Below are 44,930 nucleotides of genomic sequence, written 5' to 3'. Positions count from 1 at the left end.
CGCCGTTGCGGTTTCGGTGGGTTTGTTGGTTTTTTTGTGGTTTTTGTTGGGGGGGGGGGGGGGGGGGGGTGGGGGGGGGGGGGGGGGGGGGCGCGGGGCCCCCCCCCCCCCCCCCCCCGACTCCGGGTGGCGGACGTCAGTCCTTCTCGGACGGGAACGCCACCTCCGTGCCCGCGTCCGCTCCCGGTGGGCGAGGGGGTTTCCCGGGGAGCGGGGACGCGGTGAGCAGACCCGGCGTCGCGAACACCGTCGCGACGGGGAACGTCGTGGCCGGCGCCGACCGGCGGCGCGGATCCGGTGGTTCGGACGAGTCCGGTGTCGGTGGTGGCTGGTCGTTCCGTCGAGTGGACATCCGCTCCCCCAGGGGGCTGTCAGTCCTGGAAACAACCCGCTCGGTTGAACACTACTAGTGCCTAGTCCTAAAAGACAACCACGGACCCCGTCCGGAGGACTTCCGCTGGTAGGATGCCGTCATGGCGACCAAGCGCAAGTACGATGACGGGTGCGCGACGGCTCACGCCCTCGACCTGGTGGGGGAGCGCTGGGCGCTGCTGATCGTGCGCGAGTTGCTGTTCGGCCCGAAGCGGTTCACCGACCTGCGGACCGGCATGCCGGGCGCGAGCCCCAACGTGCTGTCGCACCGGCTGCGCGAGCTGGAGGAGTTCGGCGTGGTGCGCCGCCGCAAGCTGCCGCCGCCCGCCGCCGCCTGGGTCTACGAGCTGACGGCGTGGGGCCGCGAGCTGGAGCCCGTCATCACTTCGCTGGGGCGCTGGGGCGGTCGGTCGCCGTCGCTGCGGCACGACGCCGCGATCAGCGTGGACTCGCTGATGCTCGCCCTGAAGACGTTGTTCGACCCCGGCCGCGCGGACGGCTTCACCGCCGACCTGGTGCTGCGGCTGGGCGAGGACTCGTTCCGCGTGCAGCTGTCCGTGGACCGGATCTGGATCACGCGCGGCGAGCTGGACCACCCGCAGGCGGTGATCGAGACCGACCCGGCGACGCTCAACGCGTTGATCTGGAGCGGGCGCGGCCTGTCCGAGGCGATCGAGGCCGGCGACGTCGAGCTCACCGGCAGCCGGGAACGCGTGGAACGCTTCCTCGGCCTGTTCCCCCTGCCCGAGCCCGCCGTGGTCGCCTGACCCGCGCGGCACCCGCCGGGCGTTCGGGCCCGCAGCGTCGGGACGGCGCTTCCCGCGCCCGAGAAGGGGGGAAGCGCCGTCCGGTCTCAAGCGGTCGACGCGGTCACGACGGTGGCCGGGGTGGGCGGCTGCCGGCCGAGGATCAGGTCGGCGGCCTTCTCCGCGATGGCGATCGTGGGCGCGTTGGTGTTGCCGCGGATCACCGTCGGCATCACGGAGGCGTCCACCACCCGCAGCCCTTCGACGCCCCGCACGCGCAGCTCGGCGTCGACCACGGTGCCCATCGCGCACGTGCCGACCGGGTGGAACTCCGTCTGCGTCGCCCGTCTGACGTGCTCGCGCAGGTCGGCGTCGGATTCGGACGCGGGCCCGCCCACCTGCCGCTCGGTGTAGGGCGACAGCGACCGCTGCCGGGAGAGCTCCAGACCCCGCCGCACGCCCTCGACCATCGCGCGCAGGTCGGCGTCGTCGTCGTAGTAGTTGTGCCGGATCTGCGGCTTGGCGGTCGGGTCGTCGGACGCGATGGTCACGCTGCCCCGGCTGCGCGGCGTCAGCAGGCACGCGCCGAAGGAGATGGCGTGATCGGTCGGCGTGCCCAGGCCGCCGTCGGCGAACATCACCGGACCGGCGATGAACTGCATGTCCGGCGCGGGCAACCCGTCCTCGGACCGGAAGAAGCCGCCCGCCTCGCCGATGTTGGACGTCAGCGGACCGGTGCCGTGCTCGACGAACTCCCGCCCGTACTTCGGATCGCTCGCGATGAGCAGGCTCACCGGCTGGGAGTGGGCGAAGACCAGCATCACGTGCGGGTGGTCCTGGAGGTTCCGCCCGACCTCCGGCTGGTCCAGCACGACCGGGACCTCCAGCGCCCGCAGCAACTCCGCCGGACCGATGCCCGACAGCTGGAGCAGCTGCGGCGAGTGGTAGGCGCCCGCCGAGACGATCACCTCGCGCTCGGCCCGGATCTCCAGCTCCTCGTCCAGCCGCGAGCCGACGACGCCGGTCGCCCGGTCGCCGTCGAAGCTCACCCGGTGCACCTCGACGTTGGTCTCCACGGTCAGGTTCGGCCGCGCCATCGCCGGGTGCAGGAACGCCACCGCGGCGCTGCACCGCTTGCCGTCCCGCTGGTTCACCTGGTACAGCCCGAACCCGTCCTGCTCGGCGCCGTTGAAGTCGTCGTTGGTCGGGTAGCCGGCCTGGACCGCGGCGTCGACGAACGCCGCGGACATCACGTTGCGCGACCGGCCGTCCGAGACGGTCATCGGCCCGCCGACGCCGTGGAACTCCGAGGCGCCGCGCTCGTTGTCCTCGGAGCGGATGAAGTACGGCAGCAGCTCGTCGTAGGACCAGCCCGGCTGGCCCCAGCCGTCGAAGTCGAGGCGGTGGCCGCGGATGTAGATCATGGCGTTGATGGAGCTGGAGCCGCCGAGCACCCGGCCGCGCGGGAGGTAGATCCGGCGACCGTTGAGGTTCGGCTCGCCGTGCGTGTCCAGGTCCCAGTCCAGCCGGGTGCGGAAGAGCTTGCCGAACGCGGCGGGCACGTGCACGGTCGGCGAGGTGTCCGCCGGTCCCGCCTCCACCAGGCACACCTTGACGTCCGGGTCCTCGGACAGACGCGCCGCGAGCACACATCCCGCTGAACCGGCGCCGACGATCACGTAGTCGTACATCCGCGTCTCCTCTTCCCGGGGGAACTGTCGCAATGAGTGACGAAACCCAGGGGGAATATCGTAAAAAATGCCCCACACGGCCGCTTGTTCCAAAGTGCTTACCTGTCGTAAAGGGGCGGTTCGCGGCGCTGCCGGTAGCGCCTCCCGGTTGCGCACCGTCACCCCGTGCACGACAAGAGGTCCCGCTCGGAGAAACCGAGCGGGACCTCTGGGATCGGACCTGACCGCCGTGCCGGAGCGGCTTGACCTGGTCGGGGGCGGCTGGTGGGTTCTTCCTCGATCACCTTCCGGGTTGCGAGAGCGGAATTCCCATTGGGGGAGAATCAGGCGGACGTGCCGATTGAACTGCGTTCGGTCACCTTTTGGGTCCGGTCCTGAAGTCGGTTGATCGGCCGGCTCGGGAATGGGATTCCGGGCCACCGGGAATTCATTGCCGAACCGGCGTGACGGGAGCACGCACGGCGGCACGGGTCTTGAGCCCGAGGGCCAGCACCCCGCCGAACAGGATGGCGCCCGCCGCGACGGCCAGCGCCGGTCGGCTGGCGGAGACGAAGGCGGTGCCGAACGCCTCCCGCGCCAGGGAGCCGAACAGCTCCGCCTGGTCCGGGGGGAGGTCGGCCGGGGTTTCCACGCCGCCCTGCTGACCGGCGCCGAGCCGCAGCCCGTGCGCGGCGGCCTCCTCGAACGCGTCGAGGAACCGCGGCCGGACGTTCTCGGGCAGCCGGGTGGACAGCACCGCGGTCTCCTCCCGCAGCGCCGCCACGAGCCGGTTCTGCAGCACCGCGCCGACGACCGCCGCACCGAGCGCGGCCCCGGTCTGCCGGGCGGTGTTGAGCACACCGGAGGCGATGCCCGCGCGTTCGGGTGGGATGCCGCGCATGGCCTCGGTCGTGGCGGGGGCCAGGGCGAGTCCCATGCCGACGCCGATGAACACCATCGGCACGACGAACGTGGCGGGCGTCGACGTCGCGTCGGGCACGAACGCCACCCCGAGCACGCCGGCCGCGTAGAGCACCATGCCGACGGTCAGGGGCAGCCTGCCCCCGATCCGGTCGGCGAGCCGCCCGCCGACCGGCGCCACGGCGCTGAGCAGGAGCGTCCACGGGAGCGCCGTCACGCCGGACATCAGGGGGCTCATGCCGAGCAGGGTCTGCGTCTCGATGACGAACACCAGCATCAACCCGTACACCGCGAACGACGTGATGAGCGTGATGCCGGTGGCGATGGAGTAGTTGCGGTCGCGGAAGAGGTCCAGCGGCACCAGGGCCTCGCGCTGCCGCCGTTCCCACAGCACGAACGCCACCGCCGTCACCGCGCTCAGGACGAGCACCGCCGGGATGCTGACCACACCGGTGATCACGCCCCAGTCGTGCCGCTGCCCCTCGACCAGCGCGTAAACCAGCGCCAGGAGCGCGACGGTGGCGAGGACGACGCCGACCACGTCGAACCGGTGCGGCCGCCCGGCGCGCAGGTCCGGCACGAACTTCAGCGCCAGCACCACGCCGAGCACGCCGAACGGGACGTTGAGCAGGAACACCGCCTGCCAGCCGAACGCCGTGACGACGAGCCCGCCCACGGTCGGCCCGCTCACCGCCGCGACACCGGCCACCGCGGTGAAGATCCCGAACGCCGCGCCCCGCCGCTCGGCCGGGAAGATGCCGGAGATCAACGTCAACGCCTGCGGTGTCAGTGCCGCCGCGCCGATGCCCTGCAACACCCGCGCGCCGATGAGCAGGCCCGGTGACGTGGCCACCCCGCAGAGGACCGACGCGACCGTGAAGACGGTGAGGCCGGCGACGAACACCGCCCGCGGCCCGACCAGGTCGCCGACCCGGCCGAAGACGATCAGCAGCGACGCGAACGCGAGCAGGTAGCCGTTGAGCACCCACAGCACCTCGTCGATGCCCGCGTCGATGCCCGACATGATGTCCGGCGCGGCGGTGTTGACGATGGTGGTGTCGAGCAGGATCAGGAAGTTCGCCAGGCACAGGACCACCAGCGCCCGCCACGGCCGCTGCACCTCACACCTCCGTCGCGCGGTGCAGCAGGCCCGCCATCCGCCGGGCAGCCGTGAACGCGGACCAGGACACCAGCTCGACCAGCCGCCGGTCGTCACCGCCGAACGCGGCCACGGTGTCGTCGTCGACCTGGTAGGACGCGATCGCCACGAGCAGCGCCAGGGTCGCGCCCGGCCGGTCCTCGGCGGGCAGGCCGGCCACCGCGTCGGTGACCCAGGCGCGGCTCAAGCCCGGTGGCGTGCCGTCCCACGCGGCGATCCGGTCGAGCACCAGCTCCCGTGCCGGCTGCGACAACGCCCGCTCCCCGCCGGCGTCGAACGCCGCCGCGATCCGGCCGAGCGCGTCGGCGATGACCGGGTTCCCGGCCGACCAGGCGAGGTCGTCCGGCCGCGGCGCCTCCGCCAGCAGCCGCAGCGAGCGGCCCGGCGGGTAGTCCTTGCGCGCGCTCGTGCCCATGAACTTGCCCAGGAACCGGCGGGCGGGCGCGGGCGCGTTGGCCGGCAGCGGCGAGTCGCCCAGGAAGACGTTCACCAGGCGGTTGAGGTAGTGGAACGCCACCACCACGCCGAGCAGCTCGGGCAGCTGCTCCGCCGGGAACGGCCGTGCCGCACCGGACCCGCTCGCCCACGCCTCGACGTCCTCGAACGAGGTGGGGGTGAGCTCTTGGAGGGTCGCGGTGTGGATGGAGACGCAATAGGGGCAGGTGTTCGAGCGCGACACGGCCGCCGCGACCGCCTCCTTCACCGCGCGCGACGCGTGCCCCGACGCGACCAGCGTCTCGCGCAGCAGCGACCAGGTGGCAGCCAGGGCGACCGGCGCGGGGGAGTGCAGCGCGACGGGCGGCGCGAGCATGCCGAAGTCGGCCTCGACGTCGGAGTACACGGCCGCCACCAGGCCGGTCGCCGCGCTCGGCTTCACCGGCTCGACGTGACGGATCTGGTTCAGGGAACGGCGCAGCGCGGTGCGGACGATCCTGCCCATCGGAATCTCCCTAGCTGGTGTGAGGTTTCACGGTCGGCGCCGCACCTGGCGCCCCGAGCACGGTGGCGGAGCTGGGGCCGCCGAACGCCACGAACACCGCGCCGCCGGCGTTCGACCGGTGCGCGACCGCCGTCGACACGCCCGCACCGCTCGTCGCCGGCACCGAGAGGCAGGTCGGGGGCGGACGCGCTGATCACGGGGTCCCGCGTCAGCGGCCCGACCACCGCGAACCGCCGGGCCGCGACCAGCGTGCGGACCGCGATCGTGGCGGTCCGCGTTCGGGCACTTCCCGGAGGTGCCGGGTGAGCGGGAACGACGACTCGCACCGGGCCGGTCCGACGAGGGCGCGCCGGTCGCCCGGCGCCGCGCCGACCGGCCACCGCCACGTCGAGCGCGACGGTGGCCGACGCCGAGGTCGGGCCGTGCGCCCGGCGCTGCGCGGTGTCCGCGCGCGGAGTGGTCACGCGTAGATGCTCTCGCCGTTGGCCCCGGAAACCTTCTTCCGGACTGCTCGGACGTCTGCCGGCCCGGCGGCGGGCGCGCACGGACGAAGATGACCGGGTCGGGCAGTCCTTGCGACGATGGTGGGTCGCGCGGAACGAGGTGCGCGCGCCCTCACCAGGGCACGCCGGAGCGCGCGATCACCGCCACCCGGCCGTGACGCGTGAAGACCGCGAGCGGCGGCGCGAGCCGCTTCGGGTACAGCGGTACCCGGCCGCGAGGGACGCCCTCGCGACCGGGTCCCACCGGCGACTCAGTCGTGCACCAGGTCCGGCAGCAGGTTCTTCACACCGCGCCGACCGCTGGTCTCGCCGTCCGGCGACGGGGCGCCGTACTTCACGTCCACCCCGCGCTCCTGCAGCGCCCGCACGATGCCCGGCATCGCGCGCTCCGCCAGCGCGGCGATGGTCAGCGCCGGGTTCACCGTCAGGGCGCCCGGCACGGCCGCGCCGTCGGTCACGAAGATGCCCGGGTGCCCGCGCAGCTCGTGCCGGTCGTCCAGCGCGGAGGTCTCCGGGTCGTCGCCGATGCGGCACGACGCCAGCGGGTGCACGGTGTACGCGCCCACCACGTCGTTGGTCCACGGCATGACCTTCGACAGGCCGTCCTTCTCCATGATCGACTTGACCGCCGCGTCCGCCTGCCGCCAGCCGAACAGGGTGTTCTCGGTCGGGTTGTAGGTGATCGGCCCCCGACCCAGCATCTGCTGGGAGATGCGGACCGAGTTGCCGGTGGGCGGGGGCGTCCCGAACACGCCCTCGTTGTCGTCCTCGGTCATCGAGAAGATCGTCAGCCAGGACTGCCACTTCTCGACGATCTTCTTCTTCTCCGCGCCGAACCACGTGGGCGCGCCGGGCAGCGCGTCCGGGGTCTGCGCCAGGATGGTGCCGAAGCCGGGCGGGAAGTACAGCTGCTCCAGGCAGAACCGCGAGAACTCCGGCAGCGAGGGGTCGAGGTTGTCCCAGCTCGCGACGGTCGGACCCTTGCCGATCTGGTTCGCCGCGTAGGACAGGTCGTCCTCGCGCGACAGGCCGAGCAGGTCGCGGGCCTTGTCCTCGTCGATGATCGCCGTGTTCAACCGCTCGCCGTTGCCGGAGAAGTACCGGCCGACGGCGTGCGGCATCTTGCCGAGCGTGTCCTCCGACCGCTGCAGGATCACCGGCGTGGCGCCCGCGCCCGCCGCCAGGATCACGATCTTGGCCTCGATCTCGCCCTGGCCGATGCTCACCCGGTAGTCCACGTCGTGGATGACGTTGTAGCTGACGCGGTAGCCGCCGTCCGCGGTGCGGGTCAGCTTCTGCACCTCGTGCATCGGCCGGATCTCCGCGCCGTGCGCGATCGCCGCGGGCAGGTAGTTGAGCAGCAGGGACCGCTTGGCGTCGAACTTGCAGCCGGCCATCATCCAGTTGCAGTTGGTGCACAGCTTGGTGTCGATGGCCACCGGCACGGGGTTGGCCGTGCGGCCGGCGTGGTCGCACGCCGCGGCGAACAGGCCGCCCGAGTAGCTCACCTGGTCCCAGTCCTGCTTGGTGACCGGCAGCGCCTCGCTGACCTTGTCGTACCAGGGGTCCAGGGTGTCGCGGTTGATGGCGCCGGGCCACATGCGCCGACCGATGCTGCCCTTGCGCTCGAAGACGAACCGCGGCGCGCGCGGCATCGCGGCGAAGTACACGACGCTGCCGCCGCCGACGCAGTTGCCGCCGAGCAGGCTCATGCCGTTGCCGACGACGAAGTCGAAGATCCGCGTGTACGAGGAGCCCATCAGGTAGTCGTGCTCGAAGTCCTTGCCCTCGAGCCACGGGCCTCGTTCCAGCACGGTGACCTTGGCACCGCCCGCGGCGAGGTGGTAAGCGGCGATGGCGCCGCCGAACCCGCTGCCGACGATGAGGACGTCGGTGCTCTCTGTGCTCGTCATGGAAACTCCAATCGCCGGGCCTGACGGGCGCGGCAGAACGTTGCGGACACGGGTCAGGCGGGGTTCCCGGACGGCGTGGTGTCCGGGTGCTTGCGTGCGAGCGCCCTGCCGTACGTGAAGGCGGGGAACCGCCAGAGGCCGTCGGCGTCCGGCATGGAGAACTTCATCGCCTTGAGCCCGGGGTGCCCGGCGGCGATGGCGTCGAGCGTGTGCATGTGCGCGCCGGTGTCGAAGGCCATGTTGCTGAACAGCGTCAACGCCACCCAGCCGTCCTTCTCCGGGTGGCCGGGCGCGACGAGCCGGGCGACCAGCGCGGTCCGGTGCTCGAACGCCAGCGCCACGAACGGCGGCACGTCCTCGTCCAGCTCCAGGCCGTGCTCCGCCGCGTAGTCGCGGGCGTGCCCGTTGAGCATCTGGGTGAGGCTGTCCAGCCCTTCGGCGACGCCGGCGGCCGGTGTCTCCAGGAGTTCGACGGCGCCGGCGACCACCGCGCCGCCACCCTCGCTGGCCCCCGCGATGGCGCGGTCGTCCGGCGAGCGCTTCGCCCCCGGCACGATGGTGTCCGCGAACGCCTCCAGGGTCATGGTCCGTACGGCGCGATCCGGTGCGGTGTCCAATTGCACGGGTGATCCTTCCTCCGGGTCGGCGAAGAATGGGTCGACCGGACACCCGAAGACATCGTGCGGCCGACTCCTGAAATGCGCGGGAGCTCTCGCCCCGCGTTCTCACCATGGTCCGACCGGAGCACTAAAAGATGCTTCTCCGTGGTTGCCTTGATAATGTCGCTAGGGCACTTGCCGGCGGCTGCTGGGCCGATGGATTCACTCGACGTGCGGCTGTCCGCAGGTGTGGCGGGACGGCTGACCGGGCTACCGGGGCGGCCGGGCGCATTTGTCGATGCGCCTCATGATCGGATGATCACTCGTGGCTCGCCAGGGGTGCTTATGCATCCGGGACCCCGTAGTGCCTTGAAACGTGCCTTGACAAGATCATCCCGGCGTCCCGCCGATGATCTTGTGGACCTCGTTGGCGAACCTTGCGCAGGCTGTGGGGGCCATGTAGTTTGCAAGAATCAGGGTGACTACTGGGGAATTCTGGGGGTTCTCCGAAGGCTGCGCGCCATCGGAACCCGAAGGACTGCGGCCCTATCCCCCTCGCCGGTGGGCCGGCCGTGGTCGGAGTTGGTGTTCCACCTCTGTCGGCAAACTCTACGATATGGGGGTCGTAGTGGGCGAAGTACTCGAGCGAGCAGTGGGCCGGGTAATCGACTTCATGCGCGAGAATATTGGCGACCAATTCTCCCTCGACGACATGGCGCGCACCGCGAATTACAGCAAGTTCCACTTCTCGCGGGCCTTCCAGAGGGTCACCGGAGTGTCACCCGGTCGGTTCCTGGCCGCCGTCCGATTACAGGAAGCCAAGCGCCTGCTGGTGTCCACGTCACTGACCGTGACCGACATCAGCCACCGGGTCGGCTACACGAGCGTCGGCACGTTCAGCTCCCGCTTCCGCGCCAGCGTCGGCGTCTCGCCGACCACCTACCGCCAGTTGGGCGGCTTCGCGCCGCACATCCCGATGGCACGGCGTTCGGGGAACACGCGCACGGCCACCGTGCAGGGCGAGGTCTTCGCCCCGTCCTGCGGCACCCCGGGGCTGATCTTCATCGGCCTCTTCCCGGACGGCATCCCGCAGGGTGCGCCGATCAGGTGCTCCGTGCTCAGCCGCCCGGGTCCCTACGTGCTCACCTCGGTCCCGCCGGGGACGTGGCACCTGCTCGCGCACTCCGTCGCGCTGGGCCGCGAGTCGATGCTGGCCGACGGGCCGTTCGCCGACGACCTGGCGCTCGCGGTCGCCTCGTCGGGCCCGATCACCATCCGACCCGGTGTGCCGGTCCGGCACGCCGACCTCGCCCTGCGCCCCAGCTGCGTCCTGGACCCACCGGTCCTGCTGGCGCTGCTGGACGTGCGCACGGTCGCACTGGGGGCGGGTGCCGCCTCCTGAACCACCAGGGCGGACCCGCTGCGATCACAGATAACCGGACACCAAGGACGAAGACACACAATCAGGGCCGCCCCGAGGGGCGGCCCTGATTGTGTGCGGTGCTATTACGCGACGGCGTGCACGGTCATCGGCAGACCGCCCCGAATCCTCAGCGAGAGCATCGGCTCGGGCACCACGTCGTAATCGGGCACCGTGCGCAGGTCCAGCTCACGGGCGATCATGGCGATGGTGAACGTCGCCTCCATCATCCCCAGGTGGTTGCCGACGCAGAACCGGGGTCCGGCGCCGAAGGGGATGTAGGCGTAGCGAGGACGGTTGTGCGTGGTCTCCGGGTTGAACCGCTCCGGGTCGAACCGGTCGGGCTCGTCCCAGAACGCCGGGTGCCGGTGCAGGGTGTACGGGCAGATCAGCACGTCCGCGCCCTTCGGCACGAAGTAGCCGCCCACCTCGTCGTCGGCCTGCGCCGCGCGCGGCAGGATCCACACCGGCGGGTAGAGCCGCATGACCTCCTCCACGACCATCGTCGTGTAGCGGAGGCCGTGCAGGTCCTCGTACGTGGGCATCCGGTCGCCGAGCACGGACTGCGCCTCGGCGCGGACCCGCTCCTTGATCTCCGGGTGCCGGTCCAACAGGTGGAACGTCCAGCCCAGCGTGCTGGCCGTCGTCTCGTGCCCGGCCAGCATCACCGTCACCAGCTCGTCGTGCAGCCGCTGCCTGCCGAACGCGGGGTCGGGCTCCTCCGCGGTCGACGCCATGACGCGCGAGAGCACGTCGTCGCCGTCGGCGTGGCCGTTGGCCACCCGCCGGGCCGCCAACTCGTCGACGACCCGGCGCAGCTCCTTGCGCGCCTTGCGGAACCGCAACTGGTGGGGGAGCGGCACCCACATGGGCACCGCGCTCATCGACACCATCTCGAACATCGCCTGGTCCTGCACGGCCTCAAAGGCGTGCCCGACCTGCTCGAACTCCGAGAGGTCCTCCGACAGGAGCGTCCGCCCGAGGACGTCCAGCGTCAGACCGGTCATCTCGTCCATCAGGTTCAGCGGCGTGCCGTTGACCCCGGCGCGGAGCCGGTCGACGAGCCTGCCCGCCGACTCGGCCACCGCGCCCGCCTGCTGCGCGATCCGCTTGTGCTGGAACGCGGGCTGGGTCGCCTTGCGCTGCTTGCGCCACAGCTCGCCCTCGCTGGTGAGCAGCCCGTCGCCGAGCGCGCGGCGGGCGTGCACGAGGCCGATGCCCTTGTGGTAGTTCGCCGCGTTGTCGGCTAAGACGTGCTTGGCGTGCTCGGGGTGGTTGAAGAAGTACAGCGTCTTGGGTCCGATGGCCATCCGGACGGCGTCGCCGTACCGGTCCGCGGCCGACGTCATCAGCGCCAACCGGTCACCGACCAACTTCTTGAGCAGGCCCAGCGTCGCGCTGCGCGGAGGTCCCGGAGGGTTCCGCCGGACGCCGGCCGCGGTCGCGGTCATGTCGGCACGACCTCCGTCTTCTTCTGCGCACCGTTCCCGTTGAGGGCGGGGTCGCCGGCGGCCTGCTCGACGGGCGGCTGCTCGGCGGCCGCCATCGCCGTCTGCTGTGCCGCGGCCTCGGCACGCGCCTTGTCCACGATGTGCAGGGCCCACAGGAAGCCGCCGCGGATGAGGCACACGATCGCCGTGGCGAAGAAGATGCCGTAGGGGATCGACATGCCCATCAGCACGCCGTACACCGCCGCCACGCCGCCACCGAAGGCCACCTGCGACAACGGCCGCGACGGGCTGGTGCCCGGGTCGGTCACCATGTAGTTGGTGAACAGCACGAACGCGACACCCGACATCATGCCCAGGCCGGCGGGGATCGAGACGTCCAGCAGGAAGCCGCGGACCACCGCCTGGAGCACGAACCCGATGATCCACGCCATGATCAGCCACAACCGGCCGGTCAGCATGCCGTTGAGCATGGTGCCGCCGATGAGGATCAGGACCGGGATCAACCAGTCGACGAACGTCCCGACGTGCTCGGTGAAGTGGTAGGGCGGCGCGATGGACGCCCACGGGAACACCAGCAGGATCACCGCGATGCCGAAGTTCGACGGGTTCATGTAGTGCCGCATCCGGCCGCGCACCGGGACCCGCAGCACCCACTTCGCGCCGACGGCGACGGTGACGCCGAAGATCAGCGCCCACACGTTGTCGTTGACGTAGATGAGCATGTTCATCGCGAGGCTCGTGATGTGCGCCGGGTAGAGGAACTCCATGAGCCCTCGGAACCCGTTGCCGGCGAACCGCGGCGCGCGGCCCTCCTGCCGGGCGCCCACGATCTCGAGGAAGATTTCCACCGTGTAGCCGGTGGCCAGCGCGATGAACGGCCACAGCCACGGCTGCTCGAACCCGAGGATCGTGTAGCCGACGATGTTGAAGATGGTGATCGAGATGGCGAACCGCCGGAGGGCGGTGACCACCTTGGGATCGTGCCGAGGCGGGCTCGGTTTCGTCTCAGCCATGCCGTCACTTCTCCTTGGCCTGGTCGCCGAGCTGCAGGTCGTGCCAGCCCGCGGACAGTGTCAGGTCTTGTTCGTGGGTCGAACCGTCGCGGTCGCGCCACTCGATGTGCACGTCGACCGGTCCGGACTGCTCGCCGAGTCCGAAGTGGACTTCGTGGCTGCGCTTGCCGGAGTGGCCGCTGCCGCCGTCGACCCGGTTGATCTGGGTGCGCCCGTCGGCGGTCTTGATCGTCACCTGCGCGCCGATCACGGGGGAGCCGACGGTGTCGTCGCCGTCCTGCTCGTGGGTCAGTCGCAGGCCGAGGAACTCGTTGGAGGACTTGCCGGTGTTGCGGTAGAACACCGGGTCCTCCCACTGCCGGGAGATCGCCATGTCGAGCCGGCCGTCGCCGTCGACGTCACCGGTCGCGATGCCGCGGGTGGGCACGGGGATGTCCAGGCCCAGCGTCGGCGAGAGGTTGTCGTAGCGGCCCTCGGCGTTCTTGACGAAGAGGTGGAACCGCTGGCTGCCACCCACGTCGTCGCCGGCGGTGACGTACGGCCACCACATCGGGTTGGCCAGCAGCGCGTCGTTCGCCGTCGCCAGCTCCTGCAGCTGGGGCCAGCGGTTGACGTCGCCCTTCACGAACCCGGTCGCCTGGGCGACTTCCAGCTCGCCGCTGTTGTCGAAGTCCGACAGCTTTACGTCCCAGCCCCAGCCGGACCAGGCCAGCAGCAGCGGTCCGCTCTCGTCCTCCCACGGCGCGCCGCCGTCGCTCAGTGCCGACTTCACGTCGTCGCCGGTGCTCATGAAGGCGAAGTGGCTCTCCTCGATGCCGAACGAGGTGGTGATGTTGCTGACGTACATGTCGTAGATGCCGTCGTCGTTGAGGTCACCGAAGTCGACGCCCATGCCCTTGAACGAGTCCATGCCGACGTTCTTGGACTTCGGCTCGAGCGGCGTGCGCGAGTTCTCGACCACCGCGAACTCGAACTTGCCGGGGGTGGACCGGTTGTGCAGCAGGCGGTCCGGGCCGAAGTCGTGCGCCAGGTACAGCTCGGGCAGCAGGTCGCCGTCGACGTCGTTGGAGCTCGACGCCAGCACCCAGCCCTTGGACGCGTCGTGCGGGATCGCGTTGTCGTGCTGCTTGAAGCTGGCGGTCGGGTTGGCGCCCGCCGTGCCGCCGGTCCACTCGAAGATGTAGTCCTCGCCGCCGTTGAGCGCGGCGGACATCGAGGCGTTCATCTCCACGCCGGTGTCCTTGCTCGGGTCGAGCACGGGACCGTGCGGGAAGTAGTTGCCGATGTAGATGTCGGCGTGGCCGTCACCGTCGAAGTCGGCCACGGTGGCGGAGTTGGAGTTCCACTCCGGTCCGGCGTAGCGCCCGCTCGACGCGCCGGGCACCAGCTCGGTGGCCTGGAACGAGTCGGCGGTCAGCTCCTGCTCACCGGACTTGGCCAGGTGCAGGATCGGCGTGCGACCCCACAGGTACACCAGCAGGTCCATCGCGCCGTCTTCGTTGAAGTCACCCGGGACGCAGCCCATCGGCGCCATCACGTCGTTCACCGGCAGGCTGCCGGAGCTCAGCGCGAACGGCGCGTACCGCGGTGTCTTCCCGGCCTCCGGCGCGGGCGTGACGATCACCTGGTCGATGCGCACGTCCACGAAGCAGATGTCGTTGGACAGGCCGTCGCCGTCGAGGTCGTTCATGGCGATGGCGGAGCCGACCGACGAGATCCACGCGTCGATGTGCTTGTAGTCCTTGTTGACCTTGCGGATCGTCTGCTGGGTGTAGCCGCCGGGCAGGGCGATGTTCTCGGGCGCGAACCCGAAGCCCGACGCCAGCTCCTGCTTCTCGCTGGCCGACGACTCGGGGTGGCTCGCCACCGCGAAGGTGCCGGCGACCAGCACCAGCGCGAAGATCCCGGGTAGTTGCTTGCGCAGCCAGCCGATGGTGGCGCTCACGAGCCGACTCCTTCCTGGTGGACGAACTGTGCGGCGATGCGTCGCCGCCACGTCTCGAACGCGGGCTCGGCGCCGTCGACGATCGGCGGCGCGGGACGCACGTCCTGCGTGATCCGCGCGGCGTCCTCCGGCTCCATGCCGCAGAAGATGCGGGTGGCCAGGCCGGTGTGGGGAACCATCGTTCCCGCCTTGGCGCGTGCCTCGGCGGCGAACGCGCTGGCCTGCGCGACCATCCCGGCGTGCTGCCCCGAACGCTCGCGGAACATCAGCAGCTCGTCCTCGGTGACGCCGCCCGCGTAGGTGGCGGCCAGGCCCGCGCCGGAGTAGAGGTCCTCACGGCGGTGCTCGGCGAACCCGTCGATGAGGTCCGCGACGTACTCCGGGTCGGTGCCGCCGACGAACCACATCGCGCGACCGATGCCCTGGTCCAGCGCGCGGTTCGTGTAGGCCCGCGGTCCCGAGCCGGGCCACGGGAAGTCGCGGTCGACGTACTGGCCGTGCACGTACTTGTCGGTGTGGAAGTAGGCCTGGTGGAAGCCGTAGCCGTCGAGGACGAGCCAGCGCAGCAGCGGGTCCGTCGTCGAGTCGGCCGGCCACCGGAACCGCGGCAGCCGGGCCATCGCCCAGCCGATCCCGACGTAGATCATGTAGATGTGGTCGCCGCCGCGTCCCTCCAGGAACTGGTCGACGTGGCGGGAGTGGCCGAAGGGCATTCCGTCGAGGATCGCGAGGCCCATTCCGGCGCCTTCGTAGGCGAAACCCTTGAACCTCGTCGGCAGCCTTTCGAGAGCTTCCTCGGCATCCCGCGGGTGGCGGGCTTCGACCGCGGCGGCGTATCCCTCGATGAACATCCGGCCGACGGTCTCCAGCAATTCCTTGCCGGCCTCGTTCTTGACCCTGAAGCCGCGGGTCTCCATCAGCGTGTCGGATATCTTCGGAGTCAGTAATCGGCGCCGCAAGGCGCGCAGGGCACTCACATTCATCCCCCCAACGTCGGGCGACGATCAACCGGACAGGAACGGGAAAATAGTTGCAGCGGGGCACTCGGCGCGGCTACTTCAGGCTTGCGGATCCACGCCGGTAAACCTTCGATCATGCGGCGGGGTGCGTCCGCATTGCGCCGAAATGCGCACGAATCCTGCTGCGCCACACCTCGTACGGCGGTACCGTGCCCTCGGTGTCCGGTGCGACCGCGGTGGCGTCGGCGAGTTCCGACGCGGCCTCGGGAGTGATCTCCGCGAACGTTTCGACGGCGATGGCGCTGTGCGCGGGGACGAATCCGGCGTGAACGCGGGCTTTCACCGCGAAGACCGAGCCGAGTGCCAGTTCCGGGCGGTGCTCGCCCGCGGCGGCGGGCAGCGCGGCCAGCTCGTCGGGCGTGCCGCCGCCCGCGAACGTCGCCGCCAGGCCGACACCGCTCCACAGGTCGGCGTGCCGGGCGGGGTCGAACCGGCCGACCGCCCGTGCCACCTCGTCGGTCTGGGCGCCGTGGATGAACCACAGCGCCCGGCCGATGCCCTGGTCGATGGCGCGCGGGAAGTAGTCGGGTCGGCCCTGCCACGGGTAGGACGGGGGCACGCGCTGCTCGTCGATCCACTTGCGGCTGTGGAAGTAGGCCAGGTCGAAGCCGTAGCCGTCGACCGCGAGCCAGGTCATCGTCGGGTGGTAGGGCGACCCGGCCAGGTCCGGCACGACCTTGCGCCACAGCCCGCGCGGCAGGTGGTTCATGGCGAACCCGATGCCGATGTAGGCGACGAACAGGTGCTCCGCGCCGGGTCCGTTGAGCAGGTCGCGCGCCCGCGTGCCGCGGCCCATCACGTCGCGGATGGTGAACGCCATCACCGCGCCCTCATAGGCGAAACCGCGCAATTCGGGCTCGACGAACCCGAGCCGACGCACGATCTCGTCCTGGTCGCGCGAGTCGATGCCCCACTCGAAACCGCAGACCACCGACTGCGGGATGGCGTCCAGCTTCGGCGCGTACTCCGAGGACGCGCCGGGGAAACCGCGCGCGCCGAGGGTCACCTCCTGCAACGATGGCGCCATCACGAGCCTGCGCAGCGATCCCAGCGTTGTCGACATGGTGCTAGACCCCCAGTGCGTCTTGGGATTTCCTCGTGCCCTCGGTCCGGACGGCGATCGCGGTGGCCCGCGAGGTCGAGCTGTGGTGGGTGCCCGCGTGCGAGACCTTCCGGAATGGGTCCGGCACGACGTCGGGCGCGATGTCGTCGGCCACGCCGTCGTCGATCGGCGGGTCCGCGAAGTGGCCCGGCCGGGCGCCCACGGGCGTCGAGCCGCGCAGTGGGCCGATTATGACGCGGCGACGTGGAAAATGACCGTCGAGGAGAGTCGCGGTGGCCACCGGATCGGCCCCGGCAGCGGGGTCGGCCCCCTTTCGAGGTGCTTCGTCGGTGCCGATGCGGACCATCCGTGGCTCCTTGCCGAGGATATCGGTGAGTTGCGTGGTCGTACTTCCGCTGCCGCGTGCCGGGCGTTCCCAGGATCGGTCCGGGCGTCGGTGAAACCTTCTCCGAACATGCGGACTTCGTGGGCGAGGCGAGTGGTTCACCCGTCACGACCGTTGCGCGGAGTGCCGACAACGGGAACGACACCGTTGTGGGACGTGCCGGTCGGACGGTGGAATCGGGGGCGCGGCGTCGTCCGCGTCGGGGCCGGATCACGCATTCTCGGGCGCACCGGGTTCCATTGTCGGAAACTGCTCGGTGCTTCTTCCGAGTCGTGGCCGGCGTCGCGGAGGCGATCGGAGCGGGAACCGATCGCAATCGTCCGCGGGGCCTGGTGCGAAGGCGGTGACCGCTCGCCACCGGTGGCGGCCATGGGGCCGGGACCACCCGGTCGCGGAGTTGGCGCGGCTGCCCTTGGCGCGTCGCCGGAGGTCACTGGGCGGCACTTCGGGCTCGGGCCGCGACTTCACCGGTCGGGCATCGCGGGCAGGGAGCCGGTGGGCCGGTTCGGGTCACCGGCGCGCTCACGCGCGTCAGGCGGGGCGCCGGTGACCGGACGTCGAGAACCGCCGCTCGGGAAGCCCGACGAGGCGGCATCCGGGACGTGATCGCCGTTCGACGTGTCCGGCGTCGTCCCACGCGCGTGGCGGCCCGGAGCCCTGGGGAGCTCCGGGCCGCGGGTGCGTCAGTCCACGTTGGACAGCGTGAACTGGCCGGGCTTCCTGCCGTCACCGGCCGGACCGCGGTACGCCTGGGCGATGTCCAGCCACTGCTCGGCGAGCTCGCCCTCCGCGCGCAGGTCCAGGTCGGAGTGGTGCCGACGCCGGGTCACCAGCAGGCAGAAGTCCTCCGCCGAGCCCGTCACGCGCTGGGCGGCGTCCTCCGGGCCGTAGGACCACAGCGTGCCGGACGGTGCGGTGATCTCGAACCGGAACTCGTCCGTCGGCGGCTCCTCGCCGCGCGCCAGGTAACCGAAGTCCTTGGTGCGCACCGCGAAACCGACCAGGAAGCCGAGGCGGTCGTCCCACTCCCGGTGCACGCCGAGGGCGTCGGCGACGTCCTGGCCGTGCCCGAACAGCTCCATCATGCCCGCGCTGGCCAGCACCGACGGCGGCAGCGGGTTCACCAGCCACGGCACCGTGGTGTCGGCCGGCACGGCGGCCAGCGCGTCGATCGCCCGCGCCTTGGTCTGGGTCCAGCGCGCCACGAGTTCGGGGGTGTCGAGCGCGAGGTGCGGCGCCATCGCAGCGTCCACGTTGGCGTTGAAGTCGGGGGACAGCCCCGCCATCATCGCCTGGAACCGCGCGCCGTCGGACGCCGCGAGGCCCGCCATGGCGAAAATCGCGGTCAGGTGCGCCACCTGGTGCTTGACCGTCCAACCGGGTGAGGGCGTCGGCAGCGACCACGCGGAGTCGTCGAGGTCGGCGATCATCCGGTCGAAGTCGTCGCCCGTGGCCCGGAGCGCCGTGATCACGTCCATTGCGCATGTCCTTCGCTCGAGTTGGCTGAGCTCTGACGATGCCGCAGCGGACAGCGGAAGTCTTCTCACGTCGTGCTCTAAGCCCTCCTGCCCGTCCCCGCGCGGTGGTCGGTTCGAGGACGACCGAGGTGCCTGTGCGTGACGGGGCAGCGACCCGGCTCAGGGCGCATCACGGCTCGGTGGGTGCGCGGAACGTGACGCGGAGAACCTCACGGAGGTCGACGAACGCGGCGAAGACCGGCAGGTGCGGACCGGCCTCCCCGCCCGGCTCAGGCGACGCCGGCGGCGATGAGCTGCTGCCAGATCACACCTTGGTCGACGACCTCGACGCCGAGCTTCTCCGCCTTCGCGGTCTTGCTCGCGCCGACGTCCGCCCCGGTGATCAGGTAGTCGGTGCTGGCCGAGACCGAGGTCGCGGTGGTGGCGCCTGCCTTCTCGCAGAGCCTCTGGAAGGTGGGGCGGGGCACCTTCTCGCCGGAGCGCGGGTCGCTGATCGCCCCGGTGATCACCACCGTCTTGCCCGCCAACGGCGCGTCGGACGCCACGACGGGCGGCAGGTCCTCCTCGCGCACGTCCAAGGACACGCCGTGCTCCCGCAGCCGCGCCAGCTCGGGCCGCAGCCGGGCGAGGTGCTCGGTCAGCGACGCGGCCACCTTCGGCCCGATGTCCTCGACGGCCACCAGGCGTTCCTCGCCCGCGTCGGCGACCTCCTCCAGCGAGCCGAACCCGGCCCGGCACAGGCGGGTGGCGGTGCCTTCCGAGGCCATCGGGATGGCGAGCCCGATCAACGCCCGGCGCAGGCCCACGGCCCGGCTGGCGGCGATCGAGTCGATCATGCGGGTCGCGGAGGTCTCGCCGATGCGGTCGAACTCCAGCAACTGCTCCTTGGTCAGCGTGTAGAGGTCCGACGGGTTCTCCAGCAGCCCGGCCTCGGCGAGCCGCTCGATCCACACCGGGCCCACGGCCTCGATGTCCGCCGCCGCCCGCGACGCCCAGTGGATCAACCTGCGCACCGTCTGCGCGGGGCAGGCGACGTTGGTGCAGAACAACTCGCGGCTGTTGCCCTGCTCGGTCAACGGCTGCCCGCACGACGGGCACTGCGACGGCGGCACGATCTCCCGCTCCGCGCCCGTGCGCTTGGACTCGTCCAGCACGCCCGCGACGAACGGGATCACGTCGCCCGCTCTGCGGATCAGCACGGTGTCGCCGATCCTGATGCCGCGCGCCCGGATGACCTCCTGGTTGGCCAGCGTCGCGCGGGTGACCGTCGTGCCGCCCACGAACACCGGCTCCAGGTGGGCCACCGGGGCGATCTTGCCGGTCTTGCCGACGTCCCAGACCACGTCGAGCAGCACCGTGGTCTTCTCCTCGGCGGCGAACTTGAACGCCAACGCCCCGCGCGGCGAGCTCGACCGGGTGCCCGCGGCGGCGAAGGCGTCCCGGTTCGCCAGCCGCAGCACCGCGCCGTCCAGGTCGTAGTCCAGGTCGTTGCGCCGCGTCTCGATCTCGGAGATCACCGCCTGCGCCGCCTCCGCGTCGTCGCAGTGCCGCATGTCGGCGACGTCGAACCCGAGCGCGCGCAGCCCGTGCTCCAGGTCGGCCGCGGCGCCGCCCTCGGAGGTGTCCAGGTCGAAGGCGAAGAACTGCAACCGGCGCTCGGCGACCGTGGCCGCGTCCTTCGCCCGCAGGGTGCCCGCGGCCGCGTTGCGCGGGTTGATCAGCGGCTTGTCCGGGTGCGCGGTGTTGTAGGCGGCGAACGTGGACCGCAGCATCACCGCCTCGCCGCGCACCTCGACCCGGCCGGGCGCCTCGACCCGCTCCGGCACGCCGTCGACCAGGGCGCGCGCCAGCGGCGTCACGTCGTCGCCCGTCGTGCCGTCACCGCGGGTGATCGCCCGGGTCAGCCGCCCGTTCTCGTAGACCACCGCCAGCGACAGCCCGTCCAGCTTCGGCATGACCACCACCGGCTGGCCCGGGAAGCGGTCGAAGAACGCCGCGACCTGCTCGGGCTTGGTCGCCTTCTCCAGCGACAGCATCGGCCGGGAGTGCCGGACCGGCGCGTGCAGCACGGCGGGCGCGCCCACCTGCTCCAGCGGGTTCGGGTCGGGTGCCAGCTCCGGGTTCGCCTCGACGAGGCCGCGCAGCTCGTCCTCGATCGCGTCGTACTCCGCGTCCGCCACCAGCGGCGAACCACGGTAGTAGGCGTCGCGCAGCACGACGACCTGGTCGGCGAGTTCCTGGATGCGTTCCCGAGCGTTCACGGCTCACAAGTTACCGGCGACCACCGACAACCACGGCGTCGACGACCCCGGACCAGCGTGAATTCGGTCGCGGAACCGCTCGATCAGGCCTAACTTCTGCGTCGAGCAGAGGAGAACCGTGGAGCAGATCAGCAAGCGACTGGTGAACTGGGCGTCCATCCTGGACCCGGGCACGCGCGAGCAGGCCGAGAAGGCCGCGCGGATGCCGTTCATCTTCCCGCACCTGGCGCTCATGCCCGACGCGCACCTCGGGAAGGGCGCCACCGTCGGCAGCGTCATCCCGACCCTGGGCGCGATCATCCCGGCCGCCGTCGGCGTCGACATCGGCTGCGGCATGATCGCCGTGCGCACCCAGTTCACCGAGGACGACTTCCGCGCGCGCCCGCTCGCGCCGCTGCGCGAGGCGATCGAGGACGCCGTGCCGCTGTCGGCCGGGAAGTACAACACCCGGCTGACGGACACGGCGCGTGAGCGCGTCGACGTGCTCGCGGGCCGTGCGGAGGCGGCCGGCTTCGACCCCGGTTCCTACGCGGGCAACTGGGAGCTGCAGCTCGGCACCCTCGGCAGCGGCAACCACTTCATCGAGGTCACGCTGGACGAGACCGGGCGGGTGTGGCTGTTCCTGCACTCCGGGTCGCGCGGCGTGGGCAACAAGATCGCCCAGAAGCACATCCGGGTCGCGCACCAGCAGTGCGAGCGCCGGTGGATCGACCTGCCCGACCCGGACCTGGCGTACCTGGTCGAGGGCGAGGACGAGTTCTGGCACTACATCCGGGAGATGCGCTGGGCCCAGGACTTCGCGTGGTCCAACCGCGAGGAGATGATGGACCGGGTGGTCGACCGCGTGGCCGAGTGGACGGGCAGTGAGGTGCAGCGGCAGGAAGTCGTGAACTGCTTCGCCGGCGAGACGCAGGTCATCACCAGGACGGGTACACGTCCGATCGAGGCTTTGACGGGTGGTGTGCACGAATTGCTCACCGCCGACGGTGAATGGGTCAAGGCCCCTGTCCGGTGGTTCGGACGGCAACAGGTCCACGAGGTGCTGCTCAGCCGCTCGGGAGTGACCAAGACGATTCGGGCGACCGCTGACCACCGCTGGCTCCTGCGATCGCGCCGTGGACACGAGTACGAGGCGACGACTGCGGAACTGAAGCCCGGAGAACGACTCCAGTTCACGTTCCCGCGTCGGCCGGACGGACTCGGGGTGGACCGTGAGGCGGCGGCCCGTGGTTTCGTCTACGGCGACGGGCACAGGGCGGGGAACCGGGCCTGCGCGAACTTCTGCGGCGTGAAGGACGTCGCGCTGCTCCCGCTGTTCGACGGGCTCGGACGCCCGCCGCGCACCTACGGTGCAATGAAGCGGATCAACGGGCTGCCGGTCGAGTGGAAGACGGAGCAGCCTTCGCTCGACGCACCCCCGGACGTGCTGTACGGGTGGCTCGCCGGTTACTTCGCGGCGGACGGCGATGTCGGAAAGACCGGCCGCCCGACCCTCGCCTCCGCGTCCCGAGAGCACTTGGAGTACGTGCGCCTGGCCTGTCAGGCAGTCGGAATCGGCACGTTCGGCATCCGGTCGCGGCTGCGTACCGGCTACGGCACGGAGCCGACCGCGCTGCACCTCGTCGGCCTGATGCGCGGTGACCTCGATCCGGACTTCTTCCTGATCGCGGAGCATCGGGCCCGGTTCGTGGCGGGACGGCACGCGGCCGAGCGCCGCGGCTGGAATGTCATCTCCGTGCGACCGACCGTAGAAGTGACCGATGTGTACTGCGCGGTCGTCGACGATACGCACTCGTTCGCCTTGGCCGACAACATCCTCACCGGAAACTGCCACCATAATTACACGGAGCAGGAGACCCACTTCGGCAAGAAGGTGTGGCTGTCCCGCAAGGGCGCCATCAACGCCGAGAAGGGTCGGGCGGGCCTCATCCCTGGCTCGATGGGCACCGCGTCCTACGTCGTGGTCGGCAAGGGCAACCCGGTCGCCCTGAACTCCTCGCCCCACGGCGCCGGCCGCGAGTACTCCCGCTCGGCCGCGCGCCGGGCGTTCGGCCGCGACGACCTGCGCAAGGCGATGGTCGGCATCGAGTACCGCGACACCGACGCGTTCATCGACGAGATCCCGGCGGCGTACAAGGACATCGACGTCGTGATGCGCGACGCGCAGGACCTGGTCGAAGTGCGGCACACGCTGCGGCAGATCGTCAACGTGAAGGGCGATTGACCGGCGGGGCAGGCGGGAAGTCCGCCTGCCCCACGTCCGTCACAGGGTCGTGGTGGCTCTTTCCGAATTGGTGCGTAACTTCGACATGGCTCAAGCCTTTCCCAGGCGGTCGGAGCCGCGGCACGGCGGCGTCCGTACTAGGCGGGCTGGGCGCCCGCGGGGATGCCCTCGAAGCCGTAAATGACGTTCGGCCAACCCAGAGCGATGGACAGCACCGTCACGGTCGCCAACGCGGGCCAGGGACTGGTGATGACGTGTTGCGCCAGGTAGAGCAGGGCCTGGCGGAGGTTCTTGATCGTCACGGACGGGATCTAATCATGACCTTCCCATAGCAATGTACCGGGGGTCCCGAAAGCACCTCGTGGTCACGCGTCAGGGTGGTCTTACTCCGAGTTAACGCGAGTCCATTTCGTCTTCACTCGATCGTGTGACTTCGTCTCGCGAGGTGATTGGCGTAGGTTGTACGTCGTTGTGCCCGTCGTTCCCGGTGGGCTTTTTCGGGTTGCGCGGCGATTGGTGGTCGCGTGGGTCCGGGATGGCGGCCGCCCTGCCGCGCAGGAATTCCGGTTCGCCGAGCGCGGTGTGCATTTTCTCGGTGAGGCCGGATTCGGCGAGCAATGGCGCGGCCTCCCGCCACCGCCGCTCGGCCTCGGCCTGGTCGCCGGCGACGGCGTGCGCGTGCCCGAGCAGGAAGAGCGCCTGGGCCTTCTCGTGGGCGACGTCCAGGTCGGCCGAGACGTCCAGCCCGCGGCGGCCGAAGTCGATGGCCTTCTCGTAGGACTTCCGGTCGTAGTGGACGCGGGCGAGCGCCACCAGCGCCTCGACCGTGCGCGCCCGCTCGCCGGTGGAGAGGTTGATCTCGAGCGCGGCTTCCAGGCACCGGAGGGCGTCGTCGAGCTCGCCGCGCTGGTGGTGCAGCTTCCCCAGCGCGGTCAGGGTCGTGCCCTCGCCGTGGCGGTGGTTGATGGTCCGGCGCAGGTCCAACGCCTCGCGGTACAGCTCCACGGCCTCGTCGACCCGGTCCAGCCGCTGGTAGGCCGCCGCCATCTGGTCCAGGGTGGAGGCTTCGAGGCTGCGGTTGCCGGTCGCGCGGTGCAGTTCCAGGACTGATTCGTACAGCGACAGCGCGGTCCGGACGTCGCCGCGTTCCCGGTGCGCGCTGGCCAGGTTGTGCATCGCGATCTCGGTGAACTCGACGTTCTCCATGCGCCGTGCGATGGCGAGCGCCTCCTGCAGGTGCTCGACCGCCTCGTCGTACTCGCCGAGCCGGAAGTGGGCCGTGCCCAGGTTCAGCAGGCTGCCGCACCGGCCCTCCACGTCCCCGGTCGAGCGCGCCGCGTCCGCCGCCACCCGTTGGACGGCGGCCAGGTCGCGGTACGCGCCGGTGCGGTCCAGGGCGCGGTCGATGTTCGCCGCGATCCGCCAGGCGTGCCCGGCGAAGCCGTGGCGGAACGCGTGCGGCACGGCGGCGACGAGGTTGGCCCGCTCGGTCTCGAACCAGGCCAGGGCGTCGTTCTCGTCGACGAAGCGGGGCACGGCGTCGAGGGGCATGCCCGGCAGCAGCGGCACGGGGTCGTCGTGGGGGTTCAGGGCGCGCTCCAAGCCGATCGCGCCGGCGAGCTGCCAGGTCAGCAGCCCGCTGAGCGCGGCTTGCCGCTGGTGGGCCGACTCCTCGGTGCGGACCCGGTCCAGGGCGTAGTCGTGCAGCAGGTCGTGCACGCGGAAGCGCCCGTGGGTGGCGTACTGGAGGAGGTTGGCCTTGGTGAGCGTGCGCAGGTGGACGAGGACTTCGCGCTCCGGGCGCTCGGTCAGGGCGCTCGCCGCCGCCGACGAGAACCCGGCCGTCGGGTGCAGGCCCAGCAGCCGGAAGACCCGCGCGGTCTCGGTCGGCAGGTCCCGGTAGGACACCCCGAAGGCGAACGACAGGCTCGCGCTGTCGTCGTCGCTGTCGTCCAGGGAACCCAGTATCCCCAGCCCTTCCTGCGTCGCGTACTCCTCGACGAGGAGGCTGATCGGCACCTGCGGCCGGTTCGCCACGTGCTGGGCGATGATCTTGACGGCCATCGGGTGGCCGTCGAGCCGCGAGGCCAGCGCGTGCAGGGCGGCGGATTCCGCGTCGGCCCGGACCGCGCCGATCTCGCGGCGCAGCAGCTCGATCGACTCGTCGAACGAGAGCGGCGGCACGGCGAGGAGGTGGACGTCGTCGTGCAGGTCCAACCCCCAAGGGCGGATCCTGCTGGTCACGATGGTGAAGCAGTTCGTCGCGGCGCCCAGCAGCGGCCGGACCTGAGGGCTGTGCCGAGCGTCGTCGAGCACGAGCAGCACCTTGCGGTCGCCGAGCGCGCGGTGCAGCGCGGCGGCGCGTTCGGCTCCCGTCCTGGGGATGTGCGTCACGCCGAGCGACGTCAGCAGCACGCCGGCCGCGTCCTCGGCGGTCATCGCGGTGCCGCGGCCGAAACCGCGCAGGTCGAGGAAGAGCTGGCCGTCCGGGAACCGGTCGGCTCTCGTCCGTCCCCAGTGGATCGCCAACCCGGTCTTGCCGACGCCCGGCATCCCGTGCAGCGCGACGACCTGCCCGCGCCCGCCGTCCGGTCCGTCGAGCAACGCGTCCAACGCGGCGAGCAGGTCTTCCCGGCCGACGAAGGTCCTGGCCCTCCTCGGCAGCTGGCGGGGTGGGACGTGCGGCTTGGTGGACGTGGTCGCGGTGCCCACCTGCTTGGCGACGATGCTCTGGTACACCGCGCGCAGCTCCGGGCCCTGTTCGGCGCCCGTTGCCTCGAAGAGCCGTTCGCAGAACCGCTCGTGGTACTCCAGCGCCGCGGCGTACTTGCCCTGCCCTTCCAGCGAACGCATGTACAGCCTCGCGAGCACTTCATCGAGTTCGTGCTCCTGCGCCAGCCTGCCCGCTTCGCCCATCGCCTCGACGTGCTCGCCGAGCGCGTTCAGGCTTTCCACGAGGGCGTAGTGGGCGGTGAGCCGGTCGAACGCGTCCATCTGGTAACGCAGGTGGTCCGCCCACATGCTTTCGACGTCCTGCAACGGGCGGCCCTGCCACCGCGACAACGCTTCGCGCAGCACCGCTTTCGCGCGCGCGTGCTCACCCGCCGCCGTCGCCGCCCGACCCATTTCCGCCATTGTGCGGAACCGGTGGTAGTCGACGATTTCCCGGTCGACGGCGAGCACGTAGGCGTCGCCCTCGCGCTCGATCGACGGGTCGAGGCCGACCTGGCCCAGCACCTTGCGCAGGCGGCTGATCAGCGGTTGGAGCCTGCCCCGCAGGCCGGCCGGATCCTCGTCCGGCCACACCGCCTGCGCGATCGTGCCGATGCCGACGGGCTGGCCGACGTGGTAGAGCAGCAGCGCCAGGACCGCGCGTTGCTTCGCGGACCCGAGGTCCACGTTCTGGTCCGCCACGCGTAATCGGGTCTTGCCCAGGATCTTGAATTCCACCAGCGTTCACCTTTCGCTGGCACGACGGTCCGGTATTGCCAGTGTGCTGTACGCGGACCGGATTGTGCAGGGCAATGTCGAGTTGTTGCTCCGTTGTGCCGAACGATCGGCCGGCGATCGGCGGCGCGAGGAACTCCAAGACAACTGCAAGGCAACTGCAAGGTGATGTGCAGTGGCAGTCCTGAATCGGGTTGTCGCGGGACCGGGCCGTTGCTAGCGTCGCGACGGCGATGGAGATCGCTTGGTCACCGGAACGGGGGAGGTTGATGAATATGGCTGTCCGCGGCCGTCTTCAGCACGCCCTCATCCGGTCCGCACGCGGCTGACGCGCGGGCCGGGTCATCCCGATGACCAGGAGTTCCGAGTGTCTTCTCCTTCCCTTCCCGTACCTGATCCGACCACCGAACGGCTGCTGCTGCGGTCCTGGACCGCGCGCGAGGCCGACGCCGTCGTGGGCGGTGTCCGGCTGCCGCACTGGGCCGACGACTTCCCCGCGGACGGCGACCGGGTCATCGCCGGGCTGCTCGGCGAGCACCCCGAGTGGCTGGGCCGGTTCGGCCACCGGCTGCTGGTCGAGCGCGACAGCGGTCTGGTGGTCGGGTCGATCGGGCTGTTCTGGCCCCCGAGCGACGGCGTCGTGGAGATCGGGTACGGCGTCGTGGCGTCCCGGCGGGGGCGTGGGTACGCCGCCGAGGCCACGCGCGCGCTGACCGATCTCGCGTTCACCGCGCCCGGTGTCCGCGCGGTCCACGCCGAGGTGGAGCTGTCGAACCCCGCCTCGGTCCGCGTCCTCGAGAAGGCGGGCTTCCGACCCCTGGACGCCGTCGCCGGGCAGGGCACCGTCCGGTACGGCATCGTGCGGTAGGTCGTCTCACGGGGTCGGCGGCGTTCCACGCCGTCGACCCCTCATCACCGCAGGTCAGCGCCATTCCAACCCCCGGCTATGCATGGTCATGCAGCGTCGTGCATACTTCTAGTCGTGTCCAAGGTGCTCACTTACCTCCCCGCCGGCGAACACGTCGGCATCGCGTTCTCCGGTGGTCTCGATACGTCCGTGGCGGTCGCCTGGATGCGTGAGAAGGGCGCGGTGCCGTGCACGTACACCGCGGACATCGGTCAGTACGACGAGCCCGACATCGCGTCGGTGCCGAGCCGCGCCGCGGTGTACGGCGCCGAGATCGCCCGGCTGGTCGACTGCCGGGCGGCCCTGGTCGAGGAAGGGCTCGCGGCGCTGGCCTGCGGCGCGTTCCACATCAGGTCCGGCGGCCGCGCCTACTTCAACACCACGCCGCTCGGGCGGGCCGTGACGGGCACCATGCTGGTGCGCGCCATGCTCGACGACGACGTCCAGATCTGGGGCGACGGCTCCACCTACAAGGGCAACGACATCGAGCGGTTCTACCGCTACGGCCTGCTCGCCAACCCCTCCCTGCGGATCTACAAGCCGTGGCTGGACGCCGCGTTCGTCAGCGAGCTCGGCGGCCGCACGGAGATGTCCGAGTGGCTCCAGGCGCGCGGCCTGCCGTACCGGTCGAGCACGGAGAAGGCGTACTCGACCGACGCGAACATCTGGGGCGCGACGCACGAGGCCAAGGCGCTCGAACACCTCGACGCGGGCATCGAGATCGTCGACCCGATCATGGGCGTGCGGTTCTGGGACCCCGAGGTCGAGATCGCCACCGAGGACGTCACGGTGGGCTTCGACCAGGGCAGGCCGGTCACGATCAACGGCAAGGAGTTCTCCTCCGCCGTCGACCTGGTGCTGGAGGCCAACGCCATCGGCGGCCGGCACGGCATGGGCATGTCCGACCAGATCGAGAACCGGGTCATCGAGGCCAAGAGCCGCGGCATCTACGAGGCGCCGGGCATGGCGCTGCTGCACGCGGTCTACGAGCGCCTGGTCAACGCGATCCACAACGAGGACACCCTCGCCTCCTACCACAACGAGGGCCGCAAGCTGGGCCGGCTGCTGTACGAGGGCCGCTGGCTCGACCCGCAGGCGCTGATGGTGCGCGAGGCGTTGCAGCGGTGGGTCGGCATGGCGGTCACCGGCGAGGTGACGCTGCGCCTGCGCCGCGGTGACGACTACTCGATCCTGGACACCTCCGGTCCCGCGTTCAGCTACCACCCGGACAAGCTGTCCATGGAGCGGACCGAGGACTCGGCGTTCGGGCCGGTCGACCGCATCGGCCAGCTGACCATGCGCAACCTCGACATCGCCGACTCGCGCGCCAAGCTGGAGCAGTACGCCGGGCTCGGCATGGTCGGCAGCCAGTCGACGCTGATCAGCGCGGCGCCGGTGGCGCAGACCGAGCTGATCGGCGCGATGCCCGAGGGCGGCGCCGAGGCCATCGCCTCGCGGGGCAAGGTGACCGACGACGAGCTGCTCGACCACGCCGCTCTGGAAGCGGGCAACGACTGACCGCTCCGAGGCCTCACCGGTGCCCGCGCCGGTCCACGCGAGTCGTGGGCGGCGCGGGCACCGGCATTTCCGGCCTCACACGCCGTGGCGGCGGTCGCCGGCGACGAGTTCGGCGACCCGGGCCTCGGCCTCGCCGGAGAACGGGTTCCGGTAGGCGTCCACGGCCAGGCGGGTCTCCTCCGCGATCAGGTCGGCGTTGATCTGGGCGCCGGCGGTGGCGCCCGCCGCGGCCGAGGCGCCGACCTGCGCGGACAGGTCCGTGACGTTGCCCGCGACCCACACCCCGGGCACGTCGGTGCGGCCCATCGCGTCGGCGGGGACGTGCTCGCCCATCCCGGACGGGTGCTCGACGGTCCACAGTCCCAGTGCCGCCAGGAAACCCGCGCGTGCCACCATCCGCGACGCGACGACGATCACCTCACGGCCGACCGCGCGACCGTCGGCCAGCCGCACGCCGGCGATGCGGTCACCCGCGATCTCCAGCGCCGCCACCTTGCCCGCCACGACGTCGACACCGCGTGCGGCCAACTGCTCGGCCTGCTCGGCGGTCGGCGGCTGCGTGTGGGAGAAGAGCGTGACGTCGGCGCTCAGCTGCCGGAACATCAACGCCTGGTGCACCGCCATCGGCCCGGTCGCCAGCACGCCGATCGCCTGGTCGCGGACCTCCCAGCCGTGGCAGTACGCGCAGTGCACCACGTCGCGGCCCCAGCGCTCGCGCAGCCCGGCCACGTCCGGCAGCTCGTCCACCAGGCCCGTGGTCACCAGCAGCCGGCGGGCCCGGACCGCGCGGCCGTCGGCCAACGCCACCAGGAAACGGTCGCCCTCACGCGTCACCGCCTCGACCTCGCCGGTCACCACGTGACCGCCGTAGCCCCGCACCTCGGCCCGACCGCGTTCGACCAGCTCGGCCGGCGGCACCCCGTCCCTGGCCAGCAACCCGTGCACGCCGTCGGCCGGCGCGTTGCGCGGCGACCCGGCGTCGATCACGACCACCGACCGCCGCGACCGCGCCAGCATCAGGGCGCCGTTCAGCCCGGCGGCCCCGCCGCCCACCACCACCACGTCATAGCTGTCACTCAGCTGAAAGGTCATCGCGACCACCTCCACGACCACCATGCGTGCGAGGTGAGCGGATCGGCAAACCTTGTTGCCGATCCGGCAACAAGGGCCGACCCCCGGCTCCCACCGGGCCGGCCCCCGTCAGCTCAGAACTTCACCGTGGCGCAGCCGAGGCGGGCGCCGGCGGTGCCCGCCTTGCCCGGTTCGGTGGCGGTGCGCTGCGCGTGGATCACGACCGAGCCCGCCCGGCGGTCGGCGAACTGCCACGGCACGACCGCGCCGACCACCGCGCGGCCGCGGTCGTCGGTGGTGAAGTCGAGCCAGATCTCGTTCTCCGGGTTGGCGTAGGCGGGGTCCACCGACGGCTGGTTCGGGTCCACCACGTGCTGGTGGTGGGCGCCGGCGTCGGTGGGCGCCGCGCCGCACGGCCGCTGGTGCGCGTGCGCGCCGTAGGTCCGGTTCGGGACCAGGCCGTAGACGCTGAGCAGGGTCTTCGTGGAGCGCCGCAGCGGGGTGGCCACGACCATCACGGCCGCGCCGGGCGCGATCAGCGCCGGGTCGTAGGTGTAGGCCTTGGTCGCGGTGTCCGGGGTGGCGAATCGGGCCACCGTCACCGCGACTCCGGAGCCTCGGGGGCTGTCCGCGGCCGCGGTCGGCGTCACCGTCGCCGCGAGCAGTCCGCCGATGATCAGGGGAACCAGACGTTTCACGCTTCTGCCTTTCGGGACAGGGCGGCGGCCTCCACCGAAGCTAGCACCGATGGCCCGACGTCGCTTTCACAGTGAAGGTCCCTCGTAATTCGGGGGCGGGGAGCGGTTCGCCTCGTCCACACTGGACGACGTGCTGCTCACCTTGACCACGACCCACCGACCGGCCACCGACCTCAGCCACCTGCTGCACAAACATCCCGACCGGGCGCAGTCGTTCACCACTTCCTCGGGCACCGCGCACGTGTTCTACCCGCGCGCGGACGAGGAGGAGTGCACGGTCGCGCTCCTGCTGGAGGTCGACCCCGTCGCGCTGGTGCGCGGTCCCGGCAGCACGCTCACCCAGTACGTCAACGACCGGCCGTACGTGGCCGGCTCGCTGCTGACCGTCGCGCTCGGCTCGGTGTTCCGCACCGCGATGAACGGCCGCAGCCAGAGCCGCGCGGAGGTGGCCGCCACCCCGATCCCGCTCACCGTGCGCGTGCCCGTCCTGCCGCACCGCCTGGTCGAACGGCTCTTCACGCCGTTGGGCTGGACGGCGCACATCGCACCCCTCCCGCTCGGCGACGGCGACGACGACTCGCGGTACGCCGACGTCACCCTCACCGGCACGCTCACGCTCTCCGAAGCCCTCAAGCACCTCTACGTCCTGCTGCCCGTGCTCGACGGCGACAAGCACTACTGGGTCGCCGAGGACGAGGTGGACAAGCTGCTCCGTGCGGGGGAGGGGTGGCTCGGCGCGCACCCGGACCGCGAGCTGATCACCACCCGGTACCTGATGCGCCGCCGTCCGCTGGTGCGGTCCGCGCTGTCGCGCCTGGCCGACGTGGAGGAGGTCGAGCCGGAGGAGCTGGACAACGCGCTCGTCGAGCCGAAGGTGTCGTTGGCGGTGCAGCGCCGCGAGGCGATCCTCGACCAGCTCAAGCAGGTCGGCGCGCGTTCCGTCCTCGACCTCGGCTGCGGCGGCGGCGCGTTGCTGCGCGCCCTGCTGGAGAACCCGGACTTCACCCGCATCCAGGGCGTGGACGTGTCCGCGAACGCCCTCGCCACGGCCGCGCGCAAGCTGAACCTGGAGAAGATGTCGGACCGCCAACGGGCCCGGCTCACGTTGCGCCAGTCGTCGCTGACCTACGCCGACCCGGACTTGAAGGGCTACGACGCCGCCGTGCTGATGGAAGTGGTGGAACACCTCGACCCGGACCGCCTGCCCGCGCTGGAGCACTCGGTGTTCGTCGTCGCACGGCCGCGCACGGTCCTGGTCACCACGCCGAACGTCGAGTACAACGCGTTGTTCGAGACCCTGCCGGAAGGCAGGCACCGGCACTCCGACCACCGCTTCGAGTGGACCAGGGCCGAGTTCGAGGACTGGGCGGACGGCGTCGCGCGCCGCCGCGGCTACACCGTCGCCCACCTGCCGATCGGACCGGTGGACGCCGAGCGCGGCGCGCCGACCCAGCTGGCCGCCTTCACCCTCGTCGAGCACAGCACCGAGGAGGACTGATGGAGCTCAAGATCCCGGACCTCTGCCTCGTGGTGCTGATCGGCGCTTCCGGCTCGGGCAAGTCCACGTTCGCGCGCAGGCACTTCCGGCCGACGCAGGTCCTGTCCAGCGACTACTTCCGCGGCCTGGTCGCGGACGACGAGAACGACCAGTCCGCGTCCGCCGCCGCGTTCGAGACGCTGCACTTCGTGGCGGGCAAGCGCCTGGACGGCGGCCGCACGACCGTCGTGGACGCGACGAACGTGCAGCGGTCCGACCGGGCGCGGCTGGTCGAGCTGGCCCGCGAGCACAACGTGCTGCCGGTCGCGATCGTGCTCGACACCCCGGAGGAGGTCTGCCTGGCCCGCAACGCCTCCCGCCCGGACCGCGACTTCGGCCCGCACGTGGTGCGCCGGCACCGCGCCGCGCTGCGCAAGTCGTTGAAGCACCTCGGCAAGGAGGGCTTCAAGCGGGTGCACGTGCTGCGCGCCCAGTCCGAAGTGGACGAAGCGGTGATCGTGCCGGAACGGCTGCTGAACGACCTGCGGCACGAGACCGGGCCGTTCGACGTGATCGGCGACGTGCACGGCTGCCGCGCGGAGCTGGAGGACCTGCTGGTCAAGCTCGGCTACGCGCTGGTGCGCGACGAGGAGGGACGTCCGGTGGACGCCGTCCCACCGGCGGGACGGCGTGCGGCGTTCGTCGGCGACCTGGTCGACCGGGGCCCGGACACGCCCGGTGTGCTGCGCCTGGTGATGGGCATGGTCGAGGCCGGGCACGCGTTCGCCGTGTGCGGCAACCACGAGCAGAAGCTGGTGCGTGCCCTGCGCGGGCGCAACGTGCAGGTCAAGCACGGCCTCGCGGAGTCGCTGGCGCAGCTCGCGGCCGAGCCGGAGGAGTTCCGGGAGCGCGCCGTGCGGTTCTGCGACGGCCTGATCGCGCACTACGTGCTCGACGGCGGCGACCTGGTGATCGCGCACGCCGGCCTGCCGGAGAAGTTCCACGGTCGCGCGTCGGCGCGGGTGCGCGGCTTCGCGCTCTACGGCGACACGACCGGTGAGACCGACGAGTACGGCCTGCCGGTGCGCTACCCGTGGGCGACGGAGTACCGGGGCAGGGCGACCGTGCTCTACGGGCACACGCCGACGCCGGAGGTCGAGTGGGTCAACAACACCATGTGCCTGGACACGGGCGTGGTGTTCGGCGGCAGGTTGACCGCGTTGCGCTACCCCGAGCGCGAGGTCGTGGCGGTCGACGCGCACGAGGTCTGGTACGAGCCGGTGCGACCGCTCGTCGCGCCGGAGGAGGAACGGGAGCCGGACGTGCTCGCCCTGTCCGACGTCACCGGCCGCCGGTTCGTCGAGACGGCCCACCGCGGCCGGATCGGGGTGCGCCCGGAGCAGGCCGCGTCGGCGTTGGAGGTGATGAGCCGCTTCGCGATCGACCCGCACTCGCTGCTGTACCTGCCGCCGACGATGGCGCCGACGGCCACCTCGCAGCGGCCGGACGTGCTGGAGCACCCGGAGGACGCCTTCGCGGAGTACCGGAGCGCGGGCGTGCGCGAGGTGATCTGCGAGGAGAAGCACATGGGGTCGCGCGCGGTGGTCCTGGTGCGCAAGGACGGCGGCGTGATCCACACGCGGACCGGCCGCGCGTTCTTCGACCCGCCGTTGGGCGACGAGCTGCTGGCGCGCGTGCGCGAGGAGGTGACGAGGGCCGGGCTGTGGGACGAGTTCGACACCGACTGGCTGCTGCTCGACGCCGAGCTGCTGCCGTGGAACGCCAAGGCGGCCGGGCTGATCAAGGAGCAGTACGCCTCGGTCGGCGCGGCGGCCACGGGCGCGCTCGGCGTGGCGGTGGACGTGCTCGCGCGGACCGCCGCGCGGGGCGTCGACGTCGGCGGACTGCTGGCGCGCACGGAGAGCAGGCTGGCGAACGCCACCGGCTACCGCGACGCCTACCTGCGGTACGTGCGGCCGACCGACGGCCTGGCCGGCGTCACGATCGCGCCGTTCCAGCTGCTCGCCGCGCGCGGCCGGACGTTCCACGACCGCGACCACCGGTGGCACCTGGACGTGCTCGGCCGGCTGGCGGGCGAGGTGTTCACCCCCACCCGGAACCTGGTGGTCGACACCGCGGACGACGCGCAGGTCGCCGCCGGGATCCGCTGGTGGGAGGACCTGACCGCGGCCGGTGGCGAGGGCATGGTGGTCAAGCCGCTGGCGAACCTCGTGCGGGGTGACCGCGGGCTGGTGCAGCCGGGCGTGAAGGTGCGCGGGCGCGAGTACCTGCGGATCATCTACGGCCCGGACTACACCGAGCCGGAGAACCTGGAACGCCTGCGCAAGCGCGGCCTCGGCGCGAAGAGGTCGCTGGCGATCCGCGAGTACGCGCTCGGCCTGGAGGCGTTGGAGCGCGTCGTCCGCGGCGAGCCGCTGTGGCGCGTGCACGAGTGCGTGTTCGCCGTGCTCGCGCTGGAGTCCGAGCCGGTCGACCCCCGGCTCTGAGCGTCACGGGGTGCTGGGCAGCCGACCGAGCCGCCGGGCGGCGGTTGCCCAGCACAGACCCCAGAGCAGGAAGAAGGGCGACCACAGCAGCAGGTCCCAGCGGGCCAGCACGAGGGCCGGTTCGGCGTGCTCGGCCGGTGGCGGGGTGACGCCGGTCAGCACGAGCGCGTCACCGACGAAGCCGAAGCCGACGAAGCCGATCGACCGGGCGATCATGAAGATGCCCAACGCCCAGGCGATCACCCGCAGCAGGCGCGGCAGGACCGTGCCCCGGACGGTGGCCAGCGCGACCACGACGCCGACCGCCGCCGCCCCGGCCAGCACCCAGTGGCTCGTCACGAAGAAGGGATCGCGGGCCAGCAGGCGTTCGCGCAGGTGCGGCGGCAGCGGGTCCTTGTCCGCCAACGCGTTGGCCCCCAACGCCTGCGCGAGCTTCATCGAGCCGTAGGCGGCCGCGCACAGCGCCGCGCCGTACCCGGCAAGCCTCGCCCGGTCAGGCCGCGACACGCTTCGCCGCCGTCACGTAGGACCGCACCATCTCCACGCACAACCCGCCGACCACGAGCCCCAGCACGCCGTGGTACCAACGCCAGCCCACACCGAGGCCGAGGAACCCGTCCAGCACCATGATCCCCGCGCCGCCGACGACGGCCAGCGCCATGCCCGCCAGCACCACCAGCATCACCGTCCTCGGCACCTTGCGCAGCGCCCACGGCGTGACGGTGGCGAGCGCGATGGCCGCGCCCACCACGCCCGACGCGGTCGCGAACCACTGGGCCACGGCCGGGTCGAGGAAGTAGGCCTCGGTCTCGGCGGCCGACACCGGGGGGCCGCCCGGGAACCCGAGCCGGGACTGCGCGGCGAACACGGCCTTGCCGGCCGCGTAGCCGAGGAACAGGACCGCCAAGGCGTACGCCGGCCAGCGGCGGCGATCGACATCAACCATGGCCCGACGATAAGGCCGGGTCGGGCCCGCGCATTCCCATCATGAGGAATGCGCGGCTTCCCGCGAGTGCGTTCTCAGCCGCACGGCGCGGACGATCGGGTAGCCGACCGCGACCAGCAGCGAGAGCGCCGGGAGGGGCACGCCGAGCAGGCTCTGGCCGAGGGCGTAGTCGGCCGCGGGCACGGCGAGGCACAGCGCGAACCCCCACGGCGGCGCGGTCTTCGGCTTCCGGGGCGCCGCCCACGGCGTCCGCTTGAACGGCTTGGCCACCGACAGCCACACCTGCACCGCCAGGGCCGACGCCATGAGCAGCGAGCCGACGCGGAGGAGCGGTTCCGAGCCGTCCGGGTGCAGGTTCGGGCTGAGCACGTAGATCCCCGCGTACAGCTGGCTGAGCGTGATGGCGAACTTGAGGAGCACCCACCAGTGCCGGAAGTAGCCCCACGCCGTGAGGCCGGACAGCATCAGCCCGCTGAACGCCGACGTGGTGGCCATGAACTGCAGCACCTGAACGTCGAGCAGCAGCGCCACCTCGAACGCCGGCCGCCGGTCGGGCACGGCCAACGCGTGGTTCACCACCACGAACAACGCCAGCGCCATCATCATCCAGCCCGTGGACGACACGACGTGCGCCCAGACCAGCAACTTCCGACCCATGATCAACCCCTACTAGTAGCCGCACTACATATAGTACGGCTACTAGTAGGGTGGTGGCTCAGACCCGGCAGGGGCTGCCGCCGGGCTCGCCCGGCAACGCCTCCACGTTGGCCTTCGCCTCACCGAGCACCACGTCGGTCAGCAGGGTGTCCAGTGCGAACGCCCGCTGCACCACGCTGGTCGACGTGGTCGTGGTGCTGTTGAGCTGCAACGAGCCGATGACCAGCGGGATCGTCAGCGGCGCGCTGCCCACGGCGACCTGGACCCCGTTGATCCGCAGGCTCGCGATCTGCGACGAGCCGGCGAACACCGGGTTGAGGTTCGCGTCGCACGTCACCGAAGCGGTCGCCTGGATGACGCCCACCTCGATGGTCACCAGCAGGCTGCTGATCCGCGTGTAGTCGACCCGCGCGTTGGACACCGCGCCGTCACCGGGAGCCGGTGGCAGGGCGAGCAGGTCGTCCGGTGTCTGCTCGGTGCTCGCGGTCAACGCGTTCGCCCGCACGGTGAGGATGCCGGCGGACAGGTTGACGCCGGCCACGTTCTCGTAGTCGTCCACGCACGGCACGTCCGGCGGGTTGGCCCGCGCCACGATGATCCCGGCCAGGTTCAGCGCGGTCGCCTGGCAGGAGAACACGCCGGTCCGCTCGGAGGTCTTGATCCGCAGGTCCGACAGCACCGGCGTGTCGCCGGACGGGCTCGCGGTCAACGTCGCCCGCACCTCGATGTACCGGCCCACCTCGGCGAACTCCACCCCGTTGGTCACGGGGGTGAACGTCTCGCCGGCCAGTCCGGCCTCGGTGTCGGACGTGCGCGCCTCGACCGTGATCGAGGTGCCAGCCGGCACGCTGCCCTGCGCCTCGGTGTTCCAGGTGACCGTGCCCCAGGTCTGCCCCGCGACGCCGCCGTCCTGCACCACCGACCACGTGCCCACCGGCGCGGTGATCTCGCCGAGCACCGACCCGGTCATGTCGCTGTAGTTGTACGGACCGGCGCCCGCGCCGAGGTCGACGGTCAGGTCGACCGCGCCGATGGTGAACCCGCCGCCACCCGCCGGACCGGCGTCCGGGTCGATGCGCTGGGCGTTGTTCGAGTTGATGTTGGTGACCCACACCTTGCCGTTGGTGTCGACCGCGACACCGGTGGGCCCGTTGCCGCCGGGCAGGACCACGTTGCCGACGAACGTGCCGTCGGTGCGCAGGTGCCCGACCGTGTTGGTGCCGTTGTCGAGCGCGTGGGCGACCCAGACGTTGCCGTCCAGGTCGACCGCGACGCCCTGCGCGCGCGGGTGGCCGTGCGGGAAGGTGCCGAGCACGTTGCCCGCGGGGTCCATCTTGACGGTGTTGCCGGAGTTGACCTGGGTGTGCCAGATCTCGCCGGTCACCGGGTCCATGCCCAGGCCGTAGTCGCCGTGCGAGGTGTCCAGGCAGGCCCCCGTGCCGGTGCCCGGCTCGTACCGCAGCAGGTTGGCGCCGTACCGGGCGGACCACAGCGTGCCCGCCTTGTCGACCAGGCCGCCGTAGCCGCCGCAGCCGAAGCTGACCGGCGCGGTCAGCGGCGAGCCGTCCAGCCCGGAGATCTTCTGGTGCTGGGTGTTCGAGCCGCCGGTCCACAGGTTGTTGTCGGCGTCGACGGCCACCGTGCGGGTGTTCGTGCCCGCGACCCGGCTGTAGGTGATCAGGCACTCGTCGGCGGCCGTGGTGACGCCGCCGTTGGCGTCCGCGCCGCCGGCGTTGGTCCACGGCCGGATGTCGCCGAGGCCGCGCGACGTGGCGTACAGGCCGTCGAGGTCGCGGTCGACGCAGGTGTTGTAGCCGAACGGCCCCTTCAGGTAGTCGCCGGCGGGGTTGGCCGTGCCGTCGGCGTTCGTCCGCGTGCCGCCCCGGATGACGCCGACGCGGGTGACCGACCCGCGACCGCCGCCCGCCTCGTTGCGGTTGGACAGCCAGGTGTTGCCGAGCTTGTCGACGGTGGTGCGGGACGGGTTGCGCCCCTGGCCGTCGGGTGCGGACAGCCACTCGCCGACGATCTCGCCGGTGTTGACGTCGATGCGGACCATCGTGCCGCGCGCCGAGGCGGCGACGTTGACGTAGGGGAAGAACACGCTCTGGCGGTTGAGCTGGAGCTGGTTGTTGTTCGGGGCGTCGTGGTTGACGTCCTGGAGCACGCCCTGGTCGAAGTCCGCGTCCAACGTGTAGAGCACGTCTTCACCGGGGACGGGGGCCGCGGACGCCGACGGCGTGCCGACGAGGGGGAGGAGCAGCGCGCCGACGGCGGCCAGCACCAGGGATCTTCGTGGGGGGAGCATGGATCTGCCCTTCTTCGGGTTCGGCAGTTGTTCGGGCATTTCCGTCACGTGACAACCGGGTGTCGAGGGCCGCTCGGAACGCGTTACCGAACCCGGAAATGTGAGTAGACAATTAGGCAAAAATAGGGGTGGACCGTCACGCTCTTCCGAGCGCGAAACATCCGGATGGCCCAACCGGCCTATCCGCACGGTGACTGTCGACGTTGTCCGCTCCGCTGAACGGGCTAGTTCAGCGGCTGATCCGGGCCGATCCGGCCGGTGTCGCCGTTAACCCTTCGGACATCCCCGGACCACCCGGAATTCGCTCACCCGGTCGACCCGGTCTCAGTCAGCTCACCCCGCTTGACAAGTGCGCGCGACGTCCCGAATCCTCCGCTGGGCCACACGTTTTGGTCGTCCGCGAAAAAACCCTTGTCACCCGAGGAAGGTTCCCGTGAACCACACCCGAGTCCTGCGGTCGGTAGGCGTCGGCGTCACCGCGCTGGCGTTGGTCGCGGCCTGCGGCACGCCGCCGCCCAAGGACGGCGCCGCGAGCGACACCCCCGCGGCGACCGCGAAGTCCGCCGCCGAGTTCGGCGGGTTCGACAAGCTCGTCGAGGCCGCCAAGAAGGAGGGCAGGCTCAACGTCATCGCCCTGCCGCCGGACTGGGCCAACTACGGCGAGATGATCAAGGCGTTCGAGGCGGAGTACGGCATCGAGGTCGACTCCGCGCAGCCCGACGCGTCCAGCCAGGACGAGATCAACGCGGCCAAGCAGCTCAAGGGCGGCGACCGCGCCCCGGACGTGTTCGACCTCGGCCTGAACGTGGCGCTGGCCAACAAGGACCTGTTCGCGCCTTACCAGGTGCGCACGTGGGCGGACATCGCCGACGAGCTGAAGGAGCCGTCCGGGCTCTACTACGGCGACTACGGCGGCTTCATGTCCATCGGCTACGACGCCGCCAAGGTGCCCGCGCCGACCTCGGTCAAGGACCTGCTCAAGCCCGAGTACCAGGGCAAGGTCGCGCTCAACGGCGACCCGACGCAGGCCGGCGCCGCGTTCTCCGGCGTGGTGATGGCCGCGCTGGGCAACGGCGGCTCGGCCGACGACATCGCGCCCGGCGTCGAGTTCTTCAAGCAGCTCAAGGCCGCGGGCAACTTCCTGCCGGTCGACCCGTCGCCCGCGACCATCGAGTCCGGCCAGACGCCCGTCGTGATCGACTGGGACTACACCAACGCCGCGCAGACCGCGAAGCTCGCGGGCAAGGTGGACTGGAAGGTCGTCGTCCCGGCGGACGCGCAGGTCGGCGGCTACTACAACCAGGCGATCAACAAGGATGCGCCGCACCCGGCCGCCGCGCGCCTGTGGCAGGAGTTCCTGTACTCCGACAAGGGCCAGAACATCTTCCTCAAGGGCCTGTCGCGGCCCGTGCGGATGGACGCGCTGGCCAAGGCCGGGACGATCGACGCGGAGGCGGCGGCGAAGCTGCCGGAGACGTCCGGCGCGCAGGTGTTCCCGACCCAGGAGCAGTCGGACAAGGCCAAGCAGGTGCTCGCCTCGACGTGGGCGCAGGCGGTGGGCTGACCGGTGGTCGCACCCGTCACGACCGGGGTCGGGGGAGCCGATCGGGCCGCTCCCGGCCCCGGGCCCGGCCGGAGCTGGTTGGCGTGGCTGGTCGTGGTGCCGTTCCTGGCCTACGTCGGCACGTTCCTGGTGTACCCGACCGCGCTGGTGCTGGCCGGGGCGTTCCAGGACGCGGACGGCGGCTTCACGGTGGCCAACCTCGCCGACCTGACCCGCGGCGCGTACCTCCAGGCGTTCCTGCGCAGCGTGGAGCTGTCCGCGATCACCGCCCTGCTCGGCGCGGTGTTCGGCGCGCTGCTGTCGTGGGCCGTGGCGGTCGGCCGGCCGGACGGCCCGCTGCGCCGCGTGGTGGTGGCCGGCGCGGGGGTGCTCGCCCAGTTCGGCGGCGTGCCCCTGGCGTTCGCGTTCCTCGCCACGATCGGCTTCCAGGGCCTCGTCACGCGGTTCCTGCGCGAGTCGTTCGGCGTCGACCTGTTCGCCGGCGGCGCGTGGCTGTTCGAGCTGCCCGGCCTGACCCTGGTCTACACGTTCTTCCAGATCCCGCTGATGGTCATCGTGTTCCTGCCCGCGCTGGACGGCCTGCGCCCGCAGTGGCGGGAGGCGGTGGACAGCCTCGGCGGCTCGGCGTGGACCTACTGGCGGCACGTCGGCGGCCCGATCCTGCTGCCCGCGTTCCTCGGCGCGTTGTTGTTGCTGTTCGCCAACGCGTTCTCCGCCTACGCCACGGCGGCGGCGCTGGTGTCGCAGGGCAGCCCGATCGTGCCGCTGCAGATCCGCGGCTTCCTGGCCGGCGAGGTGCTGCTGGGCCGGGAGAACCTGGGCAAGGCGCTCGGCCTGGGCATGGTCGTGGTGGTCGGCGTGGCGATGGGCCTGTACGCCCTGGTGCAGCGGAGGTTCGCGCGATGGCAGCGGTGACCAAGCGCGGACTCGCGCGGTTCTCGATCCTGGCCGTGCTCGGCGCGTTCTTCCTGCTGCCGCTGGTCGCCATGGCGGAGTTCTCCACCCGCGGCGCGAACGGCACGCGCAGCCTCGCGTCGTGGACGGCGATCGTGGACGACCCGGACCTGGTCGAGGCGATCCTGGCGTCGGTGCAGCTCGCGGTGGCCAGTTCGCTGGTCGTGCTGGTGCTGCTGGTGCCGACGATGGCGTGGATCAGGCTGCGGCTGCCCGCGCTGCGGCGGCTGGTGGAGTTCCTGTGCCTGCTGCCCGTGGCGATCCCGGCGATCGTGCTGGTGGTGGGCATGGCGCCGCTGTACGCGTGGGTGAACTACTTCCTCGGCGACTCGCCGTTGACGCTGACGTTCGCCTACGCGGTGCTGGTGCTGCCGTTCGCCTACCGGGCGATCGACGCGGGCCTGTCCGCGATCGACCTGAAGACGCTGGCGGAAGCGGCGCGCGGCCTCGGCGCGTCCTGGGGCACGGTGCTGCTGCGGGTCGTGGTGCCCAACATCCGCACCGCGCTGCTCGGCGCGTCGCTGCTGTCGGTGGCGTTGGTGCTCGGCGAGTTCACCATCGCGTCGCTGCTGAACTTCGACACCTTGCAGGTGCGGGTCAACCTGCTCGGCAAGCGCGACGCGGGCGTGTCGATCGCGGTGTCGCTGCTGAGCCTGCTGTTCGCGTTCGCGCTGCTGTTCCTGCTCTCGTTCGTCGGCGGGCGGCGGCGGGGCGCCGCCGTCGAGGAAGGCTGATCATGGGGTACCTGCGACTGGACGGGCTGCGCAAGTCGTTCGGCGGCCAGAGCGCGCTCGACGGGCTCGACCTGGAACTCGCCGAGGGCGAGCTGGTGAGCCTGCTCGGGCCGAGCGGCTGCGGCAAGACGACCGCGTTGCGCATCGTCGCCGGGTTCGAGGAGGCCGACTCGGGCGCCGTCCTGGTGGACGGCCGCGACATCACCCGCGTGCCCGCGAACAAGCGGGACATGGGCATGGTGTTCCAGGCCTACAGCCTGTTCCCGAACATGACCGTGACGCAGAACGTGGCGTTCGGCCCGCGGCTGCGCAAGGCGCCGGACCGGGCCGGGCGGGTCGCCGAGCTGCTGGAGCTGGTCGGGCTCTCCCACCTGGGCAAGCGGTACCCGCACCAGCTGTCCGGCGGGCAGCAGCAACGCGTGGCGCTGGCCCGTGCGCTGGCGATCCGGCCGAGGGTGCTGCTGCTGGACGAGCCGCTGTCCGCGCTGGACGCCAAGGTGCGGGTGAACCTGCGTGACGAGATCCGGCGCATCCAGACCGAGCTGGGCATGACCACCCTGTTCGTCACGCACGACCAGGAGGAGGCGTTGGCCGTCTCCGACCGGGTGGGCGTGATGTCGGAGGGCAGGCTGGAGCAGCTCGACACCCCGGCGGTCGTGTACCGGGAGCCCGCGTCGGCGTTCGTGGCGCGGTTCGTCGGCGTGACCAACGCCCTGCGCGGCGTCGCCGAGGCCGGTGGCGTGCGGCTGGGCGCGTACCGGCTGGCCACCGACGCGGTCGACGGGCTGACCGGCGAGGTCGAGGTGATCGTGCGGCCGGAGGACGTCGGCATCGCGCCGCACTCCGGTCCTCCGGACGGCGCGCTGACCGGCAGCGTGCTCACGCAGAGCTTCCTCGGGCCGGTGACGAGGCTGTCCGTGCGGCTCGACGGCGGCGACCAGGTCGTGCGGGTCGACCAGCCGTCCGGCCGCGCGGCCGACTTCCCGCCCGGCACGGCGGTCGCGCTCGACCTCGGGGTCGGCAGGCTGATGGTGGTCGCGGCATGATGCCGGCATGACGACGTTGTACCGGCGGATGACGGCCCGGCGGTCCGATGAGGACCACCGGGCGGCCACACCGTTGGAACTGCTGTTCGACCTGAGCTTCGTGGTGGCGGTCGCGTCCGCGGCGGCGAAGCTGCACCACGCGCTGTCGGAGAACCACATCGGCTCCGGTGTGCTCGGCTACCTGCTGGTGTTCTTCGCGATCTGGTGGGGCTGGCTGAACTTCACCTGGTTCGCGTCCGCCTACGACACCGACGACGTGCCGTACCGCCTCACCACCCTGGTGCAGGTCGCGGGCGTGCTGGTGCTGGCGGCGGGCGTGCCCCGGGCGTTCGACCACTCGGACTACACCGTGATCACGCTCGGGTACGTGCTGATGCGGTTGGCGATGGTGGCGCAGTGGCTGCGCGCGTCGCGCGCCGACGCCGAGCGGAAGCGGTGCGCCCGGCGGTACGCCATCGGCATCACGGTGGTGCAGGTCGGTTGGGTGGCGCGGCTGTTCCTGCCCGACGGCGTGTTCCTGGTCGGTTTCCTGGCGATGGTGGTGGCGGAACTCGCGGTGCCGGTCTGGGCGGAGCGCGCCGGCCGGACGACGTGGCACCCGCACCACGTCGTGGAGCGGTACGGGCTGTTCACGCTGATCGTGCTGGGCGAGTCGATCCTGGCCGCGACCGGCGCGATCGGCGCGGCCCTGGACGCCGGGCACGCGAGCTTCGCGCTGATCTCGCTGGCCGCGGCCGGCCTGGTGATCGTGTTCTCGCTGTGGTGGCTCTACTTCGACTACCCCGCGCACCACCTGCTCGACACCCTGCCGCGGGCGATCACGTGGGGTTACGGCCACTACCTGGTGTTCGCCTCCGTGGCGGCGGTCGGCGCGGGACTCGAGGTCTCGGTCGACCACGACCTTCACCTCGCGCACCTGTCGACGGTGGCGGCGGGGCTGACCACCACCGTGCCGGTGGCGGTGTTCCTGGTCGCCGTGTGGGCGCTCCAGGTCCGCCCCGCGCAACGCGGACCGGCGCTCTGGGGGTTCCCGGCCGCCGCCGTGCTCGTGCTCGCGGTGACGTTCACGCCCGCGCCGGTCCACGCGGTGGCGGTCGTGCTCGTCGTGCTCGTCGCGTTGGTCGTCTCCGGCCGGCGCGGCGCTAGGGACGACGCAATTTCGTCAACCTGAGCCGTTCGTCGTCGGAAAGCGCCGAATCGGTCAAAACGCGCACGCCGCGGGCGCCGATCGGCTGGCCGTTCACGGAAGTCACCCAATTGGTCGGCACGTCGGTGAACAAGGTGACTTCCGGCGTGTCGGTGAAATGGCCGTAACCCAACACCGTCGATCGGCTCACGCTCGGACCGTTGAGCACCACGTAATCCTGGTCGGCCAGGGTGGAGTCGGACGCCCACGGCACCTCGTCGCCGAGCGTCCAGCCGCCGACGCCGCCGTAGCGCAGCAGGAACGTGCGGGCGTGGTGGATGGTGACCACGTAGTGGTGCTCGCGGTCCGGGTCGACGGGCACGGGCGTGCGCGTGAAGTTCAGGCCGTAGGACACGCCGGCCGCCCGCACGGTGCGGGAGAACGCCGCCAGGTCGCCGCCGCCGGTGCTGATCGCCCGCGACAGCGCCGACCACGCGCCGGTGGCCGTCTGGTTCGGCAGGCGGGCGCCCGGCCACGGGTCGCGAATGGTCATGCCGCCCCAGATGAGGCGCACGGCAGGGGCCGGCCAGACATTGTCGCGCTCACCCCGGTAGAGGGTCATGTCCGGCATCGGAATACTCCTCGCGAGGAATTCGTGAAGAGGAATCGGTTTCGATCCTACGCGGAGTAGGAGCGAACGCGGACGAATTCACCGGCAAGGAGTATCGGACCGCGAGAATGCGGTGTTGGAAGGAGCGTTAAAAGGGGGTATATGCAGTGTGCGCACCGCCGTGACCACGCGCCCCTCACCGCCGGGGTCGGTGAGCGGGTCCGGTTCTGGGTGGTCAACGCCGGGCCCGGTGACCTGCTCAGCTTCCACGTCGTCGG

35 protein-coding genes are annotated in these 44,930 nt (G+C 71.2%); 12 read left to right on the top strand and 23 right to left on the bottom strand.

Annotated elements, in window-relative coordinates; genetic code table 11:
• Positions 1-136: 136 nt before the first annotated feature.
• Positions 137-352, bottom strand: a complete 216-nt coding sequence (locus tag AB0I91_RS39430) for a hypothetical protein (RefSeq protein WP_498778933.1) — start codon at positions 350-352, stop codon at positions 137-139.
• Between the two features lie 121 nt (positions 353-473).
• Between AB0I91_RS39430 and AB0I91_RS39425 the strand changes: the two genes are divergently transcribed.
• A complete protein-coding gene (locus tag AB0I91_RS39425) occupies positions 474-1,139 on the top strand; it encodes a winged helix-turn-helix transcriptional regulator (RefSeq protein WP_498778931.1) in 666 nt (221 codons plus the stop codon).
• Between the two features lie 86 nt (positions 1,140-1,225).
• Here the strand turns inward: AB0I91_RS39425 and AB0I91_RS39420 are convergent, their stop codons facing one another.
• From AB0I91_RS39420 to AB0I91_RS39400, 5 genes are all read right to left on the bottom strand, one after another.
• Positions 1,226-2,809 carry a GMC family oxidoreductase gene (locus AB0I91_RS39420; protein WP_498778930.1) on the bottom strand — a complete coding sequence of 528 codons (1,584 nt, stop codon included), beginning with the start codon at positions 2,807-2,809 and terminating at the stop codon, positions 1,226-1,228.
• A gap of 427 nt (positions 2,810-3,236) precedes the next feature.
• Positions 3,237-4,829, bottom strand: a complete 1,593-nt coding sequence (locus tag AB0I91_RS39415; RefSeq protein WP_499609636.1) for a DHA2 family efflux MFS transporter permease subunit — start codon at positions 4,827-4,829, stop codon at positions 3,237-3,239.
• A gap of 1 nt (position 4,830) precedes the next feature.
• The gene (locus AB0I91_RS39410; RefSeq protein ID WP_498778928.1) at positions 4,831-5,808 is read right to left on the bottom strand and encodes a carboxymuconolactone decarboxylase family protein; all 978 of its coding nucleotides are present in this window, start codon (positions 5,806-5,808) and stop codon (positions 4,831-4,833) included.
• Between the two features lie 754 nt (positions 5,809-6,562).
• The gene (locus tag AB0I91_RS39405) at positions 6,563-8,224 is read right to left on the bottom strand and encodes an FAD-dependent oxidoreductase (RefSeq protein WP_499609641.1); all 1,662 of its coding nucleotides are present in this window, start codon (positions 8,222-8,224) and stop codon (positions 6,563-6,565) included.
• 53 nt (positions 8,225-8,277) lie between these two features.
• A complete protein-coding gene (locus tag AB0I91_RS39400; RefSeq protein ID WP_499609644.1) occupies positions 8,278-8,808 on the bottom strand; it encodes a DUF5987 family protein in 531 nt (176 codons plus the stop codon).
• A 688-nt stretch (positions 8,809-9,496) separates the two neighbouring features.
• On the opposite strand from AB0I91_RS39400, the gene AB0I91_RS39395 reads away from it, so the two are divergent.
• Positions 9,497-10,225 carry a helix-turn-helix transcriptional regulator gene (locus tag AB0I91_RS39395; RefSeq protein ID WP_498778923.1) on the top strand — a complete coding sequence of 243 codons (729 nt, stop codon included), beginning with the start codon at positions 9,497-9,499 and terminating at the stop codon, positions 10,223-10,225.
• A 104-nt stretch (positions 10,226-10,329) separates the two neighbouring features.
• Here the strand turns inward: AB0I91_RS39395 and AB0I91_RS39390 are convergent, their stop codons facing one another.
• From AB0I91_RS39390 to ligA, 8 genes are all read right to left on the bottom strand, one after another.
• The gene (locus AB0I91_RS39390) at positions 10,330-11,694 is read right to left on the bottom strand and encodes a cytochrome P450 (protein WP_498778921.1); all 1,365 of its coding nucleotides are present in this window, start codon (positions 11,692-11,694) and stop codon (positions 10,330-10,332) included.
• Positions 11,691-12,707, bottom strand: coding sequence for an enediyne biosynthesis protein (locus AB0I91_RS39385; protein ID WP_499641436.1), 1,017 nt, complete (start codon positions 12,705-12,707; stop codon positions 11,691-11,693). Before AB0I91_RS39385 ends, AB0I91_RS39390 begins: the two co-directional genes overlap by 4 nt.
• Positions 12,708-12,711: 4 nt before the next feature.
• Entirely contained in the window at positions 12,712-14,652 is a 1,941-nt protein-coding gene (locus AB0I91_RS39380) for a CRTAC1 family protein (RefSeq protein ID WP_499641434.1), read from the bottom strand.
• The gene (locus tag AB0I91_RS39375; protein ID WP_499641432.1) at positions 14,649-15,635 is read right to left on the bottom strand and encodes a DUF1702 family protein; all 987 of its coding nucleotides are present in this window, start codon (positions 15,633-15,635) and stop codon (positions 14,649-14,651) included. Before AB0I91_RS39375 ends, AB0I91_RS39380 begins: the two co-directional genes overlap by 4 nt.
• Positions 15,636-15,744: 109 nt before the next feature.
• Complete coding sequence (locus AB0I91_RS39370) at positions 15,745-16,734, bottom strand: DUF1702 family protein (RefSeq protein ID WP_499641431.1); 990 nt, start codon at positions 16,732-16,734, stop codon at positions 15,745-15,747.
• Between the two features lie 4 nt (positions 16,735-16,738).
• Positions 16,739-17,080 carry a hypothetical protein gene (locus AB0I91_RS39365; protein ID WP_499641429.1) on the bottom strand — a complete coding sequence of 114 codons (342 nt, stop codon included), beginning with the start codon at positions 17,078-17,080 and terminating at the stop codon, positions 16,739-16,741.
• A 722-nt stretch (positions 17,081-17,802) separates the two neighbouring features.
• On the bottom strand, positions 17,803-18,597 hold the full coding sequence (locus tag AB0I91_RS39360) for a TIGR03084 family metal-binding protein (protein ID WP_498778908.1): 795 nt from the start codon (positions 18,595-18,597) through the stop codon (positions 17,803-17,805).
• A gap of 269 nt (positions 18,598-18,866) precedes the next feature.
• A complete protein-coding gene (gene ligA / locus AB0I91_RS39355; protein ID WP_499641427.1) occupies positions 18,867-20,858 on the bottom strand; it encodes an NAD-dependent DNA ligase LigA in 1,992 nt (663 codons plus the stop codon).
• Positions 20,859-20,976: 118 nt separating this feature from the next.
• On the opposite strand from ligA, the gene AB0I91_RS39350 reads away from it, so the two are divergent.
• On the top strand, positions 20,977-23,082 hold the full coding sequence (locus AB0I91_RS39350) for an RtcB family protein (RefSeq protein WP_499641425.1): 2,106 nt from the start codon (positions 20,977-20,979) through the stop codon (positions 23,080-23,082).
• 137 nt (positions 23,083-23,219) lie between these two features.
• Here the strand turns inward: AB0I91_RS39350 and AB0I91_RS39345 are convergent, their stop codons facing one another.
• On the bottom strand, positions 23,220-23,384 hold the full coding sequence (locus AB0I91_RS39345; protein ID WP_498778903.1) for a hypothetical protein: 165 nt from the start codon (positions 23,382-23,384) through the stop codon (positions 23,220-23,222).
• 91 nt (positions 23,385-23,475) lie between these two features.
• On the bottom strand, positions 23,476-26,532 hold the full coding sequence (locus AB0I91_RS39340; protein ID WP_499609661.1) for an AfsR/SARP family transcriptional regulator: 3,057 nt from the start codon (positions 26,530-26,532) through the stop codon (positions 23,476-23,478).
• Positions 26,533-26,896: 364 nt separating this feature from the next.
• Here AB0I91_RS39340 and AB0I91_RS39335 point away from each other — a divergent pair, with 364 nt between their 5' ends.
• Both AB0I91_RS39335 and argG read left to right on the top strand, forming a co-directional pair.
• Positions 26,897-27,397: a GNAT family N-acetyltransferase gene (locus tag AB0I91_RS39335; RefSeq protein ID WP_499609664.1), complete on the top strand. Its 501-nt coding sequence runs from the start codon at positions 26,897-26,899 to the stop codon at positions 27,395-27,397.
• 114 nt (positions 27,398-27,511) lie between these two features.
• Entirely contained in the window at positions 27,512-28,954 is a 1,443-nt protein-coding gene (argG, locus tag AB0I91_RS39330) for an argininosuccinate synthase (RefSeq protein ID WP_499641422.1), read from the top strand.
• 75 nt (positions 28,955-29,029) lie between these two features.
• Here the strand turns inward: argG and AB0I91_RS39325 are convergent, their stop codons facing one another.
• Positions 29,030-30,046: an NAD(P)/FAD-dependent oxidoreductase gene (locus AB0I91_RS39325; RefSeq protein WP_499641420.1), complete on the bottom strand. Its 1,017-nt coding sequence runs from the start codon at positions 30,044-30,046 to the stop codon at positions 29,030-29,032.
• 113 nt (positions 30,047-30,159) lie between these two features.
• Positions 30,160-30,723, bottom strand: a complete 564-nt coding sequence (locus tag AB0I91_RS39320) for a superoxide dismutase (RefSeq protein WP_498778898.1) — start codon at positions 30,721-30,723, stop codon at positions 30,160-30,162.
• A 130-nt stretch (positions 30,724-30,853) separates the two neighbouring features.
• On the opposite strand from AB0I91_RS39320, the gene AB0I91_RS39315 reads away from it, so the two are divergent.
• Together AB0I91_RS39315 and AB0I91_RS39310 are read left to right on the top strand one after the other, a co-directional pair.
• Positions 30,854-32,221 carry a 3' terminal RNA ribose 2'-O-methyltransferase Hen1 gene (locus tag AB0I91_RS39315; protein WP_499641418.1) on the top strand — a complete coding sequence of 456 codons (1,368 nt, stop codon included), beginning with the start codon at positions 30,854-30,856 and terminating at the stop codon, positions 32,219-32,221.
• The gene (locus AB0I91_RS39310) at positions 32,221-34,707 is read left to right on the top strand and encodes a polynucleotide kinase-phosphatase (RefSeq protein WP_499641416.1); all 2,487 of its coding nucleotides are present in this window, start codon (positions 32,221-32,223) and stop codon (positions 34,705-34,707) included. Before AB0I91_RS39315 ends, AB0I91_RS39310 begins: the two co-directional genes overlap by 1 nt.
• 3 nt (positions 34,708-34,710) lie before the next feature.
• On the opposite strand, the gene AB0I91_RS39305 is transcribed toward AB0I91_RS39310, so the two are convergent.
• The 4 genes from AB0I91_RS39305 to AB0I91_RS39290 are packed head-to-tail and all read right to left on the bottom strand — an operon-like array spanning position 34,711 to position 38,657.
• Complete coding sequence (locus AB0I91_RS39305; RefSeq protein WP_498778893.1) at positions 34,711-35,214, bottom strand: DUF3995 domain-containing protein; 504 nt, start codon at positions 35,212-35,214, stop codon at positions 34,711-34,713.
• Positions 35,201-35,653 carry a hypothetical protein gene (locus AB0I91_RS39300; protein ID WP_499641414.1) on the bottom strand — a complete coding sequence of 151 codons (453 nt, stop codon included), beginning with the start codon at positions 35,651-35,653 and terminating at the stop codon, positions 35,201-35,203. The genes AB0I91_RS39305 and AB0I91_RS39300 overlap by 14 nt, the downstream gene beginning before the upstream one ends.
• A 39-nt stretch (positions 35,654-35,692) precedes the next feature.
• The gene (locus AB0I91_RS39295; RefSeq protein ID WP_499609683.1) at positions 35,693-36,310 is read right to left on the bottom strand and encodes a hypothetical protein; all 618 of its coding nucleotides are present in this window, start codon (positions 36,308-36,310) and stop codon (positions 35,693-35,695) included.
• Between the two features lie 58 nt (positions 36,311-36,368).
• On the bottom strand, positions 36,369-38,657 hold the full coding sequence (locus AB0I91_RS39290; RefSeq protein ID WP_499641412.1) for a hypothetical protein: 2,289 nt from the start codon (positions 38,655-38,657) through the stop codon (positions 36,369-36,371).
• Positions 38,658-39,051: 394 nt separating this feature from the next.
• Between AB0I91_RS39290 and AB0I91_RS39285 the strand changes: the two genes are divergently transcribed.
• From AB0I91_RS39285 to AB0I91_RS39265, 5 genes are read left to right on the top strand one after another with little or no spacing between them, the layout of a single operon-like run.
• Positions 39,052-40,182 (top strand): ABC transporter substrate-binding protein, encoded by a 1,131-nt coding sequence (locus AB0I91_RS39285; RefSeq protein ID WP_498778886.1) that lies wholly within the window; start codon positions 39,052-39,054, stop codon positions 40,180-40,182.
• Positions 40,183-40,185: 3 nt separating this feature from the next.
• The gene (locus AB0I91_RS39280; RefSeq protein ID WP_499641410.1) at positions 40,186-41,097 is read left to right on the top strand and encodes an ABC transporter permease; all 912 of its coding nucleotides are present in this window, start codon (positions 40,186-40,188) and stop codon (positions 41,095-41,097) included.
• Complete coding sequence (locus AB0I91_RS39275; protein ID WP_499641408.1) at positions 41,085-41,870, top strand: ABC transporter permease; 786 nt, start codon at positions 41,085-41,087, stop codon at positions 41,868-41,870. Before AB0I91_RS39280 ends, AB0I91_RS39275 begins: the two co-directional genes overlap by 13 nt.
• A 2-nt stretch (positions 41,871-41,872) precedes the next feature.
• On the top strand, positions 41,873-42,916 hold the full coding sequence (locus AB0I91_RS39270) for an ABC transporter ATP-binding protein (protein WP_499609698.1): 1,044 nt from the start codon (positions 41,873-41,875) through the stop codon (positions 42,914-42,916).
• Between the two features lie 7 nt (positions 42,917-42,923).
• On the top strand, positions 42,924-44,087 hold the full coding sequence (locus AB0I91_RS39265; RefSeq protein ID WP_499641406.1) for a low temperature requirement protein A: 1,164 nt from the start codon (positions 42,924-42,926) through the stop codon (positions 44,085-44,087).
• Here AB0I91_RS39265 and AB0I91_RS39260 read toward each other — a convergent pair.
• Positions 44,059-44,673 carry a hypothetical protein gene (locus tag AB0I91_RS39260; RefSeq protein WP_499641404.1) on the bottom strand — a complete coding sequence of 205 codons (615 nt, stop codon included), beginning with the start codon at positions 44,671-44,673 and terminating at the stop codon, positions 44,059-44,061. The two genes, AB0I91_RS39265 and AB0I91_RS39260, sit on opposite strands and share 29 nt — an antisense overlap.
• Between the last annotated feature and the right edge of the window lie 257 nt (positions 44,674-44,930).

The sequence above is a fragment of the Actinosynnema sp. NPDC049800 genome (assembly GCF_040656635.1).
GTDB lineage: Bacteria > Actinomycetota > Actinomycetes > Mycobacteriales > Pseudonocardiaceae > Actinosynnema.
The sequence above is the reverse complement of the archived record's forward strand: the minus strand, read 5'-3'. Positions and strand labels throughout refer to the sequence as shown.

Coding starts and splice junctions, on each gene's coding strand:
- AB0I91_RS39260 (WP_499641404.1), bottom strand. CDS start 44,673: ATGCCGGACATGACCCTCTACCGGGGTGAGCGCGACAATGTCTGGCCG.
- AB0I91_RS39265 (WP_499641406.1), top strand. CDS start 42,924: ATGACGACGTTGTACCGGCGGATGACGGCCCGGCGGTCCGATGAGGAC.
- AB0I91_RS39400 (WP_499609644.1), bottom strand. CDS start 8,808: ATGACCCTGGAGGCGTTCGCGGACACCATCGTGCCGGGGGCGAAGCGC.
- AB0I91_RS39395 (WP_498778923.1), top strand. CDS start 9,497: ATGCGCGAGAATATTGGCGACCAATTCTCCCTCGACGACATGGCGCGC.
- AB0I91_RS39270 (WP_499609698.1), top strand. CDS start 41,873: ATGGGGTACCTGCGACTGGACGGGCTGCGCAAGTCGTTCGGCGGCCAG.
- AB0I91_RS39300 (WP_499641414.1), bottom strand. CDS start 35,653: ATGGTTGATGTCGATCGCCGCCGCTGGCCGGCGTACGCCTTGGCGGTC.
- AB0I91_RS39405 (WP_499609641.1), bottom strand. CDS start 8,224: ATGACGAGCACAGAGAGCACCGACGTCCTCATCGTCGGCAGCGGGTTC.
- AB0I91_RS39310 (WP_499641416.1), top strand. CDS start 32,221: ATGGAGCTCAAGATCCCGGACCTCTGCCTCGTGGTGCTGATCGGCGCT.
- AB0I91_RS39385 (WP_499641436.1), bottom strand. CDS start 12,707: ATGGCTGAGACGAAACCGAGCCCGCCTCGGCACGATCCCAAGGTGGTC.
- AB0I91_RS39290 (WP_499641412.1), bottom strand. CDS start 38,657: ATGCCCGAACAACTGCCGAACCCGAAGAAGGGCAGATCCATGCTCCCC.
- AB0I91_RS39275 (WP_499641408.1), top strand. CDS start 41,085: ATGGCAGCGGTGACCAAGCGCGGACTCGCGCGGTTCTCGATCCTGGCC.
- AB0I91_RS39295 (WP_499609683.1), bottom strand. CDS start 36,310: ATGGGTCGGAAGTTGCTGGTCTGGGCGCACGTCGTGTCGTCCACGGGC.
- AB0I91_RS39360 (WP_498778908.1), bottom strand. CDS start 18,597: ATGGACGTGATCACGGCGCTCCGGGCCACGGGCGACGACTTCGACCGG.
- AB0I91_RS39410 (WP_498778928.1), bottom strand. CDS start 5,808: ATGGGCAGGATCGTCCGCACCGCGCTGCGCCGTTCCCTGAACCAGATC.
- AB0I91_RS39425 (WP_498778931.1), top strand. CDS start 474: ATGGCGACCAAGCGCAAGTACGATGACGGGTGCGCGACGGCTCACGCC.
- AB0I91_RS39365 (WP_499641429.1), bottom strand. CDS start 17,080: ATGGTCCGCATCGGCACCGACGAAGCACCTCGAAAGGGGGCCGACCCC.
- AB0I91_RS39325 (WP_499641420.1), bottom strand. CDS start 30,046: ATGACCTTTCAGCTGAGTGACAGCTATGACGTGGTGGTGGTGGGCGGC.
- AB0I91_RS39390 (WP_498778921.1), bottom strand. CDS start 11,694: ATGACCGCGACCGCGGCCGGCGTCCGGCGGAACCCTCCGGGACCTCCG.
- AB0I91_RS39375 (WP_499641432.1), bottom strand. CDS start 15,635: ATGAATGTGAGTGCCCTGCGCGCCTTGCGGCGCCGATTACTGACTCCG.
- AB0I91_RS39420 (WP_498778930.1), bottom strand. CDS start 2,809: ATGTACGACTACGTGATCGTCGGCGCCGGTTCAGCGGGATGTGTGCTC.
- AB0I91_RS39370 (WP_499641431.1), bottom strand. CDS start 16,734: ATGTCGACAACGCTGGGATCGCTGCGCAGGCTCGTGATGGCGCCATCG.
- AB0I91_RS39430 (WP_498778933.1), bottom strand. CDS start 352: ATGTCCACTCGACGGAACGACCAGCCACCACCGACACCGGACTCGTCC.